Origin of the sequence: Pseudogulbenkiania subflava DSM 22618, from assembly GCF_900177275.1 — a bacterium.
Taxonomy (GTDB): Bacteria; Pseudomonadota; Gammaproteobacteria; order Burkholderiales; family Chromobacteriaceae; genus Pseudogulbenkiania; species Pseudogulbenkiania subflava.
The window spans coordinates 1-57,671 of the sequence record NZ_FXAG01000026.1 but is presented as its reverse complement, the minus strand read 5'-3'; the positions used below and the strand labels follow the sequence as shown (position 1 = coordinate 57,671).

Here is a 57,671-nt window from a genome sequence, read left to right as displayed (position 1 = left end):
AGCGAAGACCGCAACTTCACCTACGTGCCGGCGGAAGAGACCTGGCAACGCGACCCGGATGCGGCGTACCTGCATTACACCTCGAACGAGACCATCGGCGGCTTGCAGTTCCCCTTCATCCCGTCTTCGGCCAACGGTGTGCCGCTGGTTTGCGACATGTCGTCCGACTTCCTCTCGCGCGAGGTGGACGTCAGCCAGTTCGGCCTGATCTACGCCGGCGCCCAGAAGAACATCGGCCCGTCCGGACTGACCGTGGTCATCGTGCGCGAAGACCTGCTGGGCAAAGCCCTGCCCAGCACGCCGACGATGCTGAACTACCAGGTTCATGCCGATGCCGACTCGATGTACAACACCCCGGCCACCTATCCGATCTACATCGCCGGCCTGGTATTCAAGTGGCTGAAGGAGCTGGGCGGCATCAAGGGCATGGCCGCACGCAACGACGAGAAGGCCGGCCTGCTGTACCACGCCATCGAATCCAGCAACGGCTTCTACTACAGCACGGTGGACGCGCCGTTCCGCTCGAAGATGAACGTGGTGTTCCGCCTCAAGGACGAGTCGCTGGAAGACACCTTCCTCAGCGAAGCCAAGAAGAACGGCTTGGTGCAGCTCAAGGGCCACCGCGCGGTTGGCGGCATGCGTGCGTCGATCTACAACGCCATGCCGATCGAAGGCGTCAAGGCGCTGGTCAGCTTCATGATGGATTTCGCCCGTCAGCACAGCAGCTGATTGTTCTCCATTTCGTAACGATGAGTTCTGGACCCGCGCCACTGGCGCGGGTTTTTTGTTGCCGGCCGGCGCTATATGATGGCAGGCCATACACCTTGTACTGTGACCTGTCATGAACCCAGCCATTCGCCGACTCCTGATCGCAGGGGGCGTCATTGTTTCCCTCAGCATGGGCATACGCCACGGTTTCGGCTTCTTTATGCCGCCATTGACCGCTGCCTTTGGCTGGACCCGCGAGGCCTTTGCCCTGGCGCTTGGCCTGCAGAACCTGGTCTGGGGGGCATCCCAGCCCTTTGCCGGCGCCCTGGCCGATCGTTACGGCCCTGGCCGGGTGCTATTGGGCGGAACCTTGCTCTATGTAGCCGGACTGCTGATGATGACCGTCTCCGCCTCGCCCGGCCTGTTCTCATTATCCGCCGGGGTTCTCATCGGGTTGGCCCTGTCCGGCACCACCTATAGCGTGATCTTCGGTGTACTGGGACGCTGTGTGCCGGCCCACCTGCGCTCGCGGGCCATGGCGATTGCCGCTGCCGCAGGATCGTTCGGCCAGTTCGCCATGGTGCCGATCGAGCGGGGTCTGATCGATGGTCTAGGGTGGATTCCGGCCCTGCTGATCCTGTCCGTCGCGGCCTTGCTGATGCTGCCGGCCTCGCGCTTGCTGGTGCAGCACGATCAGCATGCCTCCGGCGCCGATCGTCATGGCCTGCTGCTCAATATGTGGCGGACCTTCCGCGGTGCCTGGCAGGAGAAGGGGTTCCGGTTGCTCATGGCGGGGTATTTCGTATGCGGCTTCCAGGTCGTGTTCATTGGCGTGCACCTACCGGCCTACCTGCGTGACCATGGACTCGGAGGCGGAGTCGCCAGCATGGCGTTGGCACTGATCGGCCTGTTCAACATCTTCGGCACCATGCTGTTCGGAGAGCTGGGCTCCCGTTGGTCCAAACCGTACTTGCTGGCCGGCATCTACCTGTCACGCAGCGTGATCATCGCCTTGTTCCTGTGGGCGCCGCTCAGCCCCGTGTCGGTCGGTGTGTTCGCCGCCGCTATTGGCTTCCTGTGGCTGTCGACGGTCCCCCTGACCAACGGCATCATCGCCAGCCAGTTCGGTGTGGCGCATCTGGGCATGCTGTCGGGCGCCGTATTCTTCTCGCATCAGGTGGGCAGCTTTGCCGGGGTGTGGCTGGGCGGAGCCATCTACGACGCCACCGGCAATTACAACTTGGTGTGGGCGCTCGCCATCACCCTCGGCATTGCAGCCACGCTGGTCAACCTGCCGATCCGCGAGACGGCCTCCAAGGCGCTGGCACTGCAGGGGTCCTGACCATGTGGACCTGGCTGTCCGGCATCGCGCTTGGCATCGCCTTGCTGCTGACCACGCTGGCTTACCTCGAGCCGGGCTTCATGCTAAGTTTATCCAACTTGATTGTCATATGTTTTTAAGGAGGCAACATGTTGGAGGCAGAAGCCCTGGGCAAGCTCCAGGCACTGTGGGAAGAGGGCGAGCGGCACGACGCGCACTGCACCGAGCGCCGCGAAAAATGCCTGAACATCACCATGGATACCGGCCGCTTCCTGTACCAGCTGGTCCGCTTTTCCGGCAGCCGCCACATTCTGGAGATCGGCACCTCTAACGGTTTCTCGACGATCTGGCTGGCGCTGGCAACCAGGGCCAGCGGAGGGCGGGTAATCAGCCTCGACGTACTGGCCGCCAAGCAGCAGCGGGCACGTGAGAATCTCGCTTCCTTCGGCGTGGAATCCCGGGTGGAACTGGTGCTGGCCGACGCCACAGACTGGCTGGCCGGGGCACCGCCAGCCAGCATCGACCTGCTGTTTCTCGACGCCGAACGCCGCCATTACCCCAGCTACTGGCCGGATATCCAGCGCGTGCTGCGGCCCGGCGGCTTGGTGGTAATGGACAATGCACAGTCCCATCAGGACGAATGCCGCGATTTTGTCGGGCAAGTGCTTGCGACGGACGGCTATCTCGCGGAAACTTACACGATTGGAAAAGGCCAGTTTGTCATACTGAAAGACGGATAATCGTGTCTGAAGAACTTCTCAAGCAACATCGCGACGCCATCGACGCCATCGACGAAACCATTCTCAAACTGATCAACGAGCGCGCCAGCCATGCCCGCGAGATCGGAGAAATCAAAGGCGGGGGCGTGATCTACCGCCCCGAGCGCGAAGCGCAGGTGCTGCGCCGCGTCAAAGACCACAACCCGGGCCCGCTGCCTGGGGAGTCGGTCGCCCGTCTGTTCCGCGAAATCATGTCGGAATGCCTGGCGCTGGAAAAACCGTTGTCCGTCGCCTACCTCGGCCCGGAGGGCACCTTTACCCAGCTCGCGGCCATCAAGCACTTCGGCCATGCCGCCCATACCGTTGCCTGCAGCTCCATCGACGAGGCCTTCCGCCTAGTCGAATCCCGCGCCCTCGATTACGTTGTGGCACCGGTGGAAAACTCCACCGAAGGGGCCATCGGACGCACCCTCGACCTGATGATTTCTTCTCCTCTGAAGATTTGCGGCGAAGTGGTCCTGCGTATCCATCACCACCTGCTGCGCGGCGCGGAAGGAACCAACGGCATCCGCCGCGTCTACGCCCACGCCCAGGCGCTGGCACAATGCCACGAATGGCTCAACAAGAACCTGCCGGCCGACGTCGAGCGCGTATCCGTGGCCAGTAACGCCGAAGCGGCACGACTGGCAAGCGAGGACACCAGTGCGGCCGCCATCGCCGGGCAGGCCGCTGCCGAGCGCTACAACCTGAACAAAATCGCCGAGAACATCGAGGACGAACCCAACAACACCACGCGCTTCCTGGTGCTGGGACATCAAGACGTGACGCCGTCAGGCAAGGACAAGACCTCGATCATCGTCGCGGCACCCAACCGTCCAGGTGCCGTGCATTCGCTCCTGGCGCCGGTCGCCGACAATGGCGTGTCGATGACCAAGTTCGAGTCCCGCCCGTCGCGCGCAGGTCTGTGGGACTACGTGTTCTTCATCGACATGGAAGGACACCGTAGCGAGGAACACGTCGCCAAAGCTCTCGAAGGGTTGGCCGAACGCACCTCCTTCGTCAAGGTACTCGGCTCCTACCCGGTTGCCGTCATCTGAACACGTTGGCCGAAGCGTCGGCCAACCTCCTGGCTATCCTGTAATGAAACTGGAATCACTTTGTCTGTTTTGCGGCTCGAACCGCGGTGGCCGGCCTGAGTACGCCGATGCCGCGCGCCAGCTGGGCACCACCTTGGCCGAGCAGGGCCTGACCCTGGTCTACGGCGCTGGCAGGATCGGCCTGATGGGCGTCGCTGCGGATGCGGCCCTGGCCGCTGGCGGCCGCGTCGTCGGCTTCATCCCTGAATTCCTCCAGGCCAAGGAAGTGGCCCATCTGGGGCTCGACGAGATCCACATTACAGAAACCATGCACCAGCGCAAGGCGCTGATGGCGGAACGTGCCGATGGCTTCATCGCGTTGCCAGGTGGGCTCGGTACCTTCGACGAACTGTTCGAGATTCTGACCTGGGGCCAGTTGTCGGTACACAGCAAGCCGGTGGGGCTGCTGAACGTCGCAGGCTTTTTCGATCCGCTGCTGGCCATGGTGCGCCACGCGGCACAGGAAGGCTTCATGCGCGAGGAAAACCTGTCGTTGTTCGTCGTGGCCGACAACATCGACGACCTGCTGGCCGGCATGCGCGCCTATCAGCCGCGCGAAGCGGACAAATGGCTGGAACTGTCCCGCACCTGAGCACTCCGCTTGACCACCCCTGATCCGAGGGGATGACGAAGAGTATATTGGGCCGGACCTGTTCCGGCCCCGACCGAGGGAAATGCCATGAATCAGACTGTTGCTATCGTCTTGTCCGGCTGCGGCGTCTACGACGGAAGCGAAATCACCGAAGCCGTCGGCGTCATCATCGCCCTGTCCCAAGCCGGCTTGCCTTACACCTTCTACGCCCCCGACCGCGCCCAGATGCACGTCATCGATCACGCCCGCGGGCAGGAGAGCAGCGAAACCCGCAGCATTCTCAGCGAGGCGGCGCGCATCGCGCGCGGCAATATCCGTCCGCTGACGGAACTGGACGCAGCCCAACATAGCGCCATCGTCTTCCCCGGCGGTTTCGGTGCTGCCAAGAATCTGACGACCTTCATCAAGGACGGCAAGGATGCCGTGCTCTACGATGATGTCGCTGCAGCGGTGAGACCTTTCGTCCAGCAACACAAGCCGGTTGTCGCGCTGTGCGCTGCTCCGCTGGTACAGGGACTGATCGCCCGTGAAGAAGGACTGGCCGGGGTTAAAATCACCTTTGGCAGCTACGCGGAAGGCCACGCCATGGCCGACGCCTTGACAAGCTGGAGCCAGACCCACGTCGAGACACCGGTCGACCAGGCCTGCGTCGACCTCGCGCACCGTTTCGTTTCCGCCCCGGCCTACATGTACGGTGAGGCGACTCCCGCCGAGGTGTTCGCTTCATGCCAGGCGGCGGTCACCGCACTCAAATCGCTGCTGAGCTGATCATCGGCCGGCCATTTTCTAGATAAGCAGGAAGTTTCATGATCATCGTCATGGCCAGCAAGGCCTCGCCAGAGCAGGTCGCCGCCGTCACCGCCAAGATTCGCGCCGCAGGGTTGGCCGAACACGTTTCCTGCGGCACAGAACGAACCATCATCGGCGCCATCGGCGACGAGAGAGCACTGACACCCGACATGTTCGAGCTGATGCCCGGGGTGGAACGGGCGATGCGAGTCATGAAGGAATACCGTATTGTCTCGCGCGAGGCTCAGCCGACCGATACCGTCGTCAGAGTGCGCGGAGTGCCGATCGGCGGCGAGACCGTGCAGATCATCGCCGGGCCTTGCTCGGTGGAAACACCGGAACAAATGGCGCTGTCGGCGGCGGCCGTGGCCGATGCCGGCTGCAGGCTGATGCGAGGAGGCGCCTTCAAGCCGCGCAGCAGCCCCTACAGCTTCCAGGGGCTCGGCGTGGAAGGGCTGGATTATCTGCAGCAGGCGGCACACCAATACGGCCTCCCGGTGGTCACCGAGCTGATGGACGTGCGCATGCTCGACACCTTTCTGGAACATGACGTCGACGTCATCCAGATTGGGGCGCGCAATATGCAGAATTTCGACCTCCTCAAGGAAGTCGGCCGCATCAACAAGCCGGTCATCCTCAAGCGCGGGCTGGCCGCCACGATCAGTGAATGGCTGATGGCCGCCGAGTACATCGCTGCTGGCGGCAATCACAACATCATTTTCTGCGAGCGCGGCGTACGCAGCTTCGAAACCGCCTACCGCAACATGCTCGACGTGACGGCGATTCCGGTTTTGAAAAAGGAAAGCCACCTGCCGGTCATCGTCGACCCCAGCCATGCCGGCGGCAAGGCCTGGCTGGTTCCCGCTCTCGCCAAGGCCGCCCTGGCGGCGGGTGCCGACGGCCTGATGGTAGAAATGCACCCCAACCCCTGCGAAGCCTGGTGCGACGCCGACCAGGCGCTGACCCCGGCAGAACTGAAGGCGTTGATCGGCGAACTGCGTCCCCTGGCGCAGGCCTTGGGACGAAATTTGTAACGCACTGAAAACGAGGTTCAGTATGAGCGGCGACGTCATTTCGATCAGCCTGGTACAGCAACAAGACTTCCAGTTCCGTAACGATTTCGGCGCCTCGGTGCCGCCATTGGTAACCGACGAACCGCCCCCCCTTGGCCAGGGCGAGGGGCCGGCGCCTCAGCAATTGCTGCTCGCGGCCGTGGCCAATTGCCTGAGCGCCAGCCTGCTGTTTGCCTTACGTAAGTTCAAACAGCAGGCCGAGCCGCTACAGACAGCAGCGTCCTGCCTGATCGACCGCAACGAAAACGGACGACTGCGGGTGATGTCGATCGATGTCACGTTGCGACTGGGACAACCCGCCAGCGGCATCGACCATCTCGATCGTATCCTGGGAGGATTTCAGGAGTACTGCACGGTGTCGCAGAGTGTCGGCCGCGGCATCCCCATCCGGGTGCAGGTGCAGGATGCCGATGGCTCATTTCTGATGTGATCTTGCGCGCTTCCGCCCCAAAGGGAGAAGCGCGCCACTGCCAAGGATGGTTTCAGATCAGGGTCAAGAGCCGTGGGGTCCACCGTACTGCAACCGCCAGAACAGCCAAGGGCACCAGCCAAGCCAGGATGGCGGAGCCTCGGCGCATGAAATTATCCGCCCCCAGCTGCTGGGCGTCTCGCCACAGCCGCATCCGGTACCAGAAGTAGCCGATACCAGCCAGCAACGGCGGGAAGAACAAATACAGCCACCACGACTGCCACGGCAACGCCACGGACAGCAGCGCAACAGCGAGGTTAAGCGCGAGCTGGGAGTAAAAATAGGCCGTTAGTTCGGATAGTCCTTCTGCCGACCCGACACCCGACTTCATGGTGCAGGCGAACCAGAGCAGCGCAGACACCGCCATCCACGCATAGGGATAGAGCAACGGCAGCCACAAGGCGATACCGGCCAGCGAGGGCAGGGCGGCCTTGCTCAACCATGCCGTGACCAGGTAACCGGCGACAAGCACTGCCCACGCAATAGCGCTGCCACTGCGTAACACCCGCCACATGGCATGCAGAATGTAACTGCCCAACGCAAGTAACAGGACATCCTGCAGCAAACTATCCGTCATGCCGCAGCAAGCAGGCGCTCGAGCGAGACGGTGATCAGTTCGCCGATCTGGGACAAATAGTGCGTCTGCATATCGGCAGTAAAGCGCTGAGGGTCGCTGCTGGCCAGGACGACCAGCCCGAAAGCCTCGCCAGCCGTGTTTTTCAGCGGAATCATGGCGAAGGACTCGAGAGTGGGCTCAGGCGGAAACCAGCTCAGCACTTGGTCATTGGCATACGGTCCACAGCACGGGCCGGACAGGTTCCCCGCCAACACCTTGATTGCCTGACGGCCGTTGTAGAGGTGCGGCAGCGCCACGGCAGACGGGTGCCACAGGCGCAGCGCGCAACGCTCCAGCCCGAACTCGTGCTCGAAACACTGCAGCAGGGTGCCGGCCAGGCCCTCCAGGTCGCGCGAGCGGGACAGCGTCAAGGCCAGCTGATGGGTACGATTGACGATGAGATCATTGCTTTCGGCGTTCCGCACCAGCTGGCTCAGACGGCTTTCCATCTGGCGATTGCGCTCGCGCAACTCGAGCACCTGACGTTCGGCGAACGGCACTATGGTAGTCGCCTGAATGGGTTGCAGGCCGAAACGGCTGGCGTGTTGCAACAGGAAATCCGGGTTGTCATCGAGAAAGCTCAGCACCTGGTCCGTCAGCATCGGTACATCCTTAACTAGGCAGGGGACGGGACTTAAAGAGAAATCTCACCGGTAAATACGGTGACGGCAGGGCCGGTCATCAGTACCGGTTGACCCACCCCATCCCAGTGGATACTCAAATCACCACCCCGGGTATGCACCTTGACGGTATGGTCGAGCAGACCACGTCGTATGCCGGCCACCACGGCAGCGCACGCTCCGGTGCCGCAGGCGAGGGTTTCCCCGGCACCACGCTCATACACCCGTAGACGGATTTCCTCGCGTGACACGATCTGCATGAAGCCCGCGTTGACCCGCTCTGGGAAGCGTGAGTGCAATTCGATCACCGGCCCGAGTTCCGCCACCGGGAAGCTGTCGACATCGTCGACGACCTGGACGGCATGCGGGTTGCCCATCGAGACCACGGAAATATCGCATTGCCGGCCCGCCGCATCCAGCAGGTAGGTCAGCGCCTCCTCTTCGGCGGCAAACGGTATCTCCGCCGGCTTGAAGCGGGGCACTCCCATGTCGACCGTTACCGTCCCGTCGGCCAGCAACTGGGGGACAATCACCCCCTTGGCTGTCTCGACACGAATGGCTTCTTTGGAGCTCAACCCTTGCTCGGCGACGAAGCGGGCGAAACAGCGTGCCCCGTTACCGCATTGCTCCACTTCGCTGCCATCGCTATTGAAAATGCGGTAGCGGAAATCATTTTCGCCGGAGCCCGACGGCTCGACCAGCAACAGTTGGTCAAAACCGATGCCGAACTGGCGATGACCCAGTTCCTTGATCTTCTGCGGGGTCAGGTCGACATGCTGCCGTACCCCATCGATCACCATGAAGTCATTGCCCAAGCCATGCATCTTGCTGAATTTCAGTTTCATCATTCCTGATCCGGTGAACCGGGGTTTGCACCAAATAAAAAGCATCATACCGTATCCCCGAGCATGTCGGCATGTTGCATTGACACCTTACTAACCAGTAAGTAGAGTGATTTCATGAAACCTGTATCCAATGCATCAAAAGACACCCAGAAACGCATTCTGGACATCGCCGAGCAGCTACTGCTGACGCGCGGATTCAACGCATTCAGCTACCAGCACATCAGTAGCGCCCTAGGGGTGCGTAACGCCGCCGTCCACTACCACTTTCCACGCAAGACCGACCTCGGTGTCGCGCTGGTCCAACGCTATCGGCGCCGCTTTGCCCGTTTCATGGAGGCCCACGCCAGCCTCGACCCGCTACAACAGCTGGAAGGCTATTTCGAGCTCACCGACGCCTACTTCCAGCAGGACGAACAAATCTGCCCGAGCGGCATCCTCACCACCGAATATCACACCCTGCCGGAAGAGATCCAGCTTGAAGCCAACGCCTTCATCACCGAGATGCGTGACTGGGCGAAAACCATCGCCCGGCGCGGCCGGGACGAGAGGGTCATGACCTACCCAGGCACCCCGGAGGCCATGGGCGAGGTGATGTTTGCCGCTCTGCAGGGCGGGCTGCAACTGGCGCGGATCGATGCAGGCATCCTCGACACGATCAAACAACAAATTCGCGACCTGCTGAAGGTCGAGAAATCATAAAGGCAGATCACTGCCGTCAACACGAGGAAGACGATGGAGTACAAGAAAAACAGCATGAGCCGGATCGCCGACAAGGCATCCCGGCTACCCGAGGGGCTACGCAGCTTCGTTTTGACCCGCCTGTTTGGCCGGCTGGTTCCGTTTCTGGGAACCGCCGGCCTGTGTTTCGTGGAGGTCGGGCACGAGCGGCTGACCGTCTCGCTGCAAAACCGGCGCAAGGTGCAGAACCACATCAAGGGCGTACATGCTGCAGCCATGGCTCTGTTGGCCGAAACCGCCAGCGGCTTCGTAGTCGGCATGAACGTTCCGGACAGCAAACTGATGCTACTCAAATCCATGCACGTGGATTATCTCAAGCGTTCGCAGGGCAGCATGAAAGCGACGGCGATACTCACGCCCGACCAGATTCGCCGCATGCACGAGGAGGAGAAGGGGGATGCTGCGATTGAAGTCGTGGTAACCGACGAATCCGGCGAGTCGCCGATCCGCTGTGAAATGATCTGGGCCTGGGTGCCCAAGAAACGGGCGTGAGGAGCAAGAACATGGATTTTGACACCCTGACCCTGAGCGTCGACGATCACGTCGCGCAGGTCAGCTTCAATCGCCCCAACAAAGCCAACGCACTGAACGAAACCATGTGGCAGGAGCTCGGTACCGCCATGGAGTGGTGCGATACTGAGCCGGACGTCCGGGCCATCGTTCTTGCCGGCGAAGGGGCGCACTTCTGTTCGGGAATCGATCTGTCCATGTTGCTTGGCGTGCAGCAGACGATACAGGACCCTTGCGAAGGAAGAAAACGAGAGAAACTCCGCACCCTCATCCTGCGCCTGCAAGACGCGGTAACGAGCTTGGAGCGCTGCCGCAAACCGGTCATCGCCGCGATTCACGGTGCATGCCTCGGCGGCGGCCTGGACATCGCACTGGCTGCCGATATCCGCCTGGCGGCCGCTGACGCCGTGTTTGGCGTCAGGGAAATCGATATCGGCATGGTGGCTGACGTCGGCACCTTGCAACGGCTGCCCACCATCGTCGGTGAAGGTGTGGCCCGGGAAATGGCTCTCACCGGTCGCGAGGTGAGGGCCGAGGAAGCCCAAGCCATTCGCCTGGTCAACCGGGTGCTGCCTGATCGGGCCAGCCTGCAAGCCGAGGCACTCTCGATGGCACGGCTGATTGCAGAGAAGTCGCCGCTCAGCGTTCGCGGCAGCAAGGAAGTGATGAACTACAGCCGCGACCATTCGGTAGCCGATGGCCTGAACTATGTCGCCACCTGGAATGCAGCCATGCTGCTGTCCGACGACATTCAACGCGCGGCCATCGCTGCCATGCAAGGCCAGCCAGCCGTGTTCAACAACTGAGTGCGGCTCGTCATCGGGAAGGCACAAAAAAAACGGCGCCGAAGGCGCCGTTTTAACTTGCAGGAATCGATTACTGGGCGGCGCTGGCAGCCGGAGCAGCAGCGGCGGCAACCGGTTCGCCACCCACGGTGGAGACCACTTCCCACTTGCCATTCTTGACCTGGTAAACAGTCACCGCGCCGTTCTTGATGTCGCCCTTGTCGTCGAACGAGATCTTGCCGGTTACACCGGTGTAGCTGGTCTTGCCCACTTCAGCCAGGTATTTCTTCGGATCGGTCGAGCCGGCACGCTTCATGGAGTCGACCAGAACACGAACGGCATCGTACTCGTACGGAGCGTAGATCTGCACTTCGGTGTTGAACTTGGCCTTGAACTTCTTATCGAATTCGGCAAAGCCCGGCATCTTGTCACGCGGCACGCCGCAGCTGGAAGCCAGTTGGCCTTCGGAAGCATCGCCGGCCAGCTTGATGAATTCCGGAGTCTGCCAGCCATCGCCACCCATCAGTTTGGCCTTGATACCCAAGCGCTTCATCTGCTTGGCCAACGGGCCAGCCTGGGCGTCCATGCCGCCGTAGAATACCACGTCAGGCTGGGTGGCCTTGATCGAGGTGAGGATGGCGTTGAAGTCGGTGGCGGTGTTGGTGGTGAATTCGCGCTTCACCACATTGACACCCTTGCCCTTGACGGCCTTCTCGAATTCGTCGGCCAGACCCTGACCGTACGCGGTACGGTCATCGATGATGGCGACTTTCTTGGCTTTCAGGCCATCGGCGGCAAACTGGCCAAGAGCGGTGCCTTGCTGCACATCGTTGGCGATGACGCGGAAGGTGGTCTTGAAGCCTTGCTTGGTGTAGTCGGGGTTGGTGGCAGACGGGGAAATCTGCGGGATGCCAGCATCAGAGTAGATCTTGGAGGCCGGGATGGTGGTGCCGGAGTTCAGGTGACCAACAACGCCGACCACACCGGCGTCGACCAGGCGCTGAGCAACCTGGGTGCCGATTTTCGGGTCGCCTTGGTCGTCTTCGGAAACCAGTTCGAACTTGACTTTCTTGCCGCCGACTTCGATGCCTTCGGCATTCAGGTCTTCGATAGCCAGTTGTGCGCCGAATTCGTTGTCTTTGCCCAGGTGGGAGATCGGGCCGGTCATCGGAGAAACTTGGCCGATCTTGACAACGGTTTGACCGCTGGCTTCCGCTTGCGGGGCAGAAGCGCCGCCTTCAGCGGCTTTTTGTTCTTGCTTGCCGCAAGCAACCAGCGTAACGGCAGCAGCAGCGATGAGGCTCAGACGAGCGTATTTGTTCATGTTCGATTTCCCCTGATCTTATCTATGTAGATTTAGCGATCTATATGTTTACCGGCAGGTCTATTCTTTTGGAATAGCTCCCAGCTGCAAATGATTATGCGCAGGCACTTTCACCCTGTCAACGAACTGAATGACACAAATCCGACAAAAATAAACAGGCAGGACTCGGCTACTTGGTGGCGCCAATACTCCTGGCCCGAAGCAGCCGTTGCTCGGCCGGCTCGGCAGCGAGTGACTCCCAACCGGCAAGGTTCTTCTCGACCAGGCCAGCCAATGCCGCAATCCATTGCGGGCTGTCGTTAAGACAGGGGATATAGCGGTATTCGCCGCCCCCATGGGTCAGAAAGGTTTCCTTGCCTTCCATCGCCATTTCCTCGAGGGTTTCCAGGCAATCGGAGACGAACCCGGGGCAGATGACGTCGACCCGAGCAGTATGGTTTTTTCCCAACTGGGCCAGCACTTCCGAGGTGTAGGGCTTCAGCCATTCAGCCCGGCCGAAACGGCTCTGGAAACAGACAACGTACTGATCCTTGCCCAGCCCCAGTTCCTCCGCCAGCAAACGCCCGGTCTTTTGACACTCGCAGTGATAGGGATCTCCCTTGTCCAGGGTAAAGCGCGGCACGCCATGAAAACTCATGACCAGCTTGTCAGCACGACCATGCCGCTGCCAGTGCGCCCGAACCTGCTCCGCCAGGGCGCGGATATAGCCGGGATCATCGTGAAAATGTCGCACCGTGCGCAACTCGGGCATGTTGCGCAACTTCATCAGGGTGCGGAACACGTCATCGAGCGCGGTGGCACTGGAAGAGGCGGCGTACTGAGGGTAAAGCGGCACGACCAGGAGACGCTCCACCCCTTGACTGCGCATGCCGGTGATGACCTGCTCTACGGAAGGGAAGCCATAGCGCATGGCGAAATCGACGACCAGGTTGCGGTGCCCGTTCTCGCCCAGGTAACCGCGCAACAGCTTGGTTTGGCGCTGCGTATGGGCGAGCAGGGGAGAGCCTTCCTTGCCCCAGATCGCCGCATATTTTTCTGCCGACTTGCGCGGTCGGGTGTTGAGGATGATGCCGTTGAGAATCAGCCACCACAAGGCGCGGGGGAGTTCGACCACTCGCGGATCGGACAGGAATTGCTTGAGATAGGGACGCAGGGCCTTGCCGGTGGGCGCGTCCGGCGTACCCAGGTTGAGCAGCAACACACCGGTCTTGGGAGTGTAGTCGTGCTGAAAGGCGGGTTCTTTGTTGTAGAGGGACATGGTGTGTCCTTAAGGGGTAGCAGTAGGCACAAAAGGCAGCAGACAAAAAAACGGCAGCCGGGTAAGGCGGCTGCCGTCAGGCTGGGGTGAATCAGTCGTCCCTGGCGGGAACCAGCACGGAGCGATTGCCGTTGGTTTCCATCGGCGAGACCAGGCCGGCGCTTTCCATCTGCTCGATCAGGCGGGCGGCGCGGTTATAGCCGATACGCAGGTGGCGCTGTACAGAGGAAATCGACGCCTTGCGGGTTTTCAACACGATGGCCACGGCCTCGTCATAGAGGGCATCGGCTTCGCCCCCTTCGCCGCCGCCAGACGCATCGAATCCACTGCCGTCGTCGCTTTCTGCCTGGCCGGAGAGGATGCCTTCGACGTAGTCGGGCTCGCCGGTGGTCTTGAGATACTCCACAACCTGATGCACTTCGTCATCGGCGACGAAGGCGCCGTGTACCCGTAGCGGGTAACCGGTGCCCGGCGGCAGATAGAGCATGTCCCCCTGACCCAGCAGCGCCTCGGCGCCCATCTGGTCGAGAATGGTTCGCGAGTCGATCTTGCTCGAGACCTGGAACGCGATGCGGGTCGGGATATTCGCCTTGATGAGGCCGGTAATGACGTCCACCGACGGACGCTGGGTGGCCAGGATGAGGTGAATGCCGGCGGCGCGGGCCTTTTGCGCGAGACGCGCAATCAGTTCTTCAATCTTCTTGCCGGCGACCATCATCAGGTCGGCCAGTTCGTCGATGACCACGACGATGAGCGGCAGCGTCTCCAGCGGCTCGGGCGTTTCGGGTGTCAGCGAGAACGGGTTCGGGATCTTCTGCCCGGCCTTGTCGGCGTCCTTGATCTTCTGGTTGTAGCCGGCGAGGTTGCGCACGCCGAGCTTGGACATCAGCTTGTAGCGCTTTTCCATCTCGGCCACGCACCAGTTGAGTGCGTTGGCAGCCTGCTTCATGTCGGTGACCACGGGCGCCAGCAGATGCGGAATGCCTTCGTAGATCGACAGTTCGAGCATTTTCGGATCGACCATGATCAGGCGCACTTCACGCGGCGTCGCCTTGTACAGCAGCGACAGGATCATGGCGTTGATGGCGACCGATTTACCCGACCCCGTGGTGCCCGCCACCAGCACGTGCGGCATCTTGGCCAGATCGGCCGAGATCGGCTGGCCGGCGATGTCCTTGCCCAGCGCCATGGTCAGGCGCGAGGTGAGGTTCTGGTAGGTTTCCGAGCCGATGATCTCCGACAGACGGACGATCTGACGTTTCGGGTTGGGCAACTCCAATCCCATGTAGGTCTTGCCGGGAATGGTTTCCACCACACGGATGGAGACCAGCGACAGGGCCCGCGCCAAGTCCTTCATCAGGTTGACGATCTGGGCCCCCTTGACGCCCACGGCCGGTTCAATTTCGTAGCGCGTGATCACCGGCCCCGGGTAGGCGGCGATGACCTTCACTTCGACGCCGAAGTCGGCCAGCTTGCGTTCGATCAGGCGCGAGGTGTACTCGACCGTTTCCTGCGATACCGACTCAGTCTGCTCCTTGGGCGGCTCCAGCAGTGCCAGTCCCGGCAGTTCGCCATCACCCGGCGCTGAGAACAACGATTGTTGCACCGGTTTTTGCACCTTGGGCGAGACGGGTACCTCAAGCACCGGCGGCTCGATACGCACCGGCGGTTTTTCTTCGGCTTTTTTCTTTTCGGTGGTGACCTTGTTTTCGCGCTGTTGCGCTACTTCGCGTCCGATTTCGCGGTCCTTGCGCGCCTGCCAGGCGTACCACGCTTTGAGAGCGTTCTCTTCGATGGCGGTACCGATCCGCTCCATCAGGTCGAGCCACGACAGGCCGGTAAACAGGGACAGGCCGATGGCGCCTAACACCGACAGCAGCAACGTGGCGCCGGGAAGGCCAAAGGCGCGAGAAGCGGCATTGCCGAAAAAGTGCCCCAGCATGCCGCCGGCAGCAAGCGGCAGCCGGAGTGCCTTGCCAGCCAGGAACAGGCCTTCCAGCCCGGCACTGGCCAAAAGCAGCATGAAGAAGCCGGCGATGGCGGCGACGGTCATCGGATTGAGGCGCAGCCCTAGCGTTTCGATGCGCTTGTAGCCCCAACTGATAGCCACCAGACAGAACACCACCACCCACCAGGCGGAGAGACCAAATAGATAGAGCATCAGGTCCGAGACCCAGGCACCGAAGGCGCCGCCGTAGTTGCGCACCGAAGGGTCTGGTGAACTGTGCGACCAGGATGGGTCGTGCGGCGAGTAACTGGCTAGGATAAGGACGAGGTATACCGCGGCCACCGCCATCAATAACCACCAGGCCTCGCGCAACAGGCTGACGAGACGGGGAGGGAGCGGGGTCGAATTATTCTTGACGACGGCCTTTCGCTTGAAAAGTCGCATTTTTTCTCTGGGAAGGCGATGACAGTGGGAGATTATAGCCCGAGCCGGCGCGGATTCGTATTGCGGCGTTGAGCCCGCGTCGAGCAGGCCAATGCCTCCGAGCCCAGGCAGCACGGACAGTCATGACATTTGAAACGACGCAGCGGGCGCATTGAAGCGCCATGCCGGGACCACCGCCACCCCATTGTTTGACGGAGGAGCGGCGGCGTGCCGATTGCCTATCTCATAGAAGTGACAGACAGCAGGGCCCGACACTAGCGCGGATAGATCGCACCCAGCACGCGCGGACCGCGCGCGCCCGTTACTGCGGCCAGATTGCCCGGTTCGCGATGGATCAGCTGGCGCGCCAGCCAGGCAAAGGCGGCGGCTTCGACCTGATGTACCGGCAAGCCTAGCACGGCGGTGGTGGAGAGCTGGCGTCCCGGCAAGGCTTCGGCCAACCGCGCCATCAGGCGATCGTTCATGGCGCCACCGCCGCAGACGTAGACCGAGGAGGCGGTAGGCGCCCAACGCTCGACAGCGTCGGCAATGCTGACCGCGGTCAGTTCCAGCAGGGTAGCCTGGACGTCGGCCGGAGCCAGTTCGGATCCGGCGAGGTGGGCATCCAGCCAGGTCAGATCAAACAGGTCCCGGCCGGTGCTCTTGGGCGGTTCCACAGCGAAGAACGGCTCGGCCAGCAGGCTTTCCAACAGCGTGGCATCGACCTGGCCGGACGCCGCCCAGCCGCCGCTCTGGTCGAAACGGGCACCGGTATGACGATGACACCAGGCGTCCATCAGGATATTGCCGGGACCACAGTCGAAGCCGATGACCGGCTGCACGGGATCGAGCCGGGTCAGGTTGCTGATGCCGCCGATATTGACGATGGCGTGGGCCTGTTCCGGATGCGCAAACAGCGCCTCGTGGAAGGCAGGAACCAGCGGCGCGCCGTGTCCGCCGGCGGCGATGTCGCGGCTACGGAAGTCACCGCAGACATCGATACCGGTGGCTTCGGCCAGACCGGCGAGATTGCCGATCTGCAGGGTGTAACCGGCGTGCGGGGCATGACGGATGGTCTGGCCGTGGCAACCGATGGCGGTGATATCGGCGGCACTCAGCCCCCCCGTATCCAGCACGCCTCGCACGGCTTCGGCGTACAACCCGGCCAGGGTGTTGCCCAGGCGCGCAGCCCGGTCCAGTTCGTTACCGTCGGCGGGCTGCAAGGCCAGCACGGCGTCGCGCACCAGCGCGGGGTAGGGTACGAAGAAATCGACAGTCACGTTGCAGTTGCCGTCGTCGTCGAAGGTGGCCAGCACCGCGTCGACCCCGTCGAGGCTGGTGCCCGACATCAGTCCGATATAGCGTTCAGTCATCAGTCCAGTTGGGCTACCGTTACCGGCAGCTCTCGCAGTAGCTTGAGGTTGGCAGAAAGCTTAACGCTGCTTTGGCGGAAGGCCAAGCGTTGCTGGGCGGAGAGGCCCGGTGTCGGCAGCGCCGCGGTGGACGGGTCGACCGCTTCGTTGTTGATGCGCACCTCGAAATGCAGGTGCGGGCCGGTGGAACGGCCGGTGGAGCCAACGTAACCGATCAGATCGCCCGCCTTGACGCTTTTGCCGGCATGCATGCCCGGCGCAAAGCGGCTCATGTGGCCGTATAGCGTCGACATCTTGGCGCTGTGACGGATGACGACGACGTTGCCGTAGCCGTTCTCGGTCTCGGCGGTGGCGACGATGCCGTCGGCCGGAGCGACGATCGGCGTGCCGGTGACGGCGGCGTAGTCCACCCCCTTGTGCATGCGCAGCGAGTGCAATACCGGGTGGTAGCGCATGCCGTAACCGGAACTGATGCGCGCACCGCGCACCGGCTGTTCGTTGAAGCCTTTCTTGATCGGATTGCCGTTTTCGTCGTAGTAGGCACCGGATTCGCTGTCGTGGGCGAAGTAATAGGCACGGTAACTCTGCCCGCCGTGCTCGACCTCGGCTGCCAGCAGGTTGCCGTTGGCGATCGGCGAGCCGTTGAACAGCAGGCTTTCGAATACCAGGTTGATGCGGTCACCCTGTTTCAGACTGGCGAGCTCGAAGCGGTCGGTAAAGATTTCGTTAAGCTGGGCACGAATCTCTGGCGGCACTCCGGCGCGGGACAGGACCGCGCCGACGCCATCGGACTCGATGTCGATCGAGCGCATCGACTGGATGGTCTGGGTTTCCAGCGGATCGGCACTGGCACGCCATTGGCCATTGGCCTTTTCAATGGCGACCATGACCTGTTCGCCGTTTTCATCGTCGTTCAGGAAACGCAGGCCAAACAGTTCGCCGGCGTCGTTGGTCTGCACCGAGAGGGTCTGACCGTCCTTGAGCTTGAGCAGGTTCTTCGACAGCGGGCTGGAATTGAGGAAGCGCTGGGCTTCGCCGTTGCCGACACCAAGGCGGTTGAGCAGCCGCCCGAGGGTGTCGCCGCGCTGGACCTGTTCATCACGCCAGTAGGGCGTGGTGCTGATGCTGGAGGTGTAGACGGGTAATGCCAGGCGCTGGGTGACGGTTTCCACATCGACGTGCGGCGGCTCGGGCTGATCACCGTTGCCGGCCACGGCAAACGCCGTCACCACGCCGAACAGGGGCAGGGAAGCGGCCAGGCCGAGCCAGCTCAGATGGTGATTCATCAGGCGATGCACACAACTTTGCGGTAACTTGAGCAGTTTGCGATAATCCATTGTTCTCTAGAGTCTGGGCAGGAAGCGTTTCCTGCCTTGCGTAAATTCAGTATGCCAACGCGAAGGGCCTTGTCGGCCAACCTCGCCTTGGTCCCCCGGCGAACACGATGAGTTCCGGGGCAAAGCGCGCATACTAACAGATGCCCCCTGCCGGGTGAACCCTAATCTCCAGATAAAACAGGGACATATCGCATTTTCCCAGTGGAGAAACCGGCGGAAATTACAGGTAACAAGGATCACCGAATGACCACCGTTGCACGTCCGGACATTTCCATCGACGACGCTCTCGCCGTCATCAAGCGCGGCGCCGAAGAGGTGCTGATCGAAGCGGAACTGATCGCGAAACTGAAGGAAAACCGCCCGCTGCGCGTCAAGGCCGGCTTCGACCCGACCGCTCCCGATCTGCACCTGGGCCACACTGTGGTGTTGACCAAGATGCGTCAGCTGCAGGACCTGGGCCACCGCATCATGTTCCTGATCGGCGACTTCACCGGCATGATCGGCGACCCGTCCGGCAAGAACACCACCCGTCCGCCGCTGACGCCCGAACAGATTCAGATCAACGCCAAGACCTACGCCGAACAGGTGTACAAGATCCTTGACCCGGCCAAGACCGAGATCTGCTTCAACTCCACGTGGCTGGGCGAGCTGGGCGCCGCCGGCATGCTGCGCCTTGCGGCCGGCTCGACCGTGGCCCGCATGCTGGAGCGCGACGACTTCAACAAGCGCTTCTACGGCAACCAGCCGATCGCCATCCACGAATTCATGTACCCGCTGATGCAGGGCTACGATTCGGTGGCGATGCAGGCTGACATCGAGCTGGGCGGCACCGACCAGAAGTTCAACCTGCTGATGGGCCGCACCCTGCAACAGCAGCACGGCCAGAAGCCGCAATGCGTCATCATGATGCCGCTGCTGGAGGGCCTGGACGGCGTCAACAAGATGTCCAAGTCGCTCGGCAACTACATCGGCATCGCCGAGCCGGCCAACGAGATCTTCGGCAAGGTGATGTCGATCTCCGACACGCTAATGTGGCGCTACTACGAGCTGGTCTCGTTCCGTCCGCTGGACGAGATCGCCCAGTTCAAGCAGGAAGTGGCCGAGGGCCGCAACCCGCGCGACATCAAGGTACTGCTAGCACAGGAACTGGTGGCCCGCTTCCACAGCGAGCAGGCGGCCATCGACGCGCTGACCGACTTCGAGGCGCGCTTCCAGAAGAACGCCATTCCTGACGACCTGCCGGAAGTGACCGTGACCCTCGACGGCGCGGCGATGGCGATCGGCAACGTCCTGAAAGAGGCACAGCTGGTGGCATCGACCTCGGAAGCACTGCGCATGATCCAGCAGGGCGGCGTCAAGATCGACGGCGAGAAGGTGGAAGACAAGGGCCTGCAACTGGACCGCGGCGTAACCGTGGTGCTGCAGGTGGGCAAGAGGAAGTTTGCCCGCGTGACGCTGGCCTGAGTCGCCGTTCATTAAGCGGCTACGCCTTCGCATCCTGAGCGCCGGCGGACTGCGTGCGCATCTTTAGATGCGCTCAGCCGATTGGGAATCCTCATGTACTCCGTGTACATCCCGGTTCCTGTGCTCCGGCGGCACTCAACCTGCCTTGGCTCGCTCGCTGACTGAAACCGGCTTACCCCAATGGGGTCTGGCTGAATTGTCGCCCCGACGCCGCGCCCCTGCGCGGCGTCGTCATTCCCACCTGGATTCTGCTCGATGAAACTGACCCTGATCGCCCCTGGCTTGAGCTGGCTCGACGCCCACGACGGTGCCGAGGTGCTCAAGGGGCTGGCGCTGCCGGCGCTGGCGACCTTGCTCGGCCGCGCCCGGATCGACGCCGCACCGACCTCCCTGTCGGCGCTGACCGCCCAGAGCTTCGGCCTCTCGCATCTCGCCCCTGCACGCCAAGGCGCACTCGCTGCCGGCCTGGACGCTTCCACCGGCCACTGGCTGATCGCCGATCCGGTGCACGTGCGCATCGACCGCGACCGTGCGCTGCTGGCCGACGTCGGGGTGATGAACCTGGCGCAGCACGAAGCCGACGCCTTGGTCGGGAGCCTGAACCGGCACTTTGCCGAGGACGGCATGACCTTCTACGCACCGCAACCCGGGCGCTGGTACGTTCGACTGGCTGCCGCCAGCGGCGCCAGTTTCACCCCGTTGATGGACGCGGTGGGGGAGAACATCAACGAGCACCTGCCGGGCGGCAGCAACGGGCTGATGTGGAGCCGCTGGCTCAACGAGATGCAGATGCTGCTCTACACCCACCCCACCAACGATCAGCGCGAGGCGCAGGGCGAGGTGAGCGTCAACAGCGTCTGGCTGTGGGGCGAGGCCGAAGCGGTGGCCCAGCCGACGGCGCCGGCGGCACGGCTGTTCAGCGACGACCCCACCTGGCAGGGGCTGGCGCAACAGGCCGGGCAGCACGCCGACAGCGTGCCGTTTGCCTTTGACGCCCTGGCCGAGGCACTGCGCGGGGAGGATGCCGCGCTGCTACACCTCGACCGACTGTTGGCGCCGGCGCAGTACCGCGACGCCTGGGGCTGGCGTGACGCGCTGATGCAACTGGAGGCCGACTGGTTTGCGCCGCTGTTGGCCGCCCTCAAGGCCGGCCGCATCAGCCAGCTCACCCTGACAACGCATGGCCAAGCCGGTTTTTCGGCCAACGTGGCCCGTTACGACCTGTGGAAATTCTGGCGCCGCGCGCGTCCTCTCACTTCGCTCTATCCCGCCGAATGACTCGCATCCAGACCCGCTCCGTCCCGCCAGACCACCACGCCACCCTACAGGCTCAAGGCATCAGCCCGCTGATGGCACGCCTGTTCGCCGCGCGTGGCATCACCAGCCATGCCGAACTCGACTGCAGCCTGAAGGCGCTGCTGCCGTTCCAGCAACTCAAGAACATCGACGCCATGGCACGCCGCCTGGCCGACGCCATCGTCCGGCGCGAGCGACTGCTGGTCGTGGCCGACTACGATGCAGACGGCGCCACCGCCTGCAGCGTGGCGATGAAGGGCCTGGCAGCGCACGGCGCCATCGTCGACTTCATCGTACCCAACCGCTTCGAGTACGGCTATGGATTGACGCCGGAGATCGTCGAGCTGGCCGCGCAGCACCGGCCCGACATCATCGTCACCGTCGACAACGGCATCGCCAGCGTAGCCGGTGTGGAAGCGGCCAAGGCGCGCGGCATCGAGGTATTGGTCACCGACCACCACCTGCCGGGCGACACGCTGCCGGATGCGCTGATCGTCAACCCCAACCAGCCCGGCTGCCCGTTCCCGTCCAAGAACCTGGCCGGCGTCGGCGTGATGTTCTACGTCCTGATGGCGCTGCGCGCCGAGATGCGCACGCGGGGAGCATTCGGTGACAAGCCGGAACCCAACCTCGGCGAACTGCTCGACTACGTCGCGCTCGGCACCGTGGCCGACGTGGTGCGGCTCGACCAGAACAACCGCATCCTGGTCGAGAACGGCCTGCGCCGCATGCGCGCCGGGCGTATGGTACCGGGCATTGCGGCGTTGTTCCGCGTCGCCGGGCGCATGGCCCACAAGGCCAACACCTTCGACCTCGGCTTCACGCTCGGCCCGCGCCTGAACGCCGCCGGCCGGCTCGACGACATGAGCCTCGGCATCGCCTGCCTGCTGGCGGCCACCGAAAGCCAGGCCATGAAACTGGCGCAAGAGCTGGATGCACTGAACCGCGAGCGGCGCCAGATCGAGCACGGCATGCAGGACGAGGCGCTGGCGGTGCTCGCCAGCATCGACCCGGCCGAGCGCCACACCCTGGCCCTATACCGCGATGACTGGCACCAGGGTGTGGTCGGCATCGTCGCTTCGCGCCTCAAGGAGCGCTTCCATCGCCCGTCCATCGTATTCGCCCCGGGTGACGAGGGCGAGATCAAGGGCTCGGGCCGTTCGATTCCTGGCTTCCACCTGCGCGACGCGCTCGACCTGGTGTCCAAGCGCCACCCCGGCCTGCTGCGCAAGTTTGGTGGCCATGCCATGGCGGCCGGCCTGACCATCTCCGAAGCCGACTTCCCCGCTTTCTGCCAGGCCTTCGAAACCGTGGCGCGCGAATGGATGAGCGAGCAGCAGCTGACGCGCACGCTGGAGACCGACGGCAGCCTCGGGCCGCGTGAACTACATCTCGGCTTTGCCGAGGAGTTGGCGGCACAGGTATGGGGGCAGGGCTTCCCGCCGCCGACTTTCTGCGATCGCTTCCGTGTACTGAGCCAGCGCATCGTCGGCGACAAGCACCTCAAGCTGCGGCTGTTCAAGGATGGGTTGGAATTCGACGCCATGCGTTTCAACCAGGTCGACTGGCTGCCGGACGAGATCGAGGCGGTATACCAGGTAGTGGCCAACGAATGGCAGAGCCGCAAGGAGCTGCAGATTTACCTCGATCATTGGCAGTTGGCAGCGCGCGGGCAGGGTGGCTAATAACTAGCTTGAACAGAGCGTGACAAGCCATTGCAAACAAAAGGAATGAGCATCAGAAATCAAGCAGATCAACAGTTCACGATCTTTTGCAACTGTTGTTCGTAAGCCATTATTTTTGCAAGAAAATAACCAGAATCAAATTGCTGCAGCCGGCTGAGTGTCGGCATCCTGCAATACTCTTTTACGAACCTGGTTTGAGAAACGGCAGTAAATCATTGATTAGTTGATGCTTGCCACTTGACACACGGCGGCCAAAACCTCAACCCATCTTTGAAATCATCGCGACAAGGCACTGATAAAAAATGGAAATTATCATCGGATTGCTGGTTGGCCTGATCGTCGGCGGAGCGGCGCTGTGGTCGGTGCAGAAATCGCGCGCCCAGACCGAATACCAGCGCGGCCGCGGTGAAGGGCAAGCCGACAACGCGGCGCTCGGCGCCCAGCTGAAAGCCTGCCAGATGCAGGTCGAAGAGCTGAAAATGCGAGAGCGCGATCTCGCCACGACGTTGGCCGAAGCACGCCAGCAACTGACCGACAGCCAACAGCGCATTGCCAGTTATGCCACCCGTGCCCAGCGCGTACCGGAACTGGAGCAGGTGCTGGGCGAGCGCGAACGTGCCATCGAGCAACTGACACGAGAGCTGCGCGATACCGCAAGCCAGCTGGCGGCGCGCGCCGAGCAAGGGCGTCAACTGGAAGCCTCGCAGCTGCAGGTGATCAAGGAACGCGAACTAGCCACGAGGTTGGCCGAAGACATCACCCGGCTGACCGCACGCGAACAGGAACTGGTCACCACCCTCGACAAGGAACGCCAGCAAACACGCGAGAAACTGGCACTGCTCGACGAGGCCAAGGAGGCGCTATCCAACCAGTTCAAGGCACTGGCGAGCGAAATCCTCGAGGAAAAATCGCGCCGCTTCACCGAGCAGAACAAGGAAAACCTGGGCTCACTGCTGACCCCGCTGCACGAACGCATTCAGAACTTCGGCAAGCTGGTACAAGACACCTATGACAAGGATTCGAAAGAGCGCCTGACTCTGGAACAGGAGCTGCGCCGGCTGCAGGAACTCAACACCCGCCTCAACCACGACGCCGTGGCGCTGACCAACGCGCTCACCGGCGCCAACAGCAAGGCGCAGGGCACTTGGGGCGAGATGGTGCTGGAAAAGGTGCTGGAGACCTCCGGCCTGCACAAAGACCGCGAGTACCGCGTACAGGTGTCCGACACCGTGGAAACCGAGGACGGCAGCAACCGCCGCTACCAGCCGGACGTGGTGATCGACCTGCCGGAAGGCAAGCAGTTGGTGGTCGACTCCAAGGTCTCGCTCAACGCCTACGTGCGCTACACCGCCGCCGGCGATGACACCTTGCGCGAAGCTGAACTGAAGGCGCACATCGCCGCCATCCGCGCCCACATCCGCACGCTGTCGGAGAAGCGCTACCAGGATCTGTACAAGCTCAACACGCTGGATTTCGTGTTCATGTTCGTACCGGTTGAGCCGGCTTATCTGCTGGCGGTGCAACACGACATGAGCCTGTTCAACGAAGCGTTCGAGCGGCGCATCATGATCGTCGGCCCAAGCACGCTCCTGGCGACGCTGCGCACCGTCGCCAGCATCTGGCGCTACGAGTACCAGAACCAGAACGCCCAGGAGATCGCCCGGCAGAGCGGTGCGATGTACGACAAGTTCGTCGGCTTCGTCGACAGCATGGAAAAGCTCGGCAAGCAGCTCGACACCACCCGGGATACGTTCGGCGACGCGATGAAGAAACTGCAGAGCGGACGCGGCAACCTGATCACCAGTGCCGAGAAGCTGCGCAAGCTGGGAATCAAGTCCAACAAGCAACTGGCTTCACACCTAGCGTTGGAATCCGGCGAGGACGAGGAAGAGTAACTTCGCCCAAGAAGAATACCAATCCAAACCTTGGGTTCTTGGCCGTCACCGAGGCATTTTGACGGCCCCATGAACGTCGCATAGGATCAGGCCGCCACGTTGCTCCAAGGAGGCACCCCCTGTCAGCCCAAAAAACCATCAAACGCGATCTCCTGATTCTCTGGGTATCGATTGCCGCCGTTGCGCTGATACTGACATGGCTGTTACTGCAATTGAGCCGCCAGGGAGCTGCGTCGCAGATTGCACAGGCACGAAGCCACGCCTCGATCAGCTGCGAGACGATCCGTGCCGGCGCTGTGCGTGCCCGGCTGGCAGCCGTGCACGCCAACGGTGCCGCAGCAGCGGTCACTCCGTCGGCAGCACAGGCGGTAATCGATCTTGCTCTGCGCGACGAGCCCGGTATGGAGGGCGGTTTCTGGCAGTCCGGACAGGGTGTGGTCGCCTATGCTTTCCCCACCTATGACGGCACCGGAATCAAACGCGACCCGCCCAGCGCCGAACTGGAACGGATCGCATCCACGGCACAGCGGGCGCAGGACTCCGCCAGCCTGATTTCCGATGTACGGCCTGGTTTGCGCGAGGCGGTGGTGTTTGCCGCCTGCCCCGTCGAGGGAGAATCGACGGGACTGATCGCATGGACACTCAAGCGTGTGCCCGTGATCGGCGCCGAGATATTGAACCAGTTGATCGTCGCCCTGGGTCTGTTGCTGGGTTTGGTGATCGTGTCTGGCGTGTGGCTAGGCTGGACGCTCACGCGCTGGCGACGGCAGTCGGCACAGCTGTCGGAGCAGTTGGCCCAGGCAGAACGACTGGCTACGCTCGGACGTGTATCGGCCGGCCTGGCGCATGAAATACGCAATCCGCTGGGCACCATGCGCATGAAGGCTGAAAATGCGCTCGCCGCTCCGGCGGATGTACGCGAAGCGCGTGTGGCAGGCGCGCTGGAGTCGGTTCTGTCGCAGACGGCACGCCTGGAGGCATTGGTTTCCAGCCTGTTGGCGCTGACCCAGCCGTTTCGCGTCGAGCGCAAGGCGCTTCATCTGGGTGAGTGGCTGGACGAGCGGGAGCAGGCCCATGCCGAGACCGCCGCAAGAAATGGGGTTCATATCGAGTTGAACATTGACCCCGACACGGCAGCGCGCGCTGCCGTGCTGGATCCGGTGCAGATGGCGCGGGCGCTGGACAACCTGCTGCTCAATGCGCTGGCGCATACCGGTCGGGGCGGTGTGATAGAACTCGGCGCACGGCGCCGGCAAAACGGCGCCCTGCTGCTATGGGTCGCCGATGATGGGGCAGGCATACCAGCCGAGCTGCGTGACAGTATTTTTGAACCTTTCACCACCGCGCGTCCCGGCGGTACGGGATTGGGACTCACCCTGGCGCGTGAAATCGTACAGGCGCATGGCGGTCAAATTGCATTGACGGAGAGGCCGCAAGGGGCATGTTTTGAAATGGAGTTGCCATGGCACGCATCCTGATCGTCGACGATGACGCCGCCTTTCGCGGCGGCCTGGCGGAGATGCTGCATGATCTTCGTCATATCGTACTTGAGGCCGAAACGACCGAGGCCGGCCTGCATCGCTTGCGTACCGAGGTAGTGGATGCAGCTATCGTCGATTTGCGGCTCCCCGGTCAGGATGGATTGGCTTTCCTGCGCCAGGCAAAACAGGTTTCGCAGGTGCCATGCATCATGCTGACCGCCTACGCCAGCGGCAGCAATACCATCGAGGCGATGCGCCTAGGGGCCTTCGATCATCTCACCAAGCCGGTAGCACGACAGGCATTGGTGGAGACGCTGACGCGGGCACTGCAACAAAAGCAGATTTCCGACGCTGGACACGATGCAGCCGGATCGCCATCGGGGGACAGCACATCCGCCGATCGTGATGAGCTGGTCAGCAGCAGTGAAGCCATGCGCCAGGTTTTCAAGCGCATCGGCCTTGCCGCGGGCAGCGATGCGACAGTGTTGATCCTGGGAGAGACCGGCACAGGCAAGGAGTTGGTGGCGCGGGCCCTGCATCGCAACAGTGTGCGTGCCGCCAAACCGTTCATTGCCGTCAACTGCGCGGCCATTCCGACCGACCTGATGGAGAGCGAATTATTCGGCCATGTCAAAGGGGCCTTTACCGGCGCCGTCAACGACAGGGCCGGGCGTTTTCGTGAAGCCGACGGCGGCACTTTGTTCCTCGATGAAATCGGTGACATGCCCCTGCCGACCCAGGCCAAGATTCTTCGGGCGTTGCAGGAGCGGGAAATCTCACCAATCGGTGGCAGCCAGGTGATCCCTGTCGATGTGCGTATCGTGGCGGCAACCCATCGTGATCTGCCGACGGCGGTCAAGGAAGGCCGCTTCAGGGAAGATTTGTGGTATCGGCTTCAGGTGGTGCCGGTGGTCTTGCCGCCGCTGCGTGAGCGTCTCAGCGATGTGCTGCAACTGGCCGAACATTTCCTGCGGCTGATCGGTGGCGAGACACCCAAACAGCTCACTCCCCCAGCCGCCCGGTTGCTGCTGGCTCATCACTGGCCAGGCAATGTGCGCGAATTGCGTAATGCCATGGAGCGTGCTGCAATCCTCAGCCATGGCAAGTTCATCGATGCCGAGCATATCGGCTTGCAAGCCAATGCGGGCTCTGCATCACGCCCGGATATCGATTGGAATGGCAGCATGGCCGATGCTGTTGCCTACGTCGAGCGAGAAATGATCGTACGTGCGCTGGCAGCAACGGCGGGAAACCGTGCCGATGCAGCCCGCCGCCTGGGCTTATCTCGCCAACAGCTGTATCGCAAACTCGACGAATTCGGTCTTGCCTGAGCTTTCCACCCTTGCGACGGAGGCTGTCCGCCCAGGTGACACCCCGGTGTCTCCAATACGGACAGCCTCGCCACAGAACAATATTTAACCCATTGATTTAAAACAACTCCTTTGCAGGCACGGCTTTTGCCAATGTGATGGTGCAGTCCATTACCTCAAGGAGTTGTCATGTCGACTTATACATCCTCGGCCATTGTTCTGGCCATTAGTCTGTTTGCCGCGAATGCCAATGCACTGCCACCCGGTCCGGCAGAAGCGCCGCTGCCTCCGCAGGACCATTTTGCTTCCGTCGGCATGGTGGTACCGCCGGTTGCGCAAGGCCAGGTCAAGCGCATGCTGATCAATCCCTATGGCGAAGTGGACGGGCTGCGCCTGACGGATGGTACCATCGTCAAGCTTCCTCCCCACATGAGCGATGCACTCACTCGCGCCGTCAAGCCCGGACAGATGATTCGGGTCCTCGGGCGTTTCGAAGCACGCGGCACCGTCAACGCCGACGCCATCGTCAACCTAACGACAGCGCAAACGGTATTCAACCAGCCTCCTGCTATCGGCGACAGCCAGCCGCTCCCTCCCCATTTGCGCGCCCAGCGCTTGCAGACTCAACAGGTGGAAGGGCGCATTGAGACAGTGCTGACCGGTCCACGCGGCGAAGCCAACGGCGTCATCCTGACCGATGGCAGTATCGTTCGCTTTCCTCCCGATAGTCTGCGCCTCCCGGTACAGCAAGGCGCGCCGTTTGCCGCATCCGGATTAGGGACGCGCAATGTCCACGGCACTTCGCTGGAAGCAATCAGCTTGGGCACCAGCCTGTCGGCGCTCCAGCCGATTTACGACCGCGCCCCTTGATACATTGACCATCTCGCATCGTCTCGTCCGTCCGGCCGGGCGAGACGACAATGCCTTCGTCATCGAAAAGAAACACTGCACATGTCACCCCAAATTCTCCCCATTGTTTTCCTGCTCGTATCAAACGTCTTCATGACCGTCGCTTGGTATGGCCATCTCAAGTTTGAAAACAAGCCCTTGTACGTGGTCATCCTGATCAGCTGGCTGATCGCCTTCGTCGAATATTGCTTCGCCGTGCCGGCAAACCGGATCGGGCACAGCGTCTACAACGCTGCCGAGCTGAAGACCATGCAGGAAGTCATCACCCTGGTGGTGTTTTCCATCTTTTCTGTCGTCTACCTTGGCGAACAATTCACCATCAATCATGTGGCGGGCTTCGCGTTTATTTGCCTCGGCGCATTTTTTATTTTCAAAGGCCCCATCGGATAAGAGGTCATCATGACGGCTACGCACGCGCGTTCGCATTCCATAACATGGTTGTCGAGACTCAATTTCTTTCTTGCCGATGTGCGCGACGGGCTGGGCCCTTTTCTTGGCGCATTCCTGATTGGACAAGGCTGGGGGGCGGATGATATCGGCTACATCATGACCATCGGCGGCATCGCCGGCATGCTGGCGACCACGCCGCTGGGTGCGCTGATCGATGCCTCCCGGTCCAAGCGATTGCTGCTGACTCTTGGCGTCATCCTCATCATCGTCGGCGCGCTGGCACTGTTCATCTTTCCATCGTTTGCCGTCACGGTGGGCTCCCAGATCAGCACTGCCATTGTCGGTGCACTCATCGGCCCAACCGTCATGAGCATGACCTTGGGCATCGTCGGGCACGAGCGCTTACCGCATCAACTGGGCATCAATGAAGCATGGAATCATACCGGCAACGTGGTATCGGCCACATTGGCTGGGCTGCTGGGTTATTACTGGGGCTTGCCTGCCGTATTCATCCTGATGGCTCTCATGGCCGTCGGTTCGTTGGTCTGCATCTCGAAGATCCAGCCGCAGGACATTGACCACGACGTTGCACGCGGGCTGGAAAGAGGGGTTCAAAATGACACCCCCGGAACATCGATCGGCAAGGTGCTGATAAGTTCGGTTCCTTTGCAGGTGCTGGCCATCACGATGATGCTGTTTCACCTTGGCAACGCCGCGATGCTGCCCTTGCTTACCCAATCCATCATCTCGCAAGGGCTGGCCGACCCCAGTGCCTTCACGGCATCGACCATCGTTGTGGCACAGTTGGTGATGATCCCCGTGGCCTTGCTGGCAGGGCGGTTTGCCACTCGCTATGGATACAGGACATTAGTGATGGCAGCTTTGCTGGCACTGCCAGTGCGCGGATTGATCGCCGGCTATTGGAATTCCAGCTGGGCATTGATTCCGGTACAGATACTCGACGGCATCGGCGCCGGCTTGCTTGGTGTGACGCTGCCGGGATTGGTGGCCCAGATACTCAGGCGCAGTGGACATATCAACATTGGACTCGGCGCCGTCATGGCGATTCAGGGCATCGGTGCCTCACTGAGCCCGGCACTGGGAGGCATGATTGCGCATCACTACGGTTACAGCATGGCCTTCATTATCTTGGGCACAATCGCCGCGTTTGGACTGCTCATTTGGCATTTCTCATTTATGCCAGCCGTTCTTGCATCCGCGGATGCATAACAGGCTGACCGGCCATCCGCACGGCAAATCGCCGTGCAGATGGGGTTCATGGTCTAAATTTATACTGTCGCGTGATTGATTGGACCGCCTGCGATGATGAAGCTGTGGCACATCATCATCATTACCTGGCTCGGGCTGTTACTGGGAGGGGCGACTGCTGCCACGCCGCGGCCACCGGTCATGGTCATCCCGCTCATCGGGGCCATCGGGCCGGTCGGCGCCGATCACGTCACTCGTAGCCTGGCCCGTGCCGAGAAGGAGGGCGCCCAGCTGGTGGTACTGCAAATGGACACCCCGGGCGGACTCGACACCTCGATGCGGCAAATCATCAAGGCCATCCTCGCGTCGCCGGTACCGGTGGCGAGTTTCGTCGCTCCCAGCGGGGCACGCGCCGCCAGCGCCGGCACCTACATCCTCTACGCCAGCCACATCGCCGCCATGGCCCCCGGCACCAATGTGGGCGCCGCCACGCCGATCCAGATCGGCATCACCGGCGCGCAGCCGGAACAGCCGCCCGCCAGGGGCGGCAAATCCGGCAGCAGCGAAGCGGCGCAGGAGCAGGGCGGCAGTAGCCAGGACACGTTGACCCACAAGCAGATAAACGATGCCGCCGCCTACATCCGCGGCCTGGCGCAGCTGCGTGGCCGCGATGTCGCCTGGGGCGAGCAGGCGGTGCGCGAGGCGGTCAGCCTGTCGGCCGACGAGGCGCTGGCCAGAAACGTGATCGACCTGACGGCGCGCGATGTCACGGACCTGCTGATCAAGCTGCAAGGCCGCAAGGTCCGGATCGGGCAGGACGAGCGGGTGCTGCACACCGCCGGCGCCGCCGTGATCACGCTGCAGCCCGACTGGCGCAGCCGTTTTCTCGGCGTCATCGCCGACCCCAGCGTCGCCATGATCCTAATGGTGATCGGCATCTACGGCCTGCTGTTCGAGTTCTCCAACCCCGGTTTCGTCGTGCCCGGTCTGGTCGGCGCCACCTGCCTGTTGCTGGGTCTGTACGCCCTGCAGATGCTGCCGGTGAACTACGCCGGACTGGCGCTGATGCTGCTGGGGCTGGGGTGCATGGTGGCGGAGGCCTTCCTGCCCAGCTTCGGCGCGCTGGGTATCGGCGGCATCGTCATGTTCGTCATCGGCGGGGTGATGCTGATCGACACCGACCTGCCCGGTTTCGGCGTACCGATCGGGCTGATCGTGGCGCTCGCCGCGGGCTCCGGCCTGTTCATCTTCCTCATCTCGGGCATGGCGCTGAAGGCGCGCCGGCGCCCGGTGGTGAGCGGCGAGGTGCTGCTGATCGGCAGCACCGGCGAAATCATCGACGACTTGCAGAGCGAGGGCTGGGCCACCATTCGCGGCGAGCAGTGGCGCGTCGAGAGCGCGGTGCCGCTGCGTCGCGGCCAGCAGATTCGGGTGACCGGCCGTCACGGCCTGATCATGCGCGTGGAGCCTTGCGGGGATAATGCGAGAGGGAGGTAGTCATGGCTTTCGGACTGGGTAGCGGCGGCTTCGTCCTGCTGATCGTGCTGCTGATTGCGGCGTCGTTCCGCATTCTGCGCGAGTACGAGCGCGGCGTGGTGTTCATGCTGGGACGCTTCTGGAAGGTCAAGGGCCCCGGCCTGATCCTGATCATTCCGGGCGTGCAGCAGATGGTACGGGTGGATCTGCGCACCGTGGTCATGGACGTGCCGCCGCAGGACGTCATCACCCACGATAACGTGTCGGTGAAGGTGAACGCCGTGGTGTACTTCCGCGTGGTGGACCCGGAGCGCTCGATCATCCAGGTGGCCAACTTCCTCGAAGCCACCAGCCAGCTGGCGCAGACCACGCTGCGCGCGGTACTGGGGAAGCACGAGTTGGACGAGCTGCTGGCCGAACGCGAGCGACTCAATCTAGATATCCAGAAGGTGCTCGACGCCCAGACCGACAGTTGGGGCATCAAGGTCTCCAACGTCGAGATCAAGCACGTCGACCTTAACGAATCGATGGTGCGTGCCATCGCGCGTCAGGCCGAAGCCGAACGCGAACGGCGCGCCAAGGTCATCCACGCCGAAGGCGAGCTGCAGGCCTCGGAAAAACTCCTGGAAGCGGCGCAGATGCTGGCGCGCCAACCGCAGGCGATGCAGTTGCGCTACATGCAAACGCTCACGCAGATTGCCGGCGACAAGAGCTCGACCATCGTGTTCCCGCTGCCGATCGACCTGCTGGCCAGCTTCGGCAACCCACCGCCCGGTCGGCAAGGCGACGATCGCTGAGAGGGAGTCGCCTTGCACACCAAACGGATCGACAAAGACCTCGCGGCCTTGCCGCTCCCCCCCAATATGCGTGACCGCGAAGCGGCATGGCGAGGTTTCTCCTGGGACGAGGCACGGCGCGGTCTCTCCGGGCTGCCCGGCGGGGGACTCAACATCGCCTACGAAGCGGTGGACCGCCACGCCTTGGGCGAGCGAGCCGGGCACACAGCGCTGCGCCTGCTGTCCGCCGACGGCCGCCGCCGCAACATCCATTACGACGAGCTGCGCCGCCTCAGCAACCGCTTCGCCAACGTCCTGACCAGCCTCGGCATCGGCCGCGGCGACCGGGTGTTCGTGCTGTGCGGACGGCGCCTGGAGCTATACCTCGCGGTACTCGGCAGCTTCAAGGCAGGGGCGGTGGTGTCGCCGTTGTTCTCGGCCTTCGGCCCGGAGCCGATCGCCACCCGGGTGCAGCTCGGGCAGGGGGCGCTGCTGGTGACCACCGCGTCGCTGTACCGCCGCAAGGTGGCCGCGATGCGGGCACAGATGCCGTCGCTGCGTCATGTCCTGTTGGTTGGCGATGATGATGCTTCGGCCAACCTTTCCACGCCCAACGAACCCGGTACGCTCGACCTCGGCCAGTTGATGGACAAGGCCTCCGACGACTTCGCCATCGCCCCCACCCGACCCGACGACCCGGCGCTGCTGCACTTCACCAGCGGCACCACCGGCACCCCCAAAGGCGCGCTGCACGTGCACGGTGCGGCGCTCACCCATTACGTCACCGGCCAGTACGCGCTTGACCTGCACCCGCAGGACATCTACTGGTGCACCGCCGACCCCGGCTGGGTCACCGGCACCTCCTACGGCATCATCGCGCCGCTGCTGCACGGCGTGACCAGCATCATCGACGAGGCCGAGTTCGACGCCGAACACTGGTACCGCATCCTGCAGGAGGAGCGGGTGAGCGTGTGGTACACCGCACCCACGGCGATCCGCATGCTGATGAAGGCCGGGCCGGAGCTGGCGCACCAGTTTCATTTCCCCGCGCTGCGCTTCATCGCCAGCGTCGGCGAGCCACTCAACCCGGAAGCGGTGTGGTGGGGGGCGGACGTACTCGGCCTGCCGATCCACGACAACTGGTGGCAGACCGAAACCGGCGGAATCATGATCGCCAACACCGTGGCGATGCCGATCAAGCCGGGCTCGATGGGCAAGCCGCTGCCCGGCGTCGAGGCCTGCATCGTGCGGCACCAGGCCGACCGGCCCATTGAGGTGCTGAGTGACGCGGAGGCCGTCGGCGAACTTGCGCTCAAGGCCGGCTGGCCGTCGATGTTCCGCCGCTATCTGGGGCAGGACGAGCGTTACCGCAAGTGCTTTTCCGGCGAGCTCTACCTGACCGGCGACCTGGCCCGGCGCGACGCCGACGGCTATTACTGGTTCGTCGGCCGTGCCGACGACGTGATCAAGTCGTCCGGCCACCTGATCGGCCCGTTCGAGGTGGAAAGCGCGTTGATGGAACACCCGGCGGTGGCCGAGGCCGCGGTGATCGGCAAGCCCGACGAGATGGTGGGCGAGGTGGTGAAGGCCTTCGTCTCGCTCAAACGTGGCATCGAGGCCAGCGAAGCGCTGCGCGCCGAGCTGCTCGGCCATGCCCGCAAACGACTGGGGGCGGCGGTGGCGCCGAAGGAGATCGCCTTCCTGCCGACGCTGCCGCGCACCCGTAGCGGCAAGATCATGCGCCGCCTGCTCAAGGCGCGCGAACTGGGCCTGCCAGAAGGCGATCTGTCGACGCTGGAGGAGGGCGCATGAGCCAGCCGAACCAGGCGGGCCTCGAGCTGATGCTGCCGCCGGGCCCTGTCCCCACCGCCCCCGTGCCCTTCGCGCCGGAGCTGGCACGGGGCCTGTTGCGCGACATGCTGCGCATCCGGCGGCTGGAGGAAAAGGCCGCCGAGCTGTACGGCGCCGGGCAGATCCGCGGCTTTTTGCACCTCTATATCGGCGAGGAAGCGGTGGCGGCGGGCGCGATGCTGGCATTGCAGCCCGAAGATACCGTGGTCGCCACCTACCGCGAGCATGGCCAGGCCCTGCTGCGCGGGGTATCGATGCGCGCCATCATGGCCGAGATGTTCGGCAAGCAGGAAGGCTGTTCGCGCGGACGCGGCGGCTCGATGCACCTGTTCGACGCCAAGGCGCGCTTCTTCGGGGGCAACGCCATCGTCGCCGGCGGCCTGCCGCTGGCGGTCGGGCTGGCGCTGGCCGACCGCATGCAGGGCATCCGCCGCGTCACAGCCTGCTTCTTCGGTGACGGCGCCGTCGCCGAGGGCGCCTTCCACGAATCGATGAACCTGGCCGCGCTGTGGCAGTTGCCGGTGTTGTTCTGCTGCGAGAACAACCTCTACGCCATGGGCACCTCGCTACCGCGTGCCCAGTCGCAGACCGATCTGTGCACCAAGGCGGCGGGCTACCGCATCGCCGCCCGCGCCGTCGACGGCATGGACGTGGTGGCGACGTACCAGGCGGCGCTCGAAGCCGCCGACACGGTGCGCGCCGCGCAGCAGCCGTTTTTCCTCGAGTTCCAGACCTACCGCTTCCGCGCCCATTCGATGTTCGACCCCGACCTGTATCGTGACAAGGCGGAAGTCGAGCACTGGAAGGAACACGGCCCGATCCACACCTACACCGCACGGCTGAAAACCCAGGGCAGGTTGGCCGAAGAGCAGTTCCTGGCGCTCGACGCCGAAGTCGGGCGCGAAGTGGACGACGCCGTGGCGTTTGCCGACGCCGGCCATTGGGAAGCGGTCTCCGACCTGCTGCGCGACGTCCACACCCCGGCCGATGGGGGTGCATCATGAGCCACACCAGCTACCGCGAGGCCTTGCGCGAAGCCATGCGGGACGCGCTGCGGCGCGATCCGCGCGTGTTCCTGATGGGCGAAGACGTCGGCCGCTACGGCGGCAGCTACGCCGTATCCAAGGGATTGCAGGCGGAATTCGGCCCCGAGCGCATCCGCGACACGCCGCTCTCCGAACTCGCCTTCGTCGGCGCCGGCATCGGCGCGGCACTGGGCGGACTGCGGCCGATCGTCGAGGTGATGACGGTCAACTTCAGCCTGCTGGCGCTGGACCAGATCGTGAACACCGCCGCCACCTGGCGCCACATGTCGGGCGGGCAATGCTCGGTGCCGCTGGTGATCCGCATGACCACCGGCGCCGGGCGTCAGCTCGCTGCGCAGCACTCGCACAGCCTGGAAGGCTGGTACGCCCACATTCCCGGCATCCGCGTGCTGGCACCCGCCACGCTGGAAGACGCGCGCGGCATGCTGTGGCCGGCGCTGCAGGACCCCGACCCGGTGATCCTGTTCGAACACGGCCAGCTCTACAACGTGGAAGGCGAGTTGGCCGAAGACGTCGCAGTCGACATCCATTCCGCCAGGGTGCGGCGCAGCGGGAACGACGTCACCCTGATCGCCTACGGCGGGCTGCTCGGCAAGGCACTGGACGCGGCGGAGCAACTGGCGAAAGAGGGCATCGACGCCGAAGTAATCGACTTGCGCGTGCTGCGTCCGCTCGACGACGCCACGCTGCTGGCCTCGCTGCAAAAGACGCACCGCGTGGTGATGGTGGACGAGGGATGGAAAAGCGGCAGCCTGGCGGCCGAAGTGGTGGCCCGCCTTACCGAGCAGGCCTTCTACGAATTCGACGCCCCACCCGTGCGGGTGTGCAGCGCCGAAGTCCCCATTCCCTACGCCCGCCACCTGGAAGAGGCCGCGCTGCCCCAGGTGGCCACCATCGCCGCGGCGGTACGCACCGTCTGCGGAACCTAACCGGAGAGACACCATGGATGATGTCGCACGCCAGCGGGTACTGGAAGTGATGAATGCCCACAACCTCTGCACCATCGCCACCGTCCGCGAGGACGGCTACCCCCAGGCGACCACCGTCGCCTACGTCAACGACGGCCTGACCATCTACCTGTGCTGTGACGTGCACGCCCAAAAACTGCGCAACATCCGGCTCAACAACAAGGTCTCGCTCGTCATCGACCACGACTACACCGACTGGCACGAAATCCGGGGACTGTCGCTGGGCGGCACCGCCGAGGAAGTGCAAGACCCGGACGAGATCGAGCAGGCCCTGGACCTGATGCAAACCAAATTCCCGCAAATCACCGACATGGGTCCGGTGGAAACCATGGCCAGCGAGCTGGCGGTGATCAAGGTCACGCCGCAGGTCATTTCGCTGCTCGATTATCGCCAGGGCTTCGGCTACACCGAGTATCTGGAAGTGTGATGCCACCCCAACCCCGCGACCCCACCCGGCGCCAACGGGAAGACCGGCCATGATCGAATTCAAACTGCCCTCGCTCGGCGCCGATATGGACGAAGGCAAGCTGCTGGAGTGGAAGATTCACCCCGGCGACACGGTCAAACGCGGCGATATCGTCGCCATCGTCGATACCGCCAAGGCCGCTGTCGACGTGGAAAGCTGGGTCGACGGCACGGTGCAGCAACTGCTGATCGATATCGGCGACAAGGTGCCCGTCGGCACCCCGATCGCGCTGCTGCGGGCTCCGGGCGAAGCGGCGGACAGCGCCGCGCCACCCGCCAAGAGCGCCGAGCGCCGCCGCATCTCGCCGGCCGCGCGCAAGCGTGCCGGCGAGCTTGGCGTCGACCTCGTCAGCCTCAGCGGCTCGGGACCGGAGGGGGCGATCACGCTGCAGGATGTCGAGGCCAAGGCGGCAGCCACCACCGCCCCGGCCGCCGATCGCGGCGCAGAGATGCGCCGTGCCATCGCGGCGGCGATGAGCCGCTCCAAGCGCGAGATTCCGCACTACTACCTGGCCGACACCATCCCGCTGCGGGCGGCGCTCGCCTGGCTGGAACGGCGCAACGCCGAACTGCCCGTCACCGAGCGCCTGCTGCCCGCCGTGCTGCTGCTCAAGGCGGTGGCCCTCGCCACACGCCGCTACCCTGAAATAAACGGTCACTGGCTCGACGGCACCTTCCGTGCCGCGCCCGCCGCCCATCTCGGCGTGGCGATCTCGCTGCGCCAGGGCGGCCTGATCGCCCCGGCACTGCACAACGTCGCCGCCAAGCCACTCGCGGTGCTGATGCGCGAACTCGCCGACCTGGTGCAGCGCGCCCGAGCCGGTTCGCTGCGCAGCTCCGAGATGGCCGACCCGACCCTGACCGTGACCAATCTGGGCGAGCAGGGCAGCGAGTCGGTGTTCGGCGTGATCTATCCGCCGCAAGTCGCCCTGGTCGGCTTCGGCAAGGTGATGGAACGGCCATGGGTGGAGCAGGGCCAATGCGTGGCCATGCCCAGCGTCACTACCAGCCTGTCCGGCGACCATCGTGCCAGCGACGGCCATCGCGGCGCCCTGTTCCTGGCCGAAATCCGCCAGCTGCTGCAACAGCCGGACGCCCTCTAACCGCCGCAGCGCCTAACCGGAGCCCGTTATGGACCGCGCCAGCCTTCGCACCCTCGTGATCGACTCGCTACGCAAGATTGCCCCGGAAGTGGAGGAGAGCGCGCTGCGCGACGACCGCCCCTTGCGCGATGAGATCGACCTCGACTCCATGGACTGGCTCAACTTCATCATCGGCCTGCACGAGCGTCTCCAAGTCGATATCCCCGAGGCCGACTACCGCCAGCTGGTCTCGCTCAATGCCGTGCTCGACTACCTCGCGGCGCGGATGCACGATGGCCCACCCTCAGCACCACCCCCTGACAGCGAACCCTGATGCCGTCCCTTCCACCACCCAGGCGCAACGCGCCGAGCGCCTGCTGCAGGCAGCGCCGGACATGATCGCTTACCCCATAACCTCATCGCACGCGGCTTGCAGGCGATCGGCCAGGTCCAACACCCGCTGCGGCACGTCGGGACGGCGATGCAGCACCAGTTCCAGTGGAGACAGGGGCGGGAAACCCTCCTGCTCGCCCAGGCAACGATGTCCGGACAACGCCAGCCGGGCGGGGAGGAGGCTGACCCCCAGCCCGCTCGCCACCGCCGAACGGATGCTGGCAAGGCTGGCGCTGCAATAGCTGATCCGCCAGCGCCGCCCGCCGCTCTCCAGGGCATGGATCATTTCGTCGCGGTACAAACCGCCCGCCGGGAACACCACCAGCGGCAGCGGATCGCGCTGCCCGGTGGGGGTATCGAGGCTGTCGAACCAGGCCAGCGGCTCCGGCCACGCGGCCGTGCCGACGGTATGCCCCTGCCTTTGCTTGACCAGCACCAGATCGTAGCTGCCGGCGCAGAACTGTTGCCACAGGGTATTGCTCAAACCGCTGGTCACTTCCAGCCGGATCGCCGGGTACTCGCGAGCAAAGGCGCCCAGCAGCGGCGTCAGCAGGTCGCCGGCAAAGTCTTCCGGTACGCCGATGTGAATCTCACCCTGCACTTGCCCCTCACGCAGTTCCTCCACTGCATCCTCCATCAGGGCTAGCAAGCGGCGGGCGTAGCCCAGCAACCGGGCGCCACTTTCGGTGGTCACCACGTAGCGGCCGCTGCGGTCCAGCAGCTCGCTGCCCAGTTGCTCTTCCAATCGCCGCAAATGCTGACTGACGGTGGACTGACTGAGGTGCACCCGCTCGCCGGCACGGGTAAAGCTGCCGCTTTCCACCACCGCCACAAAGCTCTTCAGCAGCACCGGATCCAGCATCGGATTGGTCATTACGATTCCCACTGATATTCAGTTGAACATTTAATTTCTCAATTCTATCGCCGCTTCTTAGACTGCTCCACACCCTCTTCACCCAACCCACCGTGCGTGGCTTGCCGGAGCCGATCGATGACGCCACACCACTTTCCTCTCGCCATGGCCATGCCCTCGGCGCCGAACCACCTGCCGGCAGATAGCCGACCATGACCGATACCCACGTCGCCGCCGTGGCGTCACGCCGCCGGGAACTGCCGCTGGCCGCCTTGCTGCTGCTCGCCGTCATCGCCCTCAACCTGCGCCCCTTCCTCACCTCGGTCGGACCGGTGCTCGACCTGTTGCGTGCAGACACTCGGCTGAGCCTACGCGCCGCAGCGGCCATGACCGCCTTGCCGTTCGTGCTGATGGGTCTGCTGGCGTTTGGCGGAGCAGCAATGGCACGGCAAGTCGGGGAGCGGCGTACGGTCGCGCTGGCCCTGCTGCTGCTGGCCAGCGGTTGCGCCGCCCGGGCCTGGAGCAGCGGTAGCACCGGGCTGATTGCAAGTGCCGCCATTGCCGGCGCCGGCGTGGCCACCATCCAGGCATTGATGCCCGGCGTCGCCAAGCGCTTGTTTCCACAGCGCATCGGGGTGGCGATGGGGGTCTATTCCGCGGCGCTGGTCGGCGGTGGCGCCCTGGGGGCGATAGCCAGCCCCTGGCTGGCGCAGCACGGCGGCTGGCGCCTGGGCTTGGCGGCGTGGAGCGTGCCGGCACTGGCCGGGATGGCGCTCTGGCTGCACCAGACCGCCGCCACCGGGCCCGCCACGGCGCAGGGCACTGGCGAGGCATCGCTGCGCCGCTTTGCCACGCAGCGCCGCGCCTGGCTGCTGGTGCTGTATTTCGGCCTCACCAACAGCGGCTATTCCACCCTGGTCGCCTGGCTGCCGTCGTTCTACCGCGAACAAGGCATGGCAGCGCAGCCCGCCGCCAACCTGCTGGCATGGATGGCCGTGCTGCAGGCCACATCCGCCTTGCTGCTGCCACTGCTCTCGCGCCAACACGGTGACCGTCGCCCAACGCTATGGCTGGCGCTGGCTTGCCAGGCTATCGGCTTTGCCGGCCTGGCATGGCAACCGCAGCTGGCGCCATGGTGCTGGGCCGGCTTGGCGGGCGTCGGACTGGGCGGGTTTTTCTCGCTGAGCCTGATCGTGGTGCTGGAACATCTCGCCGATGCGCGCCAGGCAGGCTCGCTGGCCGCTTTCGTGCAGGGCGGGGGGTTCTTGCTGGCGGCCGCCGGGCCGTGGCTGATGGGTTGGCTCCGCGAAGACGGGGGCCGCTTCACTACCGGCTGGTGCTGGCACCTGGGGATCGTGCTGGCGATGGCCCTGCTGACCGGGCGGCTGTCGCCCGCCAGCTATCAGCGCAGCATGCGCCGCCTGTGATCCGAGTTTGCCCGGTGTATGGCCACGGCCACGTGGCTGCCCGCCGGTTCGTGGCCAGTCAATACAACAGCGATAGCCGGCTGGCCGCCTGGTGCTGTACCCGTAGCGACAACAGGAGATAGAGAGACATGAGAAAACTTGCACTGGCCACCATGCTGGCCTGCGCCGCCAGTGGCGCGATGGCGAAGGACTGGAACGTCATCCGCTTCGGCGTCAACCCCAGTTATGCCCCGTTCGAATCCAAGGCCACCGACGGCAAGCTGGTCGGTTTCGACATCGACCTGGGCAACGCCATCTGCGACAAGCTGAAGGCCAAGTGTGTCTGGGTGGAAAACGCCTGGGACGGCATCATCCCGGCGCTCAAGGCCAAGAAATTCGACGCCATCCTGTCGTCGATGGCGGTGACCGAAAAGCGCCTGGCGCAGGTTGCGTTCACCGACAAAATCTACAACGTCCCGCCGCGTCTGGTCGCGCGCAAGGACTCCGGCTTCCAGCCGACCGCCGAGGCGCTGAAAGGCAAGCGCATCGGCGTGGAGCAGGGCTCCACCGCGGAAACCTACGCCAAGACCTACTGGGAGCCCAAGGGAGTCGCGGTGATGTCCTACCAGAATCAGGACCTGGTGTACCAGGACCTGACGGCCGGCCGTCTCGACGCTGCGTTCCAGTCATCCGTGCAGGCCGAACTCGGTTTTCTCAAGAGCAGTGCAGGGCACGGCTACGCCTTTGCCGGTGCCGGGGTAGCGGACTCCAAAACGCTGGGCGTCGGGGCCGCCATCGGCCTGCGCAAGGAGGATACCGACCTGGCACAGCGGATCAACACGGCCCTGGCCGACATGCACAAGGATGGCACGTACCAGCGCCTCGCCAAGAAGTACTTCTCCTTCGATATCTATTGATCGGTCGAAACAGGGCAGGGCCGGCACCGGGGAGCCAAAGCTCGCCCAGCCCGGCGCCTGTCCGGCAGCCGGAGCCTGCACCCATCTGTCGACGTTTTAAAGAGGAATCCATGAACAAGACATTCTGGCTACGCAACGTCCGCCCTTACGGCGCGGCGGCGGAAGATATCGAAATCATCAACGGCCGTATCGGCCGGCGCCGGCCGGCACAGGCCGGCCCCATAGCGGAACCGGACATCGACGGCGAAGGCCAGCTATTGACCCTGCCACTGGTGGAAAGCCACATCCATCTCGACAAGACACTGTGGAGCCTGCCGTGGCGGCCCCACAGTGCCGGCCCCAACCTGAAGGCGCGCATCGACAACGAACGTCAGGTGCTGCGGGAACTGACGGTACCGATCGCCGCGCGAGCCGGTGCGCTCATCGAACGGTGCATCGCCCAGGGCTCGCTGCTGATGCGTTGCCATGTCGATGCCGACCCGGAACTCGGGCTACGCCATATCGAGGACATGCTGGCCCTGCGCCAGCGTTACGCCGATCTGATCGACCTGGAGTTCGTCACCTTCCCGCAAGCCGGTCTGCTGACCCGCCCCGGTGCCGCCGCCCTGATGCGCGAAGCCCTGGCCCTGGGCGTCGAAGTCGTGGGCGGGCTCGACCCCTGCGGCATCGACCACGACCCGATCGCCCACCTGACACAGGTATTCGACCTGGCCGCCGAGTTCGACCGCGGCGTCGATATCCACCTGCACGACGGCGGCGAGCTTGGCCTGTGGCAGATCGAACGCATCATCGATTTCACCCAACGTTATCACCGCGAGGGCAGGGTGATGATCAGCCATGCCTTCTGCCTGGGCATGACAAGTTGGCCGAAGGTTCAGCCCATCGCCGAACGACTGGCGGCCAACGACATATCCTTGCTGACCACAGCGCCCGCCGATATCGAAGTCCCCCCGTTTGCCGCACTGCACGCCGCCGGCGTCAACGTCTGTCTCGGCTCGGACGGCATCCGCGATGCCTGGTCGCCCATGGGCAATGGCGACATGCTGGAGCGGGTGATGCTGCAGGCGTTCCGCTTCGGGGTACGCACCGACGAAGGCCTGCATGCCGCGTTCGAAGCCGGCACTGTCCACGGTGCCAAGGCGCTCGGCCGCACCGATTACGGCCTGACAGCCGGCATGGCGGCCAACTTCCTGCTGCTGCCCAGTGCCACGCTGGGCGAAGCCATCGTGATGCGCCCGTCGCAACGCGTCGTGATCCGCCATGGCCAGGTGATCGCCCGCGATGGCGCCTTGCTCAGGAGCAGGCTGTAGAAATGCCTTTCGGACGGCAAGCAGGCTATTTGATCTGCTTGAGGTAGTGCTGGATAGCTTTGATTTCAGCCTGGGAAGGGGCTGCGCCATGGTCGGCCTTGAGGCTGGCATTTTGCCAGTGCGGCATGGCGGATTTTAAAGGCTTGCCATGATCATCGATGCCGGAGAGGACAGCACGCTCGAACAAGCGAGCCGGCCACTTGCTGGCATCGCCAACCAGCCGAGGGCCATTTGCACCTTGGCCTTTGGCACCATGGCAACTGGCACAATTGTCCTGATACAACGCCTTGCCGTCCGGAGTCGCCGCGAAAGCAAATACACACAAAAGCAGGAGCGAGGCTGATACGAGCACATTCTTCATGGCAACTCCTAAAGCAAACATCGGACAGAGATGATTAGATGCCCATCCTTGTCAATACAGGTTAAAGCATAGTGCCTGTACGAATGTTTTTGTGGGATTGAGCGGTCAAAGCCAGCAATCCCACGCGAGAAGCAAGGCGGTTGATTCGAGGGGGGTACCGGACAAACCGGTAGCGTAATTATCGCCCCGGCTATTTCTAGTCACGGCCTTACCCCTCGTAAAGCCGCCCCCATTCAGACAGCGATCCGCGAAAGTTCCGAATAGGCGGAAGCCAGGCTATTGGTGCGGCTCTCGTCCCCCATGTTCAAACCCTCTGCGTAGACGAATTCGACATCCGTGATCCCGATAAAGCCCAGGAAATTGCGCACGAAATCGGTCTGAGTATCAAAGGCCGTACCCGCATAACGACCGCCACGTGTGGCAAAAACATAAGCCTTCTTGCCAGAAAGCAGACCCTGCGGCCCATTCGCCGTATAGCGGAAGGTGATCCCGGCACGAGCGACCTGATCGATCCAAGCCTTGAGCGTAGAAGGAACGCCCAGGTTGTACAGGGGAAGCCCGATGACCAGCACATCGGCTTCTTGCAACTCGGCAATCAGCGTATCGGAATACTCAACTTTCGCTTGCTGTTCGGCAGTACGCTCCTCCGCCTTGGTCAGGAAGGATTGGAAGCTCGCGGCATCAAGGTGTGGCACGGGATCGACGGCAAGATCGCGGAGCGTGACCTGCGAACCCGGGTGGCTTGCTTGCCAGGCCTCCACGAAGGCGTCGGACAACTGGCTGGATTGACCCTGGTTGGCAAAGAGACTGGTCTTGAGTTGCAGTAGTTTTTGCATGGCGCATGTTCCTTTGGGTAAGAGAGCCCTGGGGAGACCCAGGGCCAACGGCTTACTTGCTGTTCTGGACGGTGGTATAGCTGTTGATCAGGTTGCGGTAATCGGGGATATGGTTGGCAAACAGCGTTCCCAGACCCTCGATGTCATTGCGCCAATCGCGATGCAGCTCGCAGGCGACGCCAAACCAGGTCATCAGCTGGGCGCCGGCAGCCGACATGCGGTCCCAGGCCGATTGGCGCGTGATCTCGTTGAAGGTGCCGGAAGCGTCGGTAACAACGAAAACCTCGTAACCTTCTTCAAGCGCCGATAGTGCAGGGAAGGCCACGCACACCTCGGTGACGATGCCGGCGATGATCAACTGCTTCTTGCCGGTGGCTTTCACCGCCGCCACGAATTCCTGATTGTCCCAGGCATTGATCTGGCCGGGCCGGGCGATGTACGGCGCCTCCGGGAAGGTTTCCTTCAGCTCGGTCATCAGCGGGCCGTTCGGACCGTTTTCGAAGCTGGTGGTCAGGATGGTCGGCAGGTTGAAATACTTGGCCAGGTCGGCCAGCGCCAGCACATTGTTGCGGAACTTGTCCGGATCGATGTCGCGGACCAAGGAGGACAGGCCGGCCTGGTGATCGACCAGCAGGACTGCAGCGTTATTCTTGTCGAGTTTGACGTAGGGCTTGCTCATGGTGATTCTCCTTTTGCTGTGATTAAGGTACTGCGGGTCAATGGCCTATCTGTCCAAAACGGCCACTATTGAAATCGTTGATTGCCTGGCGAATCTCTGCCTCGCTGTTCATCACGAAGGGGCCATAGCCGACGACCGGTTCGTTGAGCGGCTCGCCACTGAGCAGCAACAACGTAGTGTCTTCGGTGACATCGAACTCCAGGCGGCTACCGGCACGCTCCAGTACGGCCAGTTCGGCGGAGCCGACGTTATGGCGCTCGTCCAGGCGGAGCGCACCGCGCAGCACGAACAAGGCCGTGGTGTGCCCCTCCGGCAGGTCGAAGGCGACGCGATGGCCTGCTTTCAGGCGCAAATCCCAGACGTTCATCGGCGTGAAGGTACTGGCGGGGCCGATGGCATCGCCGTAGCGGCCGGCGATCACGCGCACCAAACCGGCATTGCGCGGCAGCGCGGCTTCGGGAATCCGGTCGGCGGTGATGCCCTGATAACCCGGCGCAACCATCTTGGCCCGGGCCGGCAGGTTGACCCACAACTGGACCATCTCGAAGGCACCGCCTTTTTCGGCAAATTCCGGGCTGTGGTATTCCTCGTGGATCAGGCCGGACGCTGCGGTCATCCACTGCACATCGCCCGGGCCGATGGTCCCACCGCCGCCCGAAGAGTCGCGGTGCGACACGCCGCCTTCGTAGACGATGGTCACCGTTTCGAAACCGCGATGCGGATGCTGGCCAACACCGAGCTTGCGTGTGGTCGGCGGGAAGTTGGCCGGACCGGCATAGTCCATAAGCAGGAAAGGCGACATTTCCTGCGCGATGTCATCGTAGGAAAAGATACTCTTGACTGGAAAGCCGTCACCGACCCAGTGACTGCCGTTGCTACGCTTGATGAATGCCAGCTTTTTCATGTCTGCTCTCCGTTGGTTGATGGCTGTACTTTAGAGGGCAGACAGCTCGACCACTAGATGGTTAAATCTGAAAACATTTTCCAATGGATTGCATAATGGATTTCAATCAAGCCGCGGTCTTCGTCAAGGTTGTCCAAGCAGGAAGTTTCAGCGCTGCCGCCCGTCTACTCGGTTTGCCAACCTCGACAGTCAGCAACCGAGTTGCAACCTTGGAAAAACGCCTCGGCGTCACACTGTTGCAACGGACCACACGACGCCTAAAGCTCACAGAAGTAGGCGAGTTGTATTACCAACACGCCTCAGCAGGGCTAGGGCACATGATTGATGCCGAAGCGGCCGTTACTGAATCGACGGGGGAGCCTAAGGGGTTGTTACGTGTCACGGCGCCAGCCGATATTGGCGATCAACTATTGGCCAACGTCGTTAACCAGATGCGGCGCGACTACCCGAAAGTCAGTATCGATATGGTATTGATGAACCACTACGTCGATCTGGTTGCGGAAGGCGTCGATGTCGCAATCAGAACCGGTGCGCTCAAGGATTCGAGCCTGATCGCAAAAACCGCCGGGGTCGCACAATGGGTACCGTTTGCCAGCCCCGACTATCTGAAAGCCGCATCGACTCCCGACTTACCTCAAGACTTGCGCCACCACGGCTGTCTGCAGTTCACGCCTTTGGGCAAAGAAAGTTGGACCTTGAAGGGGAAAGACAGCAGCGTGACCGTGCCCATGGCGGGGCAGGTATTGATAAACGACATCCGGGTCATCCGCTCAATGGCGCTGGCAGGGGCAGGGGTTGCCTTGCTGCCTATGTATCTGTGTCGCGATGATTGCACAGAAGGCCGGTTGGTACGTGTCCTGCCGGAATGGCATGCCAAGGCCGACCCCGTTCATATCGTCTATCCCCGCCAACGCTTCATGGCGCCGAAGCTACGCGCCTTTATCAACTTGGCGACACAAGAATTGGGAAAGTGGCTGGAATAGCCCAAAGCGCTCTAAATTGGGACCCACCATGAGCAGGGTGGCAAGACGCTTGAGTGTGTCGCTTATTGAATCGGTGCTTTTTCGCGGGTGGCGTCGATCCATGCAGCGTAGCCACCCTGGAGTGGTCTGACGGAAAGATACCCGTCATTCAGCAAACGACGAGCGGCAAGAATGGCGCTGGCATCCTCCGGGCAGGCACATAACGTGACGATAGGCCGATTTTTGGGCCAATCGCCAATAGCTTCACGCAGAAAGCCCAGCTCGGCAACGATGGCACCGGGAATCGGGCCAGTCTCTGCAATCATGGTCGGCCCCCGTAGATCGAGTAGCAGCGGACGCGGTTCGGCCGCCTGCGCATCAATCAACTCAGCCGGGGTAATGTGGGGGATGGAACAGTACTTCCTGAAACGATATTTTTGCCATAGTTTCCATCCCAACCAGATGCCGAACGCCAGAAGAACAGCAAGCAATGCCCGACCGGCATGCTCGTCGAGCGATGAGATAGCAACTTGAACCGCGCCCTTGAGAACCCACCCAGCGCCAAGTGCCAATCCGGCCCATAGGCTTGCTCCAGCCCCAGCGGCCAGAAGAAAACCAGGCAGACTCATGCGCAATGCACCGGCAATGGGGGGCGCGACGGTCGAGAATCCGGGGATGAATTTGGCCAGCACCAGCGATGACAAACCCCAGCGAATGAAGCGAGCTTCCGTCTGGCTGACGCATGAGCCTGGATTGATGGAGAGCTTGCACAGTCCGGCCAATACCCGATAACCAAAGACCGTCCCCAGCCAATACCAGATTGCATCGGCGAGGACGGAGGCGAGAGTAGCAACCGTCAAGGCCTGGCCCAGATGACCGAAGGTCACTGCCATGCTGCCGGCCAGCAGCATGGTGGGCACGGCAGGAACCGGCAGCCCCAGTTGCTGCAAGAGAACGTTCATGAACAACACCGTCATGGTGTTCTGCTGCAGAGCCTGGCTGATTTGGTTAATTTCCACAGAACCTCCCAGGGGCCGAAGCCCACTTAGGCCGTGCGGGCAAGTTGCTTGCTATGTTGTTGTGCCAGAACCAGTTGCGACGTCAAGGCGAAATGCTCAGCGAGCAAGGCGCATGCTCTGTCGGCGTCACGTTCAAGTGCCGCATTGACGATTTCTTTATGTTCCGTCTGCAAATCTCGCGCCTTGGCGCTTTCGGCCTGAATTGAAATGTGCCGATATCGACCTGTTTGCTCCCGGAGCAACCCTGAGAGCTTGATCAGCCAGGGGGAGGTGCAGGCGCTAATTAAAGCCGAGTGCAACGCATCGTGCGCATGGTCCCACTGAGGGTTGATCTCGCCGTTTTCCGGATTGCGAAGTGCAAGGTGGCTCAGGCGATGCGAAGCAGAAAGAAGGTTGCTTTCCCAGTCGAGATCGCCATGCAAGATTGAATCCCGCAATGCTTCCGACTCGATCCATTGACGAATACGAGTGATATCCAGCAATTCCGCTTCCGAGATACCGGCAACCCTAAACCCCTTCTGGTCTTCGGCCTCGACAAATCCACTCATTACCAGCCGCGACAGTGCCTCACGCAAGGGGATGGCACCCGCGCCGTATCGCTCGGAAAGCTCTCGCACCTTGAGTTTCGACTGCGGCAGGAACACCCCGGCGATGATGTCTTGTCGGATCGACTCCGTGAGTATGGAGGCAAGGGTCTTGGTTTGCGCTTCTTCGTGACTACGCAATGGGCCTGGCGCTGCAGGATGTTTAGTGCTCAAGAGAACTCCGCGGGATGTGTCTGGCTGTCATGGGTTACCCGGTTTCCATTTTAGTGTGGTGCGGGCGAAATATCTACAAGCAGATTTTTTATATATTTTTCTTGATTTGTATATTTTCAGGGTGTAGCTTACATCTCATGCGAACACCGCATTGCCTCGGGGCTGGCCACACTAGCAGCGCCCATGACACAGGGAGGTACTCTGAACTGGACAGCCCCTTCAACGGGACAGGTTCAGCAGGGAATGGGTCTTGGCGGAAAGGGCAAGGCTTGGTCAGTGCAGGGCGAATCATCATTAATGCCTTGCTATACCAGACCGGCTTGGGGAGAGGGTGTTCGTTTTGATTAATCTGGCGCTATGTCCTTGCTGCTTGGCTAGGTGGGCGCCACCCCAGAGCAACACAGCATGCTCGATCACGAGGGAAGCAACTTATGAAGCTGGTAACTTTCACCCACGCTGGAAAGACACGCATCGGAAAACTGGAAGGGAACGTGGTGATTGACCTTTCCAGTGCCTGCCCCGAATTGCCGCGGGACATGGTTTCCCTTCTTGAACTTGGCGAAAACGCGCTGACCAAGGTGCGAAACGTTGCCGCCGTAGAGGCTGATCAGATCGCCCTGCCTGACGTCAAGCTTGAAGCCCCGGTTCAAAGGCCATCCAAATATCTCGCGATTGGCATGAACTACCAGGATCACGTCGAGGAGTCTGCCCGCAAAGGCATCAAGATGCCGGAGACCCAGATTTGGTTTAACAAGCAGGTTTCCTGTGTCAATGGTCCATACGACCCGGTCAAAATGCCCAGCATGTCGGACATGCTCGACTACGAGGTCGAGCTCTGCGTTGTTATTGGCAAGAGCTGTAAGAACGTTTCCGCAGCCGATGCACATTCGGTCATTGCCGGCTATATGGTGGCTAATGATTACAGCGTACGTGACGTGCAGTGGAAAAGTCCAACCTGGACGCTTGGCAAGTCGTTTGATACCCATGGTCCGGTTGGCCCCTATCTGGTCACTTCCGATGAAATCGAAAATCCGCACAATCTGTCGATGCGACTGACGGTCAATGGCGAAGAGCGCCAAAACAACAGCACCCGCTTGATGGTTTACAACATCTATCAGCAAATTGAGTTTCTTACCCAGATTCTAACCCTGCACCCTGGTGATTTAATTGCGACCGGCACGCCAATGGGAGTGGCAGCAGGCATGAATCCGCCGATTTATCTCAAAGCCGGTGATGTTGTCCGGGCCGAAATCGAGAAGGTCGGCCACATCGAAAACAGGATTATTCCAGCCTGACCTTAATAATAATTAAATGAAGGAGACTAAGGTGAGTGGAGATCAAGAAGGATGGGCTGAGGCCGGCGTACACTCGATACACAGCTTTGGCTTGTTTGTTCCAGACATTGACGAGGCCAAAAGATTTATCAATGCATTCGGCCTTTCCGTGGAGCAGCGTGGAAACGTGCTGCTGGTCCGTGTTTTTGGCGACGATCATGTATGGCTGAAAGTCATTCAGGCGGAACGCAAGGCACTCGCTTATCTGAGCCTGGGGTGTTACGAGGATGATTTCGAACAAATCAGGCATCAGATCTTGGCCGCAGGAGGTCGCCCAGCTGAATCGTCACCCTACGGCAGTCAGCAAGGGTTTTGGTTTCACGATCCGGATGGCAATCTGATTCAGCTCTGGGTCGCGCCCAAAATGATGCCCGGCGACAAAGCTCAATTAGGTGACAAAAGCGTGCCGGTTGGTATTCAGGGTGCGTTTTTCCGGTCAACTGCGCCCAAAATTCAGCCAAGCAGGCTTGCTCACATGTTGTTTTTTACAGGGGACATGCCCAGAACTCTGCAGTTTTATGAAGAAGGCCTGGGCGTAAAGGTGGCCGATAGAAGTAAGAACCTGGTTGCCTTTACTTATGCCCGCCATGGCTGTGACCATCACTTGATTGCCTTCGTGGCCAGCGAGCAGGGACGTGGTTTTCACCATAGCGCATGGGACGTTCCAAGCATTGAATGTGTTGGGCTTGGTGCTGAGCAGATGCGCGCTGCGGGTTACTTGCACCATTGGGGAGTTGGTCGGCATGTGCTTGGGTCCAACTATTTCGATTATGTGCAAGACCCTTTTGGTTCATGGTGGGAATATAGTGCGCATATCGATTATATCCCCAAGGGGGTGAAATGGAATGGCGGCGATAGGGACCCTGCAGATTCGCTTTATCTATGGGGCCCCAGCGTCCCGGAGTGCTTCGTTCAAAATAATGAGATCAACTCTTAACAATAAACATCTCTAAAAGAGAAACTGTAAGTTGATCTTTATAATCCCATCTTGGGAAATCTATAAATGGAGTGAGCTATGAAACAGATCAAGGTAGATGTCTTTGTGGTTGGAGCCGGTCCCACTGGCCTGAGTTCTGCTGCGTTGTTGGCAAAATACGGTGTGGAAGTACTGGCGATCACGCGTTATCCCGGTACGGCAAACTCACCGCGTGCACATGTAACCAATCAACGTTGCATGGAGGTATTCCGGGATCTTGGTATCGAAAAGCGCATCGTGGCAGCGGCCACCCCCAATACTCTGATGGGGGGAAATATCTGGGCAACCAGCTTTATGGGTAAGGAAATTGCCCGTCTGGCTGCATGGGGAACTGGCGAAGAGCGCAAGGCCGATTATGAAATTTCCAGCCCGAGCGAGATGTGCAACATTCCACAGCATGTAATGGAGCCGATTGTACTGGATGCGGCGCGGGAATTTGGCGCAAAGGTAATGTTTAACACCCTGCTGGTTGCCATGCGTCAGGATGAACATGGAGTCTACTCGATTTGTCGAGATGAAGTGACTGGCGAAGAAACCGAGATTATTTCCAAGTATGTGATTGGCGGGGACGGTGACAACAGCGTCGTGGTCAAGGAAATTGGTTTCGAGATGGAAGGTGAGATGGGGCTGGGCGCAGCCGTCAACTGCTGGCTCGAAGTCGATCTGACCAAGTACACCGCGCATCGCCCAGGCGTGCTGTACTGGCTGGCCCAGCCAGGTAGTGATTACTGGGTTGGAAGTGGCACCTGGATCAGCGTCAAGCCGTGGAACGAATGGGTGCTCCTGTTTATGTACAACCCGGAAGAAGGCATGCCCGACCTGAGTGAGGCCGGCGTTATTGCCCGTGCTCGTACCTTGATCGGCGACCCAGATATCGAGATCAAGGTCAAAGCTGTATCGAAGTGGACCATCAACCACGTCGCGGCGAAGTACATGCGCAAGGGGCGCGTGATGATCGCCGGCAATGCGGCACACCGGCATCCGCCAGCCAACGGTTTGGGGACCAACACCTGCGTGCAGGATTCCTTCAACCTGTGCTGGAAACTGGCGATGGTGTTGAAAGGGCAAGCAGACCCGTCATTGCTCGATTCCTATTCCGACGAGCGCCAGCCGGTAGCGCGCCAGGTGGTCGATCGTGCAATGAAATCGGTACGTGACATGCTGCCCATTTCCAAGGCACTCGGCTTCGAGCCGGGCCAGTCCGCCGCGGATGGCTGGGCTTCTCTGGATGAGTTGTTCGGCAATTCGCCACGGGGCAGGGAGCGTCGAAAGGAACTGACTAAGGCAATTGAATTGCAGAACTATCAATTCAACTGCAACGGGGTCGAACTCGGTCAGGTCTACGCTTCTTCTGCCGTCGTCCAGGATGGTAGCCAACGTCCACAACCGACTCGCGATCCAGAACTTTACTATCAGCCGACAACTTTCCCAGGAGCCTACATTCCCCACGCCTGGCTGGAAGTAGATCGTAAAAAGATCTCGACCCTGGACGTAGTCGGTCACGGTGCTTTCACCGTCGTCACAGGGGTAGGGGGGCAGCACTGGGTCGATGCGGCAAAGAAACTTGGCGCCGAGTTTGGTGTGCCTGTCGAAGCAATTTCCATCGGCAACGGACTCGATGCGCTGGACATTTATGGTACTTGGGCCAAGCGTCGAGAGATCGAAGAGGATGGCTGCTTGTTGGTGCGTCCGGATCGTTATATCGCTTTCCGGGCCAAGCAGATGGTAGGTGACCCAGAACAGCAACTTCGCCAAGCGCTGCACCAGATTCTGGGGCGCAATTAACTAGCATCAAATGCTTTGAATCAAAGTCGAACTCATGACCTGCTTTTATCCAGACCGGCCAGCCTTCGACTTTGATTTTCAGGAAGCCAACTTTATTGTTAACAAATTTAGATCATTCGTAAGCTTGATCAAAAAATTGATATAAATTTTCCAGCCGAAGCCAAACAGCTAGGCCGGTTTTATTTCTCTTTTTTGCTCAAATAGGCTTCATAAAAATAATTTGCTCTTTTGTTGTGCGCAGGTATTTTTTTAAACTAAAAATATGACATTGGAATAAAGGAGAACACTGGAAATGAGGAAGAATACCAAATACAAATTGATTACCGGTTCGGTATTGCTGCTTGCCAGCTCATGTGGCTTTGCCACTGAAAACGGTGGCGGCATGTATCCGAATGGTAGCGAAAATTACTTGGCTGCCGCTGTTCCTCCACCGGGTGTCTATCTGCAGGGCTTTGCTTCCAGCTATCACGCAGATGAGCTGCATGACAACTCTGGCAATAAAATTCCGGTTGACTTCAAGGTGGATGCCAATGCCTTTGCTCCCCGATTGATTTGGGTAACTCCCCAGACTGTATTGGGAGGAAATCTGGTATTCCATGCAATTGCCCCTCTCGTCAACCTAAAAGTCAGCGTTAATGGGGCCAGTCAAACCAAATCAGGCCTGGGAGACATGTTATTTGGGACGGCTATTGCCTATCACGCCTCTGACAAGCTGCATTATGTTGTTGGCGTGGACGTCAATACACCCACTGGCGAGTACGATAAAAACAATCTGGCCAATATCGGTCGCAATTACTGGAATGTTGAGCCATTGATTGGAGTTAGCTATGTGCAACAATCCGGCATTAATGGCGATCTAAAAGTAATGTACGACTACAACTGGAAAAACAAAGACACCAACTACAAAAGCGGGCAAGAGCTGCATGCTGATTATGCGTTAGGCTGGGGACTCGGCAACGGCTGGGTAGTTGGCGTGGGTGGTTATATCTATCGGCAGACAACTGATGATAAAGGCCCTGCAGCCCCAGAAAATGGCAATCGCGGACAAGCCTTCGCTATCGGCCCATCCATTAAATACGACAACGGTAAAGGCTTTTTCGTGACAGCAAAGTGGCAAAAAGAAAGCGGCGTAGAGAATCGCGCAAAAGGGTCGGAGTTCAAAGTAAAGCTCTCCATACCATTCTAATGCGCATGATGCTTCGTCGTGAAGCCATTTCAAAGGCAAATTCAAAATCGGATAGAAGTCATGGATAAATTTTTCCCAAATGCGAGCGAGGCTTTGACTGGTTTGACCAGTGATGATCTGACCATCGCAGTTGGCGGCTTTGGACTGTGCGGAATACCCGAGGTACTGATCGCTGCGTTACGCGACAGTGGCGTGAAGGGATTGACCTGCATCAGTAACAATGCTGGCGTGGATGGCTTCGGATTGGGCCAACTACTGGCCACCCGGCAAATCCGCAAAATGATTTCGTCCTATGTGGGCGAAAACAAGGAGTTCGAGCGGCAATATCTCAGCGGGGAACTGGAACTTGAGTTCACCCCGCAGGGCACGTTGGCCGAAAAGCTGCGGGCTGGCGGCGCGGGGATTCCGGCCTTTTTTACCCGGACCGGGGTTGGCACAGTAGTCGCCGAGGGCAAGGAGGTGCGCGAGTTCAATGGCGTGCCGCACATCCTGGAGCCGTCACTGACCGCAGACATGGCACTGATCAAGGCGTGGAAGGCTGATCGTGCCGGCAATCTTATGTTCAACAAGACCGCACGCAATTTCAACCCGTTATGTGCGATGGCTGGCCGGGTGACGGTAGTGGAGGTAGAGGAGTTGGTCGAGACCGGCATGCTTGATCCGGACGAGATTCATCTACCTGGCATCTACGTTCACCGCATAGTCGTCAACCCCAGTCCGGAAAAGCGTATTGAACAGCGCACCGTCACCCTACAGGCCTGAGGAGAACAACGATGGCATGGACCCGCGATGAAATGGCCCGTCGTGCGGCGCAAGAGCTGCAGGACGGCTTCTATGTGAACCTCGGCATCGGTCTGCCGACGCTGGTGGCGAACCACATCCCGGAGGGGATGGACGTGTGGCTGCAGTCCGAGAATGGCCTGCTCGGCATCGGACCGTACCCCACAGAAGACAAGGTCGATCCGGATCTGATCAACGCCGGCAAACAGACCGTAACCATAGTACCCGGTGCCTCTTTTTTCTCTAGCGCCGATTCGTTCGCGATGATCCGCGGCGGGCATATCGACCTAGCGATTCTTGGGGCGATGCAGGTGAGCGAAACCGGAGACCTGGCCAACTGGATGATCCCAGGCAAGATGATCAAGGGTATGGGCGGAGCGATGGACCTAGTAGCTGGAGCGAGTCGGGTGGTGGTTTTGATGGAGCATGTTGCCAAGGGCAATGCATACAAAATTGTCACTCAATGCACTCTGCCTTTGTCTGGCGTGGGGGTAGTCAACCGGATCATCACAGACCTCGGCATTATTGATGTGACTCCGGCAGGTCTGAAATTAGCCGAATTGGCGCCAGGTGTATCCGCAGAAGAAATCCAACACTGTACCGGAGCATTATTGAATGCCGAGTGAACGTCCAACAATCCGCTCGAAGGATTTTTCAACTTATACAAATTAGAATAATTGCCATTCAAAAATCTGGTTAGAGCCTTGATTGGTAGATCACCAGATTTTTCATTAATCCTTATGAGTTGCCATTGTATTTTTTGGATGGCAACCCAAGCCACAAAGAAAAATCTGATAAATGGAGACTGTTATCATGAAAAATAAGTTAAATTCAGACTGGGATACAGCATATGAGTGGAAGGTTGTCATTCTGCTTTCACTTGGCTTTGGACTAGTTGGCGTTGATCGTTTTATGATCATGCCACTCTTCCCGGTCATGATGAAGGACCTGAAGCTAGACTATCAGGACCTTGGGCATATTACGGGTGCACTATCGATTGCATGGGGCATTTCTGCCCTATTCATGGGGAACCTTTCTGATCGTATTGGGCACCGTAAGGTGATTATCCCGGCAATGATTGCCTTCTCTTTACTGGCCGGGGCAAGTGGTCTTGCTAGTGGCGTTGGCAGTCTGATCATGATTCGTGCTCTGATCGGCTTTGCTGAAGGAGCCTATACACCTGCTAGTATCACGGCAACTATTGACGCTTCGAAGCCAGCCAGGCACGGACTAAATGTCGGCATTCAACAGGCGGCCCTGCCATTGTTGGGTTTAGGCATTGCCCCTATTGCTGTTACTCAACTTCTCAAGGTCATACCATGGCATTGGGTATTTGCAATGGTGTCAGTGCCAGGCCTGATACTTTGCGCCCTTGTTTACAAGATTCTGCATAACACATCGGCAGAGGCCGCTGCTGTTCATACGGAAAATCACGATAGCAGTGATCATAAGTGGCACGACGCCCTGCGTTATAGAAATGTACCATTGAGCATCATTGGTATGCTGTGCTGGCTGACTTGTCTTATTGTCTTGAGTGCATTGCTTCCAAACTATCTCACCGATTTTCTGCATTTGACACTTGAGCAGATGGGGTTCGTTCTATCTGCAATTGGCATCGGCGGAACACTTGGTGGATTAACGTTTCCTGCACTATCTGATCGACTCGGACGAAAACCCGTGATGATGATTTCCGTTATCGGTGCGTTCGCTGCATTGTGGTCACTGTCTAACACTGGGCCAAATCCGACAGTATTGTTTTTCTGGCTTATGATGGCTATTTTTTTCGTGTTCAGCATGATTACGCTCACCGTTGGTCCTATTAGCGCAGAGGCCGTCCCCGCAAAGCTAATGACAACTGCCTCTGGTCTTGTTATTGGTATTGGCGAGATATTTGGGGGAGGAGTTGCCCCATCGGTTGCTGGTTATGTTGCGAAAAATTTTGGCATTCAATACATCATGCATCTTGGCATGGCAGCGCTAATAATCGGTTTTATTGTTTCTGCTTTACTTGATGAAACGGCCCCTGCCAGGGTGGTGGCAGTCGTAAAAAAGGGCGCGGTTTCGTAAGAAGCAAGGCCTAGGCTAAGCCGAGATGGTCATATGAAGCCATCCCGGCTTAGATTATGGAGAAATTATTAGGCTTTGGATGCACAAGATAAATTCTGGGGTATTCGCCTTAAGCAACGTGCCTTCTGCATGCGGCTGAATCGCGGTTCCAATCAGCCTGCGTACGCTTTCGCACGGTGTTCTGTTTCGCAGAACACCGTGTGTCGTGATCGGCAACTTCAGCTTCTTCGTGGGAGCCTACACTGTATGCAGTGCGTCAACGCACTTACCACAGCAACCCAGGTTGGAGGAGAAAACGATGGCTAGTGAAGTGATTCGCGATCCGAAAAGTGATCATCTGCTTACCCCCCAGAATGCTGCTTTCATCGTCATCGATTATCAGCCGGTGCAAGTGAACTCTATCGCCTCGATGGATCGGCAACTCTTGATCAACAACATCGTAGGCACCTCTAAGGCTGCTGTTGCTTACGGGCTACCCATCATCCACTCCACCGTCAATGTGAAGACCGGCTTGAATAAACCGCCGATCCCGCAGCTGCAAAGGGTGCTCGAGCATTTGCCCACCTACGACCGCACATCGATCAACTCCTGGGAGGATGTGGAGTTCAAGCAAGCGGTCGAGGCGACGGGGCGAAAGAAACTGATCATGACCGCCCTGTGGACCGAGGCCTGCCTGACCTTCCCGGCATTGGACGCTCTCAACGAGGGTTATGAAGTGTATGTCGTGGCCGATGCAGTGGGAGGCACCTCCGTCGCCGCCCATGAGGCCGCATTGCGTCGTATCGAGCAGGCCGGCGGCAAGATGATTAGTGTGGCTCAACTGTTCTGCGAACTGCAACGCGACTGGGCTCGCAGCGAGACGGTGCCGGCCTTCATCAACTTGTTCATCGAAACGGGCGGCACGGCGGGCATCCAGTTCTCTTACGACAGAACGTAGCAGCCACCAGCCTTGTTAGAGGGGGCGGAGTATCGCCCCCTCGCAATCCACCTCATCGGGAAACAAGGAATGACCATGAGCGATTTTTACGTGCTCGCCGTTTTGTACGCAAAGCCGGGGCGAGAAGACGAATTGCGGGAAAACCTGGCTGCACTGGTGGAGCCGTCACGCAAGGATGAAGGTAACTTGCGATACGAGCTATTTGTTCAACAGGATGACCCACGACGATTTGTCTTTGTGGAGCACTGGGCGAGCCCGGAAGCACAGCATAAGCATCACACGCAAGGCGAGCATATCCTCCATTTCCACGCAGGAGGCATA

General features: G+C 61.0%; 56 protein-coding genes (1 of these 56 running past the window's edge). 41 read left to right on the top strand and 15 right to left on the bottom strand.

The window, feature by feature from the left end; translation table 11 throughout:
• From serC to B9N72_RS18425, 8 genes are all read left to right on the top strand, one after another.
• A protein-coding gene (serC, locus tag B9N72_RS18460) for a 3-phosphoserine/phosphohydroxythreonine transaminase (RefSeq protein WP_085277676.1) crosses the window boundary here: on the top strand, positions 1-729 show its 3' portion. Its footprint begins 363 nt before the window's first position; the window shows 729 of its 1,092 coding nt (coding positions 364-1,092); its start codon lies beyond the left edge, outside the window; the stop codon is at positions 727-729.
• Positions 730-841: 112 nt separating this feature from the next.
• Complete coding sequence (locus tag B9N72_RS18455; RefSeq protein WP_085277675.1) at positions 842-2,050, top strand: MFS transporter; 1,209 nt, start codon at positions 842-844, stop codon at positions 2,048-2,050.
• 128 nt (positions 2,051-2,178) lie between these two features.
• On the top strand, positions 2,179-2,769 hold the full coding sequence (locus tag B9N72_RS18450) for an O-methyltransferase (RefSeq protein WP_085277674.1): 591 nt from the start codon (positions 2,179-2,181) through the stop codon (positions 2,767-2,769).
• Between the two features lie 2 nt (positions 2,770-2,771).
• Positions 2,772-3,845 (top strand): prephenate dehydratase, encoded by a 1,074-nt coding sequence (gene pheA / locus B9N72_RS18445; protein ID WP_085277673.1) that lies wholly within the window; start codon positions 2,772-2,774, stop codon positions 3,843-3,845.
• A 43-nt stretch (positions 3,846-3,888) separates the two neighbouring features.
• Positions 3,889-4,476 (top strand): LOG family protein, encoded by a 588-nt coding sequence (locus tag B9N72_RS18440; RefSeq protein WP_085277672.1) that lies wholly within the window; start codon positions 3,889-3,891, stop codon positions 4,474-4,476.
• 87 nt (positions 4,477-4,563) lie between these two features.
• On the top strand, positions 4,564-5,244 hold the full coding sequence (gene elbB / locus B9N72_RS18435; protein ID WP_085277671.1) for an isoprenoid biosynthesis glyoxalase ElbB: 681 nt from the start codon (positions 4,564-4,566) through the stop codon (positions 5,242-5,244).
• Positions 5,245-5,282: 38 nt separating this feature from the next.
• Positions 5,283-6,299: a 3-deoxy-7-phosphoheptulonate synthase gene (gene aroF, locus B9N72_RS18430; protein ID WP_085277670.1), complete on the top strand. Its 1,017-nt coding sequence runs from the start codon at positions 5,283-5,285 to the stop codon at positions 6,297-6,299.
• Positions 6,300-6,321: 22 nt separating this feature from the next.
• The gene (locus B9N72_RS18425) at positions 6,322-6,768 is read left to right on the top strand and encodes an OsmC family protein (protein WP_085277669.1); all 447 of its coding nucleotides are present in this window, start codon (positions 6,322-6,324) and stop codon (positions 6,766-6,768) included.
• 52 nt (positions 6,769-6,820) lie between these two features.
• Here the strand turns inward: B9N72_RS18425 and B9N72_RS18420 are convergent, their stop codons facing one another.
• Genes B9N72_RS18420 through dapF form a run of 3 tightly spaced genes read right to left on the bottom strand, consistent with a single transcriptional unit; the run spans position 6,821 to position 8,891 of the window.
• Positions 6,821-7,384 carry a hypothetical protein gene (locus B9N72_RS18420; protein ID WP_085277668.1) on the bottom strand — a complete coding sequence of 188 codons (564 nt, stop codon included), beginning with the start codon at positions 7,382-7,384 and terminating at the stop codon, positions 6,821-6,823.
• Positions 7,381-8,025: a DUF484 family protein gene (locus B9N72_RS18415; protein ID WP_085277667.1), complete on the bottom strand. Its 645-nt coding sequence runs from the start codon at positions 8,023-8,025 to the stop codon at positions 7,381-7,383. Before B9N72_RS18415 ends, B9N72_RS18420 begins: the two co-directional genes overlap by 4 nt.
• Before the next feature lie 32 nt (positions 8,026-8,057).
• Positions 8,058-8,891, bottom strand: coding sequence for a diaminopimelate epimerase (gene dapF, locus B9N72_RS18410; RefSeq protein WP_407681308.1), 834 nt, complete (start codon positions 8,889-8,891; stop codon positions 8,058-8,060).
• 111 nt (positions 8,892-9,002) lie between these two features.
• Here dapF and B9N72_RS18405 point away from each other — a divergent pair, with 111 nt between their 5' ends.
• The 3 genes from B9N72_RS18405 to B9N72_RS18395 are packed head-to-tail and all read left to right on the top strand — an operon-like array spanning position 9,003 to position 10,942.
• Positions 9,003-9,587, top strand: coding sequence for a TetR/AcrR family transcriptional regulator (locus B9N72_RS18405; RefSeq protein WP_085277665.1), 585 nt, complete (start codon positions 9,003-9,005; stop codon positions 9,585-9,587).
• A gap of 33 nt (positions 9,588-9,620) precedes the next feature.
• Complete coding sequence (locus B9N72_RS18400) at positions 9,621-10,118, top strand: DUF4442 domain-containing protein (protein ID WP_085277664.1); 498 nt, start codon at positions 9,621-9,623, stop codon at positions 10,116-10,118.
• A gap of 11 nt (positions 10,119-10,129) precedes the next feature.
• Positions 10,130-10,942 (top strand): crotonase/enoyl-CoA hydratase family protein, encoded by an 813-nt coding sequence (locus tag B9N72_RS18395; protein ID WP_085277663.1) that lies wholly within the window; start codon positions 10,130-10,132, stop codon positions 10,940-10,942.
• Between the two features lie 70 nt (positions 10,943-11,012).
• Here the strand turns inward: B9N72_RS18395 and B9N72_RS18390 are convergent, their stop codons facing one another.
• From B9N72_RS18390 to B9N72_RS18370, 5 genes are all read right to left on the bottom strand, one after another.
• Positions 11,013-12,245, bottom strand: a complete 1,233-nt coding sequence (locus tag B9N72_RS18390) for a branched-chain amino acid ABC transporter substrate-binding protein (RefSeq protein ID WP_085277662.1) — start codon at positions 12,243-12,245, stop codon at positions 11,013-11,015.
• A gap of 169 nt (positions 12,246-12,414) precedes the next feature.
• Positions 12,415-13,503 (bottom strand): ferrochelatase, encoded by a 1,089-nt coding sequence (gene hemH / locus B9N72_RS18385; protein ID WP_085277661.1) that lies wholly within the window; start codon positions 13,501-13,503, stop codon positions 12,415-12,417.
• Between the two features lie 91 nt (positions 13,504-13,594).
• The gene (locus tag B9N72_RS18380; RefSeq protein WP_085277660.1) at positions 13,595-15,895 is read right to left on the bottom strand and encodes a DNA translocase FtsK; all 2,301 of its coding nucleotides are present in this window, start codon (positions 15,893-15,895) and stop codon (positions 13,595-13,597) included.
• Between the two features lie 254 nt (positions 15,896-16,149).
• Entirely contained in the window at positions 16,150-17,247 is a 1,098-nt protein-coding gene (locus B9N72_RS18375; RefSeq protein ID WP_085277659.1) for an anhydro-N-acetylmuramic acid kinase, read from the bottom strand.
• On the bottom strand, positions 17,247-18,584 hold the full coding sequence (locus B9N72_RS18370) for a M23 family metallopeptidase (protein ID WP_085277658.1): 1,338 nt from the start codon (positions 18,582-18,584) through the stop codon (positions 17,247-17,249). Before B9N72_RS18370 ends, B9N72_RS18375 begins: the two co-directional genes overlap by 1 nt.
• 243 nt (positions 18,585-18,827) lie before the next feature.
• Here B9N72_RS18370 and tyrS point away from each other — a divergent pair, with 243 nt between their 5' ends.
• The 17 genes from tyrS to B9N72_RS18285 all read left to right on the top strand — a co-directional run bounded on the left by tyrS (position 18,828) and on the right by B9N72_RS18285 (position 38,221).
• Positions 18,828-20,048 (top strand): tyrosine--tRNA ligase, encoded by a 1,221-nt coding sequence (tyrS, locus tag B9N72_RS18365; protein WP_085277657.1) that lies wholly within the window; start codon positions 18,828-18,830, stop codon positions 20,046-20,048.
• Positions 20,049-20,303: 255 nt separating this feature from the next.
• Positions 20,304-21,326, top strand: coding sequence for a hypothetical protein (locus tag B9N72_RS18360; RefSeq protein ID WP_085277656.1), 1,023 nt, complete (start codon positions 20,304-20,306; stop codon positions 21,324-21,326).
• Complete coding sequence (recJ, locus tag B9N72_RS18355; RefSeq protein ID WP_085277655.1) at positions 21,323-23,029, top strand: single-stranded-DNA-specific exonuclease RecJ; 1,707 nt, start codon at positions 21,323-21,325, stop codon at positions 23,027-23,029. Before B9N72_RS18360 ends, recJ begins: the two co-directional genes overlap by 4 nt.
• Positions 23,030-23,331: 302 nt before the next feature.
• Positions 23,332-24,924, top strand: a complete 1,593-nt coding sequence (rmuC, locus tag B9N72_RS18350; protein ID WP_085277654.1) for a DNA recombination protein RmuC — start codon at positions 23,332-23,334, stop codon at positions 24,922-24,924.
• 212 nt (positions 24,925-25,136) lie between these two features.
• A complete protein-coding gene (locus tag B9N72_RS18345) occupies positions 25,137-26,402 on the top strand; it encodes an ATP-binding protein (protein WP_234986043.1) in 1,266 nt (421 codons plus the stop codon).
• Positions 26,387-27,736: a sigma-54-dependent transcriptional regulator gene (locus tag B9N72_RS18340; RefSeq protein ID WP_085277652.1), complete on the top strand. Its 1,350-nt coding sequence runs from the start codon at positions 26,387-26,389 to the stop codon at positions 27,734-27,736. Before B9N72_RS18345 ends, B9N72_RS18340 begins: the two co-directional genes overlap by 16 nt.
• Before the next feature lie 168 nt (positions 27,737-27,904).
• Entirely contained in the window at positions 27,905-28,585 is a 681-nt protein-coding gene (locus B9N72_RS18335) for a hypothetical protein (protein ID WP_085277651.1), read from the top strand.
• A gap of 81 nt (positions 28,586-28,666) precedes the next feature.
• Positions 28,667-29,014, top strand: coding sequence for a DMT family protein (locus B9N72_RS18330; RefSeq protein WP_085277650.1), 348 nt, complete (start codon positions 28,667-28,669; stop codon positions 29,012-29,014).
• Between the two features lie 9 nt (positions 29,015-29,023).
• Positions 29,024-30,244 (top strand): MFS transporter, encoded by a 1,221-nt coding sequence (locus B9N72_RS18325; protein ID WP_085277649.1) that lies wholly within the window; start codon positions 29,024-29,026, stop codon positions 30,242-30,244.
• Positions 30,245-30,337: 93 nt separating this feature from the next.
• A complete protein-coding gene (locus B9N72_RS18320; protein ID WP_085277648.1) occupies positions 30,338-31,720 on the top strand; it encodes an NfeD family protein in 1,383 nt (460 codons plus the stop codon).
• Positions 31,721-31,722: 2 nt separating this feature from the next.
• The gene (locus tag B9N72_RS18315) at positions 31,723-32,496 is read left to right on the top strand and encodes a slipin family protein (protein ID WP_085277647.1); all 774 of its coding nucleotides are present in this window, start codon (positions 31,723-31,725) and stop codon (positions 32,494-32,496) included.
• A 12-nt stretch (positions 32,497-32,508) separates the two neighbouring features.
• Positions 32,509-34,287 (top strand): acetate--CoA ligase, encoded by a 1,779-nt coding sequence (acsA, locus tag B9N72_RS18310; RefSeq protein WP_085277646.1) that lies wholly within the window; start codon positions 32,509-32,511, stop codon positions 34,285-34,287.
• Complete coding sequence (gene pdhA / locus B9N72_RS18305) at positions 34,284-35,330, top strand: pyruvate dehydrogenase (acetyl-transferring) E1 component subunit alpha (protein WP_200811054.1); 1,047 nt, start codon at positions 34,284-34,286, stop codon at positions 35,328-35,330. The genes acsA and pdhA overlap by 4 nt, the downstream gene beginning before the upstream one ends.
• Positions 35,327-36,301, top strand: coding sequence for an alpha-ketoacid dehydrogenase subunit beta (locus B9N72_RS18300; RefSeq protein WP_085277645.1), 975 nt, complete (start codon positions 35,327-35,329; stop codon positions 36,299-36,301). Before pdhA ends, B9N72_RS18300 begins: the two co-directional genes overlap by 4 nt.
• Before the next feature lie 13 nt (positions 36,302-36,314).
• The gene (locus B9N72_RS18295) at positions 36,315-36,767 is read left to right on the top strand and encodes a pyridoxamine 5'-phosphate oxidase family protein (RefSeq protein ID WP_085277644.1); all 453 of its coding nucleotides are present in this window, start codon (positions 36,315-36,317) and stop codon (positions 36,765-36,767) included.
• 49 nt (positions 36,768-36,816) lie between these two features.
• Complete coding sequence (locus tag B9N72_RS18290; protein WP_085277643.1) at positions 36,817-37,908, top strand: dihydrolipoamide acetyltransferase family protein; 1,092 nt, start codon at positions 36,817-36,819, stop codon at positions 37,906-37,908.
• Between the two features lie 55 nt (positions 37,909-37,963).
• Entirely contained in the window at positions 37,964-38,221 is a 258-nt protein-coding gene (locus B9N72_RS18285) for an acyl carrier protein (RefSeq protein WP_234986042.1), read from the top strand.
• Between the two features lie 69 nt (positions 38,222-38,290).
• Here B9N72_RS18285 and B9N72_RS18280 read toward each other — a convergent pair whose 3' ends face one another.
• The gene (locus B9N72_RS18280) at positions 38,291-39,154 is read right to left on the bottom strand and encodes a LysR substrate-binding domain-containing protein (protein ID WP_085277641.1); all 864 of its coding nucleotides are present in this window, start codon (positions 39,152-39,154) and stop codon (positions 38,291-38,293) included.
• Between the two features lie 191 nt (positions 39,155-39,345).
• Between B9N72_RS18280 and B9N72_RS18275 the strand changes: the two genes are divergently transcribed.
• The 3 genes from B9N72_RS18275 to B9N72_RS18265 all read left to right on the top strand — a co-directional run bounded on the left by B9N72_RS18275 (position 39,346) and on the right by B9N72_RS18265 (position 42,766).
• A complete protein-coding gene (locus B9N72_RS18275; RefSeq protein ID WP_085277640.1) occupies positions 39,346-40,560 on the top strand; it encodes a cyanate transporter in 1,215 nt (404 codons plus the stop codon).
• A 128-nt stretch (positions 40,561-40,688) separates the two neighbouring features.
• The gene (locus tag B9N72_RS18270; protein WP_085277639.1) at positions 40,689-41,456 is read left to right on the top strand and encodes an ABC transporter substrate-binding protein; all 768 of its coding nucleotides are present in this window, start codon (positions 40,689-40,691) and stop codon (positions 41,454-41,456) included.
• A 110-nt stretch (positions 41,457-41,566) separates the two neighbouring features.
• Positions 41,567-42,766 (top strand): amidohydrolase family protein, encoded by a 1,200-nt coding sequence (locus tag B9N72_RS18265; RefSeq protein ID WP_085277638.1) that lies wholly within the window; start codon positions 41,567-41,569, stop codon positions 42,764-42,766.
• A 25-nt stretch (positions 42,767-42,791) separates the two neighbouring features.
• On the opposite strand, the gene B9N72_RS18260 is transcribed toward B9N72_RS18265, so the two are convergent.
• The 4 genes from B9N72_RS18260 to B9N72_RS18245 form a co-directional block, all read right to left on the bottom strand.
• Positions 42,792-43,127, bottom strand: coding sequence for a c-type cytochrome (locus B9N72_RS18260; RefSeq protein ID WP_085277637.1), 336 nt, complete (start codon positions 43,125-43,127; stop codon positions 42,792-42,794).
• Positions 43,128-43,360: 233 nt separating this feature from the next.
• Positions 43,361-43,963, bottom strand: coding sequence for an FMN-dependent NADH-azoreductase (locus B9N72_RS18255; RefSeq protein WP_085277636.1), 603 nt, complete (start codon positions 43,961-43,963; stop codon positions 43,361-43,363).
• A gap of 52 nt (positions 43,964-44,015) precedes the next feature.
• Entirely contained in the window at positions 44,016-44,642 is a 627-nt protein-coding gene (ycaC, locus tag B9N72_RS18250) for an isochorismate family cysteine hydrolase YcaC (RefSeq protein ID WP_085277635.1), read from the bottom strand.
• A 37-nt stretch (positions 44,643-44,679) separates the two neighbouring features.
• Positions 44,680-45,546 (bottom strand): pirin family protein, encoded by an 867-nt coding sequence (locus B9N72_RS18245; protein ID WP_085277634.1) that lies wholly within the window; start codon positions 45,544-45,546, stop codon positions 44,680-44,682.
• A gap of 95 nt (positions 45,547-45,641) precedes the next feature.
• On the opposite strand from B9N72_RS18245, the gene B9N72_RS18240 reads away from it, so the two are divergent.
• On the top strand, positions 45,642-46,529 hold the full coding sequence (locus tag B9N72_RS18240) for a LysR family transcriptional regulator (RefSeq protein WP_085277633.1): 888 nt from the start codon (positions 45,642-45,644) through the stop codon (positions 46,527-46,529).
• Between the two features lie 62 nt (positions 46,530-46,591).
• Here the strand turns inward: B9N72_RS18240 and B9N72_RS18235 are convergent, their stop codons facing one another.
• A complete protein-coding gene (locus tag B9N72_RS18235; RefSeq protein ID WP_085277632.1) occupies positions 46,592-47,527 on the bottom strand; it encodes a VTT domain-containing protein in 936 nt (311 codons plus the stop codon).
• 26 nt (positions 47,528-47,553) lie between these two features.
• Positions 47,554-48,285, bottom strand: a complete 732-nt coding sequence (locus tag B9N72_RS18230; protein ID WP_085277631.1) for an FCD domain-containing protein — start codon at positions 48,283-48,285, stop codon at positions 47,554-47,556.
• A 431-nt stretch (positions 48,286-48,716) separates the two neighbouring features.
• Here B9N72_RS18230 and B9N72_RS18225 point away from each other — a divergent pair, with 431 nt between their 5' ends.
• The 9 genes from B9N72_RS18225 to B9N72_RS18185 all read left to right on the top strand — a co-directional run.
• Entirely contained in the window at positions 48,717-49,580 is an 864-nt protein-coding gene (locus B9N72_RS18225) for a fumarylacetoacetate hydrolase family protein (protein ID WP_085277630.1), read from the top strand.
• A 31-nt stretch (positions 49,581-49,611) separates the two neighbouring features.
• A complete protein-coding gene (locus B9N72_RS18220) occupies positions 49,612-50,556 on the top strand; it encodes a VOC family protein (RefSeq protein WP_200811052.1) in 945 nt (314 codons plus the stop codon).
• A 78-nt stretch (positions 50,557-50,634) separates the two neighbouring features.
• Positions 50,635-52,380: an FAD-dependent oxidoreductase gene (locus B9N72_RS18215; RefSeq protein WP_085277628.1), complete on the top strand. Its 1,746-nt coding sequence runs from the start codon at positions 50,635-50,637 to the stop codon at positions 52,378-52,380.
• 292 nt (positions 52,381-52,672) lie between these two features.
• Positions 52,673-53,566 carry a SphA family protein gene (locus B9N72_RS18210; RefSeq protein WP_085277627.1) on the top strand — a complete coding sequence of 298 codons (894 nt, stop codon included), beginning with the start codon at positions 52,673-52,675 and terminating at the stop codon, positions 53,564-53,566.
• A 60-nt stretch (positions 53,567-53,626) separates the two neighbouring features.
• Positions 53,627-54,328: a CoA transferase subunit A gene (locus B9N72_RS18205; RefSeq protein ID WP_085277626.1), complete on the top strand. Its 702-nt coding sequence runs from the start codon at positions 53,627-53,629 to the stop codon at positions 54,326-54,328.
• A gap of 11 nt (positions 54,329-54,339) precedes the next feature.
• On the top strand, positions 54,340-54,972 hold the full coding sequence (locus tag B9N72_RS18200) for a CoA transferase subunit B (protein WP_085277625.1): 633 nt from the start codon (positions 54,340-54,342) through the stop codon (positions 54,970-54,972).
• Between the two features lie 187 nt (positions 54,973-55,159).
• Positions 55,160-56,413: an MFS transporter gene (locus B9N72_RS18195; protein ID WP_085277683.1), complete on the top strand. Its 1,254-nt coding sequence runs from the start codon at positions 55,160-55,162 to the stop codon at positions 56,411-56,413.
• Between the two features lie 298 nt (positions 56,414-56,711).
• A complete protein-coding gene (locus tag B9N72_RS18190; protein ID WP_085277624.1) occupies positions 56,712-57,350 on the top strand; it encodes a hydrolase in 639 nt (212 codons plus the stop codon).
• 75 nt (positions 57,351-57,425) lie between these two features.
• Positions 57,426-57,671: putative quinol monooxygenase (locus B9N72_RS18185; protein WP_143477864.1), on the top strand; the 246-nt coding region annotated here is incomplete at its 3' end.

Coding starts and splice junctions, on each gene's coding strand:
- B9N72_RS18455 (WP_085277675.1), top strand. CDS start 842: ATGAACCCAGCCATTCGCCGACTCCTGATCGCAGGGGGCGTCATTGTT.
- B9N72_RS18450 (WP_085277674.1), top strand. CDS start 2,179: ATGTTGGAGGCAGAAGCCCTGGGCAAGCTCCAGGCACTGTGGGAAGAG.
- B9N72_RS18440 (WP_085277672.1), top strand. CDS start 3,889: ATGAAACTGGAATCACTTTGTCTGTTTTGCGGCTCGAACCGCGGTGGC.
- elbB (WP_085277671.1), top strand. CDS start 4,564: ATGAATCAGACTGTTGCTATCGTCTTGTCCGGCTGCGGCGTCTACGAC.
- aroF (WP_085277670.1), top strand. CDS start 5,283: ATGATCATCGTCATGGCCAGCAAGGCCTCGCCAGAGCAGGTCGCCGCC.
- B9N72_RS18425 (WP_085277669.1), top strand. CDS start 6,322: ATGAGCGGCGACGTCATTTCGATCAGCCTGGTACAGCAACAAGACTTC.
- B9N72_RS18420 (WP_085277668.1), bottom strand. CDS start 7,384: ATGACGGATAGTTTGCTGCAGGATGTCCTGTTACTTGCGTTGGGCAGT.
- B9N72_RS18415 (WP_085277667.1), bottom strand. CDS start 8,025: ATGCTGACGGACCAGGTGCTGAGCTTTCTCGATGACAACCCGGATTTC.
- dapF (WP_407681308.1), bottom strand. CDS start 8,891: ATGATGAAACTGAAATTCAGCAAGATGCATGGCTTGGGCAATGACTTC.
- B9N72_RS18405 (WP_085277665.1), top strand. CDS start 9,003: ATGAAACCTGTATCCAATGCATCAAAAGACACCCAGAAACGCATTCTG.
- B9N72_RS18400 (WP_085277664.1), top strand. CDS start 9,621: ATGGAGTACAAGAAAAACAGCATGAGCCGGATCGCCGACAAGGCATCC.
- B9N72_RS18395 (WP_085277663.1), top strand. CDS start 10,130: ATGGATTTTGACACCCTGACCCTGAGCGTCGACGATCACGTCGCGCAG.
- B9N72_RS18390 (WP_085277662.1), bottom strand. CDS start 12,245: ATGAACAAATACGCTCGTCTGAGCCTCATCGCTGCTGCTGCCGTTACG.
- hemH (WP_085277661.1), bottom strand. CDS start 13,503: ATGTCCCTCTACAACAAAGAACCCGCCTTTCAGCACGACTACACTCCC.
- B9N72_RS18380 (WP_085277660.1), bottom strand. CDS start 15,895: ATGCGACTTTTCAAGCGAAAGGCCGTCGTCAAGAATAATTCGACCCCG.
- B9N72_RS18375 (WP_085277659.1), bottom strand. CDS start 17,247: ATGACTGAACGCTATATCGGACTGATGTCGGGCACCAGCCTCGACGGG.
- B9N72_RS18370 (WP_085277658.1), bottom strand. CDS start 18,584: ATGGATTATCGCAAACTGCTCAAGTTACCGCAAAGTTGTGTGCATCGC.
- tyrS (WP_085277657.1), top strand. CDS start 18,828: ATGACCACCGTTGCACGTCCGGACATTTCCATCGACGACGCTCTCGCC.
- B9N72_RS18360 (WP_085277656.1), top strand. CDS start 20,304: ATGAAACTGACCCTGATCGCCCCTGGCTTGAGCTGGCTCGACGCCCAC.
- recJ (WP_085277655.1), top strand. CDS start 21,323: ATGACTCGCATCCAGACCCGCTCCGTCCCGCCAGACCACCACGCCACC.
- rmuC (WP_085277654.1), top strand. CDS start 23,332: ATGGAAATTATCATCGGATTGCTGGTTGGCCTGATCGTCGGCGGAGCG.
- B9N72_RS18340 (WP_085277652.1), top strand. CDS start 26,387: ATGGCACGCATCCTGATCGTCGACGATGACGCCGCCTTTCGCGGCGGC.
- B9N72_RS18335 (WP_085277651.1), top strand. CDS start 27,905: ATGTCGACTTATACATCCTCGGCCATTGTTCTGGCCATTAGTCTGTTT.
- B9N72_RS18330 (WP_085277650.1), top strand. CDS start 28,667: ATGTCACCCCAAATTCTCCCCATTGTTTTCCTGCTCGTATCAAACGTC.
- B9N72_RS18325 (WP_085277649.1), top strand. CDS start 29,024: ATGACGGCTACGCACGCGCGTTCGCATTCCATAACATGGTTGTCGAGA.
- B9N72_RS18320 (WP_085277648.1), top strand. CDS start 30,338: ATGATGAAGCTGTGGCACATCATCATCATTACCTGGCTCGGGCTGTTA.
- B9N72_RS18315 (WP_085277647.1), top strand. CDS start 31,723: ATGGCTTTCGGACTGGGTAGCGGCGGCTTCGTCCTGCTGATCGTGCTG.
- pdhA (WP_200811054.1), top strand. CDS start 34,284: ATGAGCCAGCCGAACCAGGCGGGCCTCGAGCTGATGCTGCCGCCGGGC.
- B9N72_RS18300 (WP_085277645.1), top strand. CDS start 35,327: ATGAGCCACACCAGCTACCGCGAGGCCTTGCGCGAAGCCATGCGGGAC.
- B9N72_RS18295 (WP_085277644.1), top strand. CDS start 36,315: ATGGATGATGTCGCACGCCAGCGGGTACTGGAAGTGATGAATGCCCAC.
- B9N72_RS18290 (WP_085277643.1), top strand. CDS start 36,817: ATGATCGAATTCAAACTGCCCTCGCTCGGCGCCGATATGGACGAAGGC.
- B9N72_RS18280 (WP_085277641.1), bottom strand. CDS start 39,154: ATGACCAATCCGATGCTGGATCCGGTGCTGCTGAAGAGCTTTGTGGCG.
- B9N72_RS18275 (WP_085277640.1), top strand. CDS start 39,346: ATGACCGATACCCACGTCGCCGCCGTGGCGTCACGCCGCCGGGAACTG.
- B9N72_RS18270 (WP_085277639.1), top strand. CDS start 40,689: ATGAGAAAACTTGCACTGGCCACCATGCTGGCCTGCGCCGCCAGTGGC.
- B9N72_RS18265 (WP_085277638.1), top strand. CDS start 41,567: ATGAACAAGACATTCTGGCTACGCAACGTCCGCCCTTACGGCGCGGCG.
- B9N72_RS18260 (WP_085277637.1), bottom strand. CDS start 43,127: ATGAAGAATGTGCTCGTATCAGCCTCGCTCCTGCTTTTGTGTGTATTT.
- B9N72_RS18255 (WP_085277636.1), bottom strand. CDS start 43,963: ATGCAAAAACTACTGCAACTCAAGACCAGTCTCTTTGCCAACCAGGGT.
- ycaC (WP_085277635.1), bottom strand. CDS start 44,642: ATGAGCAAGCCCTACGTCAAACTCGACAAGAATAACGCTGCAGTCCTG.
- B9N72_RS18245 (WP_085277634.1), bottom strand. CDS start 45,546: ATGAAAAAGCTGGCATTCATCAAGCGTAGCAACGGCAGTCACTGGGTC.
- B9N72_RS18240 (WP_085277633.1), top strand. CDS start 45,642: ATGGATTTCAATCAAGCCGCGGTCTTCGTCAAGGTTGTCCAAGCAGGA.
- B9N72_RS18225 (WP_085277630.1), top strand. CDS start 48,717: ATGAAGCTGGTAACTTTCACCCACGCTGGAAAGACACGCATCGGAAAA.
- B9N72_RS18215 (WP_085277628.1), top strand. CDS start 50,635: ATGAAACAGATCAAGGTAGATGTCTTTGTGGTTGGAGCCGGTCCCACT.
- B9N72_RS18210 (WP_085277627.1), top strand. CDS start 52,673: ATGAGGAAGAATACCAAATACAAATTGATTACCGGTTCGGTATTGCTG.
- B9N72_RS18205 (WP_085277626.1), top strand. CDS start 53,627: ATGGATAAATTTTTCCCAAATGCGAGCGAGGCTTTGACTGGTTTGACC.
- B9N72_RS18200 (WP_085277625.1), top strand. CDS start 54,340: ATGGCATGGACCCGCGATGAAATGGCCCGTCGTGCGGCGCAAGAGCTG.
- B9N72_RS18195 (WP_085277683.1), top strand. CDS start 55,160: ATGAAAAATAAGTTAAATTCAGACTGGGATACAGCATATGAGTGGAAG.
- B9N72_RS18190 (WP_085277624.1), top strand. CDS start 56,712: ATGGCTAGTGAAGTGATTCGCGATCCGAAAAGTGATCATCTGCTTACC.